The 56,482-nt window shown below is 61.3% G+C and carries 53 protein-coding genes and 2 riboswitches (1 of these 55 running past the window's edge); of the genes, 29 read left to right on the forward strand and 24 right to left on the reverse strand.

Annotation, left to right across the window (positions count from 1 at the left end):
* Window positions 1–5: 5 nt before the first annotated feature.
* Together PMI03_RS09225 and epmA are read right to left on the reverse strand one after the other, a co-directional pair.
* Window positions 6–1,058 (reverse strand): lysine-2,3-aminomutase-like protein, encoded by a 1,053-nt coding sequence (locus tag PMI03_RS09225; protein ID WP_007692248.1) that lies wholly within the window; start codon window positions 1,056–1,058, stop codon window positions 6–8.
* Window positions 1,055–2,119 carry an EF-P lysine aminoacylase EpmA gene (epmA, locus tag PMI03_RS09230; RefSeq protein ID WP_007692249.1) on the reverse strand — a complete coding sequence of 355 codons (1,065 nt, stop codon included), beginning with the start codon at window positions 2,117–2,119 and terminating at the stop codon, window positions 1,055–1,057. The genes PMI03_RS09225 and epmA overlap by 4 nt, the downstream gene beginning before the upstream one ends.
* A gap of 150 nt (window positions 2,120–2,269) precedes the next feature.
* Between epmA and efp the strand changes: the two genes are divergently transcribed.
* The gene (gene efp, locus PMI03_RS09235) at window positions 2,270–2,839 is read left to right on the forward strand and encodes an elongation factor P (RefSeq protein ID WP_007692250.1); all 570 of its coding nucleotides are present in this window, start codon (window positions 2,270–2,272) and stop codon (window positions 2,837–2,839) included.
* A 143-nt stretch (window positions 2,840–2,982) separates the two neighbouring features.
* Here efp and PMI03_RS09240 read toward each other — a convergent pair whose 3' ends face one another.
* The gene (locus PMI03_RS09240) at window positions 2,983–4,842 is read right to left on the reverse strand and encodes an ABC transporter ATP-binding protein/permease (protein WP_007692252.1); all 1,860 of its coding nucleotides are present in this window, start codon (window positions 4,840–4,842) and stop codon (window positions 2,983–2,985) included.
* 167 nt (window positions 4,843–5,009) lie between these two features.
* On the opposite strand from PMI03_RS09240, the gene PMI03_RS09245 reads away from it, so the two are divergent.
* From PMI03_RS09245 to PMI03_RS09260, 4 genes are all read left to right on the forward strand, one after another.
* A complete protein-coding gene (locus tag PMI03_RS09245) occupies window positions 5,010–5,852 on the forward strand; it encodes a MoxR family ATPase (RefSeq protein ID WP_007692253.1) in 843 nt (280 codons plus the stop codon).
* Window positions 5,852–6,274, forward strand: coding sequence for an NUDIX domain-containing protein (locus PMI03_RS09250; protein WP_007692254.1), 423 nt, complete (start codon window positions 5,852–5,854; stop codon window positions 6,272–6,274). Before PMI03_RS09245 ends, PMI03_RS09250 begins: the two co-directional genes overlap by 1 nt.
* 80 nt (window positions 6,275–6,354) lie before the next feature.
* A riboswitch (SAM riboswitch) is annotated at window positions 6,355–6,432 on the forward strand.
* A 48-nt stretch (window positions 6,433–6,480) separates the two neighbouring features.
* Window positions 6,481–7,407 (forward strand): homoserine O-succinyltransferase, encoded by a 927-nt coding sequence (gene metA, locus PMI03_RS09255; protein WP_007692255.1) that lies wholly within the window; start codon window positions 6,481–6,483, stop codon window positions 7,405–7,407.
* A 3-nt stretch (window positions 7,408–7,410) separates the two neighbouring features.
* The gene (locus PMI03_RS09260) at window positions 7,411–8,598 is read left to right on the forward strand and encodes a VWA domain-containing protein (protein ID WP_007692261.1); all 1,188 of its coding nucleotides are present in this window, start codon (window positions 7,411–7,413) and stop codon (window positions 8,596–8,598) included.
* Window positions 8,599–8,663: 65 nt separating this feature from the next.
* On the opposite strand, the gene PMI03_RS09265 is transcribed toward PMI03_RS09260, so the two are convergent.
* Window positions 8,664–9,221, reverse strand: coding sequence for a DUF308 domain-containing protein (locus PMI03_RS09265; protein ID WP_007692263.1), 558 nt, complete (start codon window positions 9,219–9,221; stop codon window positions 8,664–8,666).
* Between the two features lie 140 nt (window positions 9,222–9,361).
* On the opposite strand from PMI03_RS09265, the gene PMI03_RS09270 reads away from it, so the two are divergent.
* From PMI03_RS09270 to PMI03_RS09295, 6 genes are all read left to right on the forward strand, one after another.
* Window positions 9,362–9,949 carry a TetR/AcrR family transcriptional regulator gene (locus PMI03_RS09270; protein ID WP_007692266.1) on the forward strand — a complete coding sequence of 196 codons (588 nt, stop codon included), beginning with the start codon at window positions 9,362–9,364 and terminating at the stop codon, window positions 9,947–9,949.
* Window positions 9,950–10,197: 248 nt separating this feature from the next.
* Window positions 10,198–11,223 carry an aldose epimerase family protein gene (locus PMI03_RS09275; protein WP_007692268.1) on the forward strand — a complete coding sequence of 342 codons (1,026 nt, stop codon included), beginning with the start codon at window positions 10,198–10,200 and terminating at the stop codon, window positions 11,221–11,223.
* Between the two features lie 123 nt (window positions 11,224–11,346).
* Complete coding sequence (locus PMI03_RS09280; protein ID WP_007692269.1) at window positions 11,347–12,120, forward strand: GntR family transcriptional regulator; 774 nt, start codon at window positions 11,347–11,349, stop codon at window positions 12,118–12,120.
* Complete coding sequence (locus PMI03_RS09285) at window positions 12,117–13,148, forward strand: SIS domain-containing protein (protein WP_007692270.1); 1,032 nt, start codon at window positions 12,117–12,119, stop codon at window positions 13,146–13,148. Before PMI03_RS09280 ends, PMI03_RS09285 begins: the two co-directional genes overlap by 4 nt.
* Complete coding sequence (nagA, locus tag PMI03_RS09290; protein ID WP_007692271.1) at window positions 13,148–14,305, forward strand: N-acetylglucosamine-6-phosphate deacetylase; 1,158 nt, start codon at window positions 13,148–13,150, stop codon at window positions 14,303–14,305. Before PMI03_RS09285 ends, nagA begins: the two co-directional genes overlap by 1 nt.
* A 22-nt stretch (window positions 14,306–14,327) precedes the next feature.
* Complete coding sequence (locus PMI03_RS09295) at window positions 14,328–15,056, forward strand: SIS domain-containing protein (protein WP_007692272.1); 729 nt, start codon at window positions 14,328–14,330, stop codon at window positions 15,054–15,056.
* A gap of 6 nt (window positions 15,057–15,062) precedes the next feature.
* Here PMI03_RS09295 and PMI03_RS09300 read toward each other — a convergent pair whose 3' ends face one another.
* The 5 genes from PMI03_RS09300 to PMI03_RS09325 all read right to left on the reverse strand — a co-directional run bounded on the left by PMI03_RS09300 (window position 15,063) and on the right by PMI03_RS09325 (window position 22,839).
* On the reverse strand, window positions 15,063–18,242 hold the full coding sequence (locus tag PMI03_RS09300) for an efflux RND transporter permease subunit (RefSeq protein WP_007692273.1): 3,180 nt from the start codon (window positions 18,240–18,242) through the stop codon (window positions 15,063–15,065).
* Entirely contained in the window at window positions 18,239–19,435 is a 1,197-nt protein-coding gene (locus PMI03_RS09305) for an efflux RND transporter periplasmic adaptor subunit (protein WP_007692274.1), read from the reverse strand. The genes PMI03_RS09300 and PMI03_RS09305 overlap by 4 nt, the downstream gene beginning before the upstream one ends.
* Window positions 19,436–19,761: 326 nt before the next feature.
* On the reverse strand, window positions 19,762–21,591 hold the full coding sequence (locus PMI03_RS09315; protein WP_007692275.1) for an ABC-F family ATP-binding cassette domain-containing protein: 1,830 nt from the start codon (window positions 21,589–21,591) through the stop codon (window positions 19,762–19,764).
* 2 nt (window positions 21,592–21,593) lie between these two features.
* On the reverse strand, window positions 21,594–22,247 hold the full coding sequence (locus PMI03_RS09320; RefSeq protein ID WP_007692278.1) for a thiamine diphosphokinase: 654 nt from the start codon (window positions 22,245–22,247) through the stop codon (window positions 21,594–21,596).
* 64 nt (window positions 22,248–22,311) lie between these two features.
* Window positions 22,312–22,839, reverse strand: coding sequence for a MarR family winged helix-turn-helix transcriptional regulator (locus PMI03_RS09325; protein WP_007692281.1), 528 nt, complete (start codon window positions 22,837–22,839; stop codon window positions 22,312–22,314).
* A 217-nt stretch (window positions 22,840–23,056) separates the two neighbouring features.
* Here PMI03_RS09325 and PMI03_RS09330 point away from each other — a divergent pair, with 217 nt between their 5' ends.
* The 5 genes from PMI03_RS09330 (at window position 23,057) to PMI03_RS09350 (ending at window position 30,049) form a co-directional block, all read left to right on the forward strand.
* On the forward strand, window positions 23,057–24,592 hold the full coding sequence (locus PMI03_RS09330) for an MDR family MFS transporter (RefSeq protein WP_007692283.1): 1,536 nt from the start codon (window positions 23,057–23,059) through the stop codon (window positions 24,590–24,592).
* Window positions 24,593–24,663: 71 nt separating this feature from the next.
* Window positions 24,664–24,780: riboswitch (TPP riboswitch) on the forward strand.
* 49 nt (window positions 24,781–24,829) lie between these two features.
* On the forward strand, window positions 24,830–25,858 hold the full coding sequence (thiB, locus tag PMI03_RS09335; protein ID WP_007692285.1) for a thiamine ABC transporter substrate binding subunit: 1,029 nt from the start codon (window positions 24,830–24,832) through the stop codon (window positions 25,856–25,858).
* 7 nt (window positions 25,859–25,865) lie between these two features.
* Window positions 25,866–27,506 (forward strand): thiamine/thiamine pyrophosphate ABC transporter permease ThiP, encoded by a 1,641-nt coding sequence (gene thiP / locus PMI03_RS09340; RefSeq protein ID WP_007692287.1) that lies wholly within the window; start codon window positions 25,866–25,868, stop codon window positions 27,504–27,506.
* A complete protein-coding gene (locus tag PMI03_RS09345; protein ID WP_007692288.1) occupies window positions 27,499–28,227 on the forward strand; it encodes an ATP-binding cassette domain-containing protein in 729 nt (242 codons plus the stop codon). The genes thiP and PMI03_RS09345 overlap by 8 nt, the downstream gene beginning before the upstream one ends.
* 421 nt (window positions 28,228–28,648) lie before the next feature.
* Window positions 28,649–30,049 carry a M48 family metalloprotease gene (locus PMI03_RS09350; protein ID WP_034522151.1) on the forward strand — a complete coding sequence of 467 codons (1,401 nt, stop codon included), beginning with the start codon at window positions 28,649–28,651 and terminating at the stop codon, window positions 30,047–30,049.
* Between the two features lie 154 nt (window positions 30,050–30,203).
* Here the strand turns inward: PMI03_RS09350 and PMI03_RS09355 are convergent, their stop codons facing one another.
* The 5 genes from PMI03_RS09355 to PMI03_RS09375 form a co-directional block, all read right to left on the reverse strand.
* A complete protein-coding gene (locus tag PMI03_RS09355; RefSeq protein WP_007692290.1) occupies window positions 30,204–31,064 on the reverse strand; it encodes an RNA polymerase factor sigma-32 in 861 nt (286 codons plus the stop codon).
* Between the two features lie 406 nt (window positions 31,065–31,470).
* On the reverse strand, window positions 31,471–32,043 hold the full coding sequence (locus tag PMI03_RS09360; protein WP_007692291.1) for a CarD family transcriptional regulator: 573 nt from the start codon (window positions 32,041–32,043) through the stop codon (window positions 31,471–31,473).
* Window positions 32,044–32,441: 398 nt separating this feature from the next.
* Window positions 32,442–32,780, reverse strand: a complete 339-nt coding sequence (gene fdxA / locus PMI03_RS09365; RefSeq protein WP_007692292.1) for a ferredoxin FdxA — start codon at window positions 32,778–32,780, stop codon at window positions 32,442–32,444.
* Window positions 32,781–32,991: 211 nt separating this feature from the next.
* A complete protein-coding gene (locus PMI03_RS09370) occupies window positions 32,992–33,396 on the reverse strand; it encodes an RNA-binding S4 domain-containing protein (protein WP_007692294.1) in 405 nt (134 codons plus the stop codon).
* Window positions 33,397–33,399: 3 nt separating this feature from the next.
* Entirely contained in the window at window positions 33,400–36,555 is a 3,156-nt protein-coding gene (locus PMI03_RS09375) for a helicase-related protein (protein ID WP_039973714.1), read from the reverse strand.
* A gap of 1,285 nt (window positions 36,556–37,840) precedes the next feature.
* Here PMI03_RS09375 and PMI03_RS30940 point away from each other — a divergent pair.
* The 3 genes from PMI03_RS30940 (at window position 37,841) to PMI03_RS31595 (ending at window position 38,646) form a co-directional block, all read left to right on the forward strand.
* Window positions 37,841–37,996 (forward strand): DUF3309 family protein, encoded by a 156-nt coding sequence (locus tag PMI03_RS30940; protein WP_007692296.1) that lies wholly within the window; start codon window positions 37,841–37,843, stop codon window positions 37,994–37,996.
* A gap of 47 nt (window positions 37,997–38,043) precedes the next feature.
* Window positions 38,044–38,298, forward strand: a complete 255-nt coding sequence (locus PMI03_RS09380) for a YMGG-like glycine zipper-containing protein (protein WP_007692297.1) — start codon at window positions 38,044–38,046, stop codon at window positions 38,296–38,298.
* A 174-nt stretch (window positions 38,299–38,472) separates the two neighbouring features.
* Window positions 38,473–38,646 carry a hypothetical protein gene (locus tag PMI03_RS31595; RefSeq protein ID WP_007692298.1) on the forward strand — a complete coding sequence of 58 codons (174 nt, stop codon included), beginning with the start codon at window positions 38,473–38,475 and terminating at the stop codon, window positions 38,644–38,646.
* A gap of 44 nt (window positions 38,647–38,690) precedes the next feature.
* Here the strand turns inward: PMI03_RS31595 and phbB are convergent, their stop codons facing one another.
* A complete protein-coding gene (phbB, locus tag PMI03_RS09385) occupies window positions 38,691–39,416 on the reverse strand; it encodes an acetoacetyl-CoA reductase (RefSeq protein WP_007692299.1) in 726 nt (241 codons plus the stop codon).
* Window positions 39,417–39,539: 123 nt separating this feature from the next.
* On the reverse strand, window positions 39,540–40,721 hold the full coding sequence (locus tag PMI03_RS09390; RefSeq protein ID WP_007692300.1) for an acetyl-CoA C-acetyltransferase: 1,182 nt from the start codon (window positions 40,719–40,721) through the stop codon (window positions 39,540–39,542).
* A gap of 240 nt (window positions 40,722–40,961) precedes the next feature.
* Here PMI03_RS09390 and phaR point away from each other — a divergent pair, with 240 nt between their 5' ends.
* Window positions 40,962–41,534, forward strand: a complete 573-nt coding sequence (phaR, locus tag PMI03_RS09395; protein WP_007692303.1) for a polyhydroxyalkanoate synthesis repressor PhaR — start codon at window positions 40,962–40,964, stop codon at window positions 41,532–41,534.
* A 351-nt stretch (window positions 41,535–41,885) separates the two neighbouring features.
* Here the strand turns inward: phaR and rpmF are convergent, their stop codons facing one another.
* The 3 genes from rpmF to mtgA form a co-directional block, all read right to left on the reverse strand.
* Window positions 41,886–42,071, reverse strand: coding sequence for a 50S ribosomal protein L32 (gene rpmF / locus PMI03_RS09400; RefSeq protein WP_006724402.1), 186 nt, complete (start codon window positions 42,069–42,071; stop codon window positions 41,886–41,888).
* A 179-nt stretch (window positions 42,072–42,250) separates the two neighbouring features.
* Entirely contained in the window at window positions 42,251–42,898 is a 648-nt protein-coding gene (locus tag PMI03_RS09405; protein ID WP_007692311.1) for a glutathione S-transferase family protein, read from the reverse strand.
* Window positions 42,899–43,009: 111 nt separating this feature from the next.
* Window positions 43,010–43,756 carry a monofunctional biosynthetic peptidoglycan transglycosylase gene (gene mtgA, locus PMI03_RS09410; protein WP_039973723.1) on the reverse strand — a complete coding sequence of 249 codons (747 nt, stop codon included), beginning with the start codon at window positions 43,754–43,756 and terminating at the stop codon, window positions 43,010–43,012.
* Between the two features lie 181 nt (window positions 43,757–43,937).
* Between mtgA and PMI03_RS09415 the strand changes: the two genes are divergently transcribed.
* Window positions 43,938–44,852, forward strand: a complete 915-nt coding sequence (locus tag PMI03_RS09415) for a polyprenyl synthetase family protein (protein ID WP_007692314.1) — start codon at window positions 43,938–43,940, stop codon at window positions 44,850–44,852.
* 126 nt (window positions 44,853–44,978) lie between these two features.
* Window positions 44,979–45,620: a LysE family translocator gene (locus PMI03_RS09420; RefSeq protein WP_007692316.1), complete on the forward strand. Its 642-nt coding sequence runs from the start codon at window positions 44,979–44,981 to the stop codon at window positions 45,618–45,620.
* Between the two features lie 19 nt (window positions 45,621–45,639).
* Here PMI03_RS09420 and ispG read toward each other — a convergent pair whose 3' ends face one another.
* Together ispG and PMI03_RS09430 are read right to left on the reverse strand one after the other, a co-directional pair.
* Window positions 45,640–46,893 (reverse strand): flavodoxin-dependent (E)-4-hydroxy-3-methylbut-2-enyl-diphosphate synthase, encoded by a 1,254-nt coding sequence (gene ispG, locus PMI03_RS09425; protein WP_007692318.1) that lies wholly within the window; start codon window positions 46,891–46,893, stop codon window positions 45,640–45,642.
* A 126-nt stretch (window positions 46,894–47,019) separates the two neighbouring features.
* A complete protein-coding gene (locus PMI03_RS09430; RefSeq protein ID WP_007692320.1) occupies window positions 47,020–48,219 on the reverse strand; it encodes an MFS transporter in 1,200 nt (399 codons plus the stop codon).
* 255 nt (window positions 48,220–48,474) lie between these two features.
* Between PMI03_RS09430 and PMI03_RS09435 the strand changes: the two genes are divergently transcribed.
* On the forward strand, window positions 48,475–49,347 hold the full coding sequence (locus tag PMI03_RS09435) for a DMT family transporter (protein ID WP_039973724.1): 873 nt from the start codon (window positions 48,475–48,477) through the stop codon (window positions 49,345–49,347).
* A gap of 36 nt (window positions 49,348–49,383) precedes the next feature.
* Here PMI03_RS09435 and PMI03_RS09440 read toward each other — a convergent pair whose 3' ends face one another.
* Entirely contained in the window at window positions 49,384–50,634 is a 1,251-nt protein-coding gene (locus PMI03_RS09440) for an MFS transporter (protein ID WP_081500799.1), read from the reverse strand.
* A 243-nt stretch (window positions 50,635–50,877) separates the two neighbouring features.
* Here PMI03_RS09440 and PMI03_RS09445 point away from each other — a divergent pair, with 243 nt between their 5' ends.
* Both PMI03_RS09445 and PMI03_RS09450 read left to right on the forward strand, forming a co-directional pair.
* A complete protein-coding gene (locus tag PMI03_RS09445) occupies window positions 50,878–51,753 on the forward strand; it encodes a LysR family transcriptional regulator (RefSeq protein ID WP_007692326.1) in 876 nt (291 codons plus the stop codon).
* A 193-nt stretch (window positions 51,754–51,946) separates the two neighbouring features.
* Window positions 51,947–52,681 (forward strand): SDR family oxidoreductase, encoded by a 735-nt coding sequence (locus tag PMI03_RS09450; RefSeq protein ID WP_007692328.1) that lies wholly within the window; start codon window positions 51,947–51,949, stop codon window positions 52,679–52,681.
* Here PMI03_RS09450 and PMI03_RS09455 read toward each other — a convergent pair.
* Window positions 52,632–53,570, reverse strand: a complete 939-nt coding sequence (locus tag PMI03_RS09455) for a LysR family transcriptional regulator (protein ID WP_039973726.1) — start codon at window positions 53,568–53,570, stop codon at window positions 52,632–52,634. The genes PMI03_RS09450 and PMI03_RS09455 overlap by 50 nt on opposite strands.
* A 141-nt stretch (window positions 53,571–53,711) precedes the next feature.
* The gene (locus tag PMI03_RS09460; protein WP_007692332.1) at window positions 53,712–54,098 is read right to left on the reverse strand and encodes a cupin domain-containing protein; all 387 of its coding nucleotides are present in this window, start codon (window positions 54,096–54,098) and stop codon (window positions 53,712–53,714) included.
* A 120-nt stretch (window positions 54,099–54,218) separates the two neighbouring features.
* On the opposite strand from PMI03_RS09460, the gene PMI03_RS09465 reads away from it, so the two are divergent.
* From PMI03_RS09465 to PMI03_RS09480, 4 genes are all read left to right on the forward strand, one after another.
* Window positions 54,219–54,533 (forward strand): helix-turn-helix transcriptional regulator, encoded by a 315-nt coding sequence (locus PMI03_RS09465; RefSeq protein ID WP_007692334.1) that lies wholly within the window; start codon window positions 54,219–54,221, stop codon window positions 54,531–54,533.
* Entirely contained in the window at window positions 54,530–54,889 is a 360-nt protein-coding gene (locus PMI03_RS09470) for an SRPBCC domain-containing protein (protein ID WP_007692336.1), read from the forward strand. The genes PMI03_RS09465 and PMI03_RS09470 overlap by 4 nt, the downstream gene beginning before the upstream one ends.
* 45 nt (window positions 54,890–54,934) lie before the next feature.
* Complete coding sequence (locus tag PMI03_RS09475) at window positions 54,935–55,558, forward strand: ATP-dependent Clp protease proteolytic subunit (RefSeq protein WP_007692338.1); 624 nt, start codon at window positions 54,935–54,937, stop codon at window positions 55,556–55,558.
* Window positions 55,559–55,799: 241 nt separating this feature from the next.
* Window positions 55,800–56,482, forward strand: partial view of an amino acid ABC transporter substrate-binding protein gene (locus PMI03_RS09480; protein WP_007692340.1) — the 5' portion only. 91 nt of this gene lie beyond the right edge of the window; 683 of the gene's 774 nt are visible here — the first part of the coding sequence; the start codon lies at window positions 55,800–55,802; its stop codon lies beyond the right edge, outside the window.

The following is a 56,482-nucleotide window of genomic DNA, read 5'->3' on the forward strand; positions in this document are numbered from 1 at the left end:
CTTCACTATCCCTCCGGTGGATAGAGATGCTCGCCGCCACGATAGTCCGAGACGGAATAGCAGCCTTCGCCAAACTCGCGAACCGCGCTCTTGCCGATATCCGCCTTGCCGTGGCCACCGGGAATGTCGAGGATATAGGTCGGCTGGCAGAGGCCGGAGATACGACCCCGCAACGCCGCGACGATTGCCTGTCCCTCTGCGATCGTCAGGCGGAAATGACTGGTGCCGGGAGCAAGATCAGGGTGGTGCAGATAATAGGGCTTGATCCGCGTTTCGACGAAAGCCTTCATCAATGAAGCCAGCACATCCGGATCATCATTGACGCCCTTCAGCAGCACGGATTGGCTGACCAGCACGATGCCGGCATCCACCAGCCGGGCACAGGCGGCGCGCGCCTCCGCCGTCAGTTCGCGCGGATGGTTGGCATGCAGCGCCAGATAAACGGTCTTGCCGCTCGCCTTCAGCGCCGCAATCAGTGCCCCGTCGATCTTCAGCGGATCGACGACAGGCACGCGGGTATGGAAGCGAACGATCTTCACATGCTCGATATCGGCAAGCTGCCGCAGCATCTCTTCGAGCCGGCGCGGCGACAGCACCAACGGATCGCCGCCGGTGAGGATCACCTCCCAGATCTCCTCATGGTCACGGATATAGGCAAAGGCAGCATCGAGCGCCGCGCCATCCAGCGTCCCGAGCCCCTGCGGCCCGACCATCTCGCGGCGGAAGCAGAAGCGGCAATAGACCGGGCAGACATGCACGGCCTTCAACAGCACACGGTCGGGATAGCGATGGACGATGCCCTCGACCGGGCTATAGGCATGATCGCTGATCGGATCGGCCCGCTCCTCCGGCGTAACGACGAGTTCGGCCATGTCGGGCACGAATTGCCGGGCGATCGGGTCGGCGGGGTCGGCCTTGTCGATCAACCGGGCAACCGTCGGCGTCAGGGCGATGGCATAACGCTCCGCCACCACTTCCAGCGAAAGCGCCTCGGCGCTATCGATCAGTCCGGCCTGCTCGAGGTCATCGACAGTTCTGATTGGGCGCATCACATTCATGAACCAAACTCCGATACTGGCGCCCAGAGCACCTGCTCGATCCTGGAAGCCCCGGTCGCCAACATTACCAGCCGGTCGAAGCCGAGCGCAATGCCGCTCGCTTCCGGCATGACGGCCAGCGCCTGCAGAAAATCCTCATCCAGCGGATAGGTCTCGCCATAGATCCGCGCCTTCTCCGCCATCTCGATCTCGAACCGCCGCCGCTGCTCTTGTGCATTGGTGAGTTCGCCGAAAGCATTGGCAAGCTCGACGCCGCAGGCATAGAGCTCGAAGCGCTCGGCCACGCGATGATCCGCAGCCGAAGGCCGGGCAAGAGCGGCCTCCGAGACCGGATATTCATCAAGGATCGTCACTCGGCCAAAACCGAGATAGGGCTCGACCTTCTCGACCAGCACGCGGCTGAAGAGATCGGCCCAATGGTCGTCATCGGCAACGCGCATGCCGACACGCCGCATCTCGGCTGCCAGATGCTCACGATCCGTGGAGCCGTCGAGGCCGACCGAGCCGAGCAAATCGATCCCGGCATGACGCTCGAAGGCGGCGGCAACGCTGATGCGTTCCGGCGCGAGAAACGGATCGGTCTCCGCGCCGCGATAGGTGAGCTTCTTCGCCCCAACTGTCTCCGCTGCTAGCGCCAGCAAGACGGCGCAATCATTCATCAGTGTCTCATAGGTCTCGCCGGCCCGGTACCATTCCAGCATGGTGAATTCCGGATGGTGCAGCGGCCCGCGCTCGCGATTGCGGTAGACATGGGCGAAACAGGCGATGCGCTCCTCGCCGGCGGCAAGCAGCTTCTTGCAAGCAAATTCCGGCGAGGTGTGCAGATAGAAGGGCGCCGCCTGGCCATCCGTCGTCAGTGCCTCGGTGGCGAAAGCATGCAGATGCGCCTCGTTGCCCGGCGACACCTGCAGCGTCGCCGTGTCGACCTCGATGAAGTCGTTGCGCGCGAAGAAACCGCGCAGCGCCGCCTGGATGGCGTTGCGGCCAAGAAGGAACGGCCGCCGGTCCGCATGGACGCTGCGGGTCCACCAGGGGGACGCTCTGCTGCTCGTTGGCTCCATCGATGCTTTCTTCTTAAGACCGCCCGGGTTGGGGGGTGGCTATTTCCGCTGATTTAGGGTAGTTGCGCCCCCAAGCAAACAATAGCTGCGTCTTGGGATGTATTTCGACAGTCCTCTACGACGCGACAAGCTGAGTTACAAGGAAGTCTTATGGTCAAGGTCATCGCCTCTTCGGTCCGCAAGGGCAACGTTCTCGACGTCGACGGCAAGCTCTACGTCGTTCTCACCGCCGCGAACTTTCATCCGGGCAAGGGTACGCCGGTTACCCAGGTCGACATGCGCCGCATCGTCGACGGCGTTAAGGTGTCCGAACGCTGGCGCACCACCGAACAGGTCGAGCGCGCCTTCGTCGAAGACGTGAACTTCCAGTACCTCTATGAAGACGGCGAAGGCTTCCACTTCATGAACCCGGTCTCCTACGATCAGGTCGTCGTCGATGTCGAAACCATGGGCGACCAGAAAGCCTTCCTTCAGGAAGGCATGACCTGCGTCCTGTCGATGCATGAAGGCATTGCGCTGGCACTCCAGCTGCCGCGCCACGTCACGCTGGAAATTGCCGAGACGGAACCGGTCGTCAAGGGTCAGACAGCCTCCTCCTCCTACAAGCCTGCGACCCTGTCAAATGGCGTCCGCACCCTGGTGCCGCCGCACATCAACGCCGGCACCCGCGTCGTCATCGCCACGGAAGACGTTTCCTACGTCGAGCGCGCCAAGGACTGAGCAATCGGCCTTGTGGTTTCATCAAAAACGCCCTGTCTTATCGACGGGGCGTTTTTGTTTTGGGGTCTTGGTATGATGATGGCCAGATGGGTGGCCATGCAAATAGTCGCAACATCGACGGCCGTGCCCGGCGACCACCCCAATTACCTCGACGGCGCATTCGCCTTCTTGCTATTCACCTCCGGCTCCTCGGCCGGTTCCTGCGGAACGGTTGCGGCAGCGACCTCTTCCTCGTGCGGCACCAGCGCCTGCAGATGCAGCACGCGCGGCGACATCGCCTGGAGGTAGGCATCGGAGCGGCCGATATAGATCACGGTCGCATCGGTAAATTCCGTCAGCAGTGCTGAGAACTTGGCCTGGACATCCAGCTCCAGCCCCTCCATGACTTCATCGAGGATGATCCATTTCGGCTTTGCCAGTAGCAGATGCGCAAAGGCGATGGCCTTCTGCTCGTCATTGTCCAGCAGCCGGTCCCAGCGCGCCTGCGTATCGAGCCGGCCCTTCAGGCGGCCAAGGCCGACCTTGTCCATCGCGGCTTCGACAGCGGCATCATCATAGGCATCCCGATCCTCGGGGAAGCAGATCGCTTCCCGGAGCGTGCCGCCCGGCACATAGGGCGTGTGCGGCATGAACAGCATGTCTTCCATCGGCGGCATGCTGATTGTGCCGGAGCCGCAATTCCATTGATGCGCCAGCGACTGGAACAGCAGTCTGCGGTTCACGCCATGATCGCCATTGACCATAATGTGCTCGCCGGCGGCGATGGTCACCGAGCCCTCGCGAATGCGGAAGCCGTTTTCCATGGCATCCTCGCTGGTCTTGGTGGAAATCTCCATGTCGGTCCATGCCATCATGCCGGCAGGCGCCTGGTCGAAGGTGATGGTGTGCGGCATCGGCGTCGTATCGTCCATTTCCATCAGCGCCTGGCGGAAATCGGTAACGCGCATCAGCGTCGCGCGCCATTCGGCGATCGGGCCGAAATTGGCGACATACCAGCGCAAGGCCGTATTGACCTGATTGAAGGCGCCGACCGCCACCATCAGCTGGCCGAAGGTCAGCCCGCCGGAGAAATAGGCGGGCGCGGCCACCAGGATCGGGATGATAAGCACCAGCCAGCCGTAACCGGCCGAGACCCAGGTTAGATTGGTGTTGGCGATGGCAAGCTGGCGGATGACGGCAAGCACGGCGGAAATATCGAGATTGATCCGCCGGCGCTCATTCTCCTGGCCGCCGGCAATGGTGATCGCCGGCATGTGTTCGTTGGCATGCATCAGCGCAAAGCGCAGCTCGGCTTCCTTGGAATAGCGGTCGGCGTTCAGCCGTACCAGTCGACGGCCGACGAACTGGCTGAGAAACGACGCCGAACCGGCATAGATAATCGCCGCCCAGACCATGTAGCCGGGGATCGAAAAGCTCATGTCGTTGTAATGGAAGACCATGCCGCTGGACAATTCCCAGAGCACGCCGATGAAGCTCAGGAGCAGGATGGTCGCCTGCACCAGGCCGATCGCCAGGCCCGTGGTGCTCTCTGCGAGATTGCGCGCATCCTCGTGCAGCCGCTGGTCCGGATTGACGCCGATCAGGCCGGAAGAGGCAAGCCGAAGCGCGCGCTTGGCCTTCAGCCATTGATCGACGAGATCACGCGCCAGACCCTCGCGCATATAGAGCGCGGTCATCTGGTTGAACCAGGCCTGGATGACATTGAGGACAAGAAGCGAGCCGGCAATCATGCCGAAAACGCCGAGCTGATGGAAGAAGGCGCCGGTATCGCGCCGCGCCAGCGAATCATAGAAGGGCGCATTCCAGCTATTGAGCAGGACCTGAACATAGGCCGTGACCAGAATGATCACGAACAGCGCGACCGTCAGCGAAATGATCCTGATGCGGACCGCCGAACCCCAAAAGGCGGAAAACATCATCCTCAGCCGATAGAGAACGCTGAAATCGTATCCGACTCGGTCGTTCCCCTGAATATTCGGCGCGGCTTGCGTTTCAACTGCCATCAACACTTCCCTGCGACGCACGTATCGTCAGTTAACCATCACCTGCCCACATGTCCATCCATGCAGCTCATCAGGGCGATCACGTTCAATATATACACCGTCTCATGCCTTGAACCGAGTAAGGCCAGAAGCTAGCTTGCACCTCAAATATTGATGAAAGCCTTCCGATGCAATTTCAGGGAACTGCGGACTACATCGCCGACAAGGATTTGATGGTTGCCGTCAATGCCGCCATCCGGCTGGAACGGCCGCTTCTGGTCAAGGGTGAGCCGGGCACCGGCAAGACGGAACTAGCCCGTCAGGTGGCAACCGCCCTCGGCCTCGACCTGATCGAATGGAACATCAAATCGACCACCAAGGCGCAGCAGGGGCTCTACGAATATGATGCCGTCTCGCGCCTGCGCGACAGCCAGTTGGGCGACGAGCGCGTCCATGACGTCCGCAATTACATTCGGCAGGGCAAGCTCTGGCAGGCTTTTACCGCGCAGAGGAAATGCGTGCTGCTGATCGACGAGATCGACAAGGCCGACATCGAATTCCCGAACGATCTGCTGCAGGAACTCGACCGCATGGAGTTCCATGTCTACGAGACCGGCGAAACCATCCGCGCCACCATCCGGCCGATCGTCATCATCACCTCGAACAACGAAAAAGAGCTGCCGGACGCCTTCCTGCGCCGCTGCTTCTTCCACTATATCCGCTTTCCCGATGTCGAGACGCTGACTCGCATCGTCGAGGTGCACTATCCCGGCATCAAGCAGACGCTGGTACGGGCGGCCCTTACCCAATTCTTCGAGATCCGCGATGTGCCGGGCCTGAAGAAGAAGCCGTCTACCTCCGAAGCCCTCGACTGGATCCGACTCCTCGTCGCCGATGATGTCGACCCAGTGACCTTGCGCAGTGACGCCAAAACGGTCCTGCCAAAGCTGCACGGCGCGCTGTTGAAGAACGAGCAGGATGTCCACCTCTTCGAACGCCTCGCCTTCATGGCGCGGGGTCAAGGGAAATGATGCGGCCGGATGCCGTCAAAGTCCTGATCCATGCGCTGCGCGGCCGGTATTTGTTGGTCTTCGACGAGCCGGACTTCCCCACCGTCAAACTGCAGGTTCCCGGCGGCACCGTCGAGCCGGGCGAAGACATAGCGGCAGCGGCGGCACGCGAATTCGAGGAAGAGACCGGGCTTGCGGCGGGCGATCTCAATCCGCTCGGCATTCACGACTACCGCTTCGAAAAGGACGGGCGCGAATACCATCATCAGAGACACTATTTCCGCTGTACCCTGCCCGAAGCGACACCCGATACCTGGCTCCATCTCGAAATGACACCGTTCGACGGCAGCGACCCCATCCGCTTCCGCTTCTTCTGGCTGCCGATCCCCATAGCGAGGCAGCGTCTCGGCTATGGCATGCAGCACTTCCTTGAACATCTGTAGAGGTCGGCGGTATGAGGCATGATATCGACCTTTTCCCTCAAGAGCTTCCCCATTGACCGATAGAGGCCGCGGGTTTATTGAATTTCCCTTGTGGTGATTTGGCCGGCCGGCTTGCAGCCACGTTAAATAAGTCGCTAAAGGGCCGCGTGCGGACCGGTAGCGATTCATGATCGCGGCCGGTTTTTGTTTTTGGTCGAGTGATAACGATGCCCATCAAGATTCCCGATACGCTTCCCGCGTTCGAAGCCCTTCAAAACGAGGGTGTGCGGGTGATGACTGAGACGATGGCGATCCGTCAGGATATCCGTCCCCTTCAGATCGGGCTTCTCAACCTCATGCCGAACAAGATCAAGACCGAGGTGCAGATGGCGCGCCTGGTCGGCGCCTCGCCGCTACAGGTCGAGTTCTCGCTGGTGCGCGTCGGCGGCCACAAGGCCAAGAACACCTCCGAAGAGCATCTGCTCTCCTTCTACCAGACCTGGGAAGAGGTGAAGCACCGCAAGTTCGACGGCTTCATCATTACCGGCGCGCCGATCGAGCTGCTGGAGTATGAAGAGGTCACATACTGGGATGAGATGAAGCAGATCTTCGACTGGACGGCAACCAATGTCCATTCGACGCTGAACGTCTGCTGGGGCGCCATGGCAGCGGCCTACCACTTCCATAAGGTGCCGAAATATACGCTGAAGGAGAAAGCCTTCGGCGTCTACCGCCACCAGAACCTGAAGCCGTCCTCGGTCTATCTCAACGGCTTCTCCGACGACTTCGCCGTGCCGGTGTCGCGCTGGACGGAAGTGCGTCGCGCCGACATCGAGAAGGTGCCGAACCTCGAGATTCTGATGGAGTCGAGCGAGATGGGCGTCTGCCTGGTGCACGAGCAGGCCTGCAACCGGCTCTACATGTTCAATCATGTGGAGTATGATTCCACCTCGCTGGCGGACGAATATTTCCGGGACGTGCATGCCGGCGTGCCGATCAAGATGCCGCATAATTATTTCCCGCATAACGACCCGGAAATCCCGCCGCAGAACCGCTGGCGCAGCCATGCCCATCTGTTCTTCGGCAACTGGATCAACGAACTCTACCAGACCACGCCCTATGATCTGGAGGATATCGGCGAAGAGAGGCTCTGACCCTTGTTCATTCCCTTCTTCCTGAAACTGAAGGAAGCGAAGGTTCCGGTGACCCTCCGGGAATTCCTGTCGCTTCTGGAGGGAATGGAAGAGGGGATCGCCGATTATGATGTCGAAGCCTTCTACTATCTGGCCCGCGCGACGCTGATCAAGGACGAGCGCTTCATCGACCGTTTCGATCAGGTCTTTGCCGATTACTTCCGCGGCGTCGAGGCGATTAGCGGCGGCCCGGAGACGGTCGAGGCGGCCACCATTCCCGAGGAATGGCTGCGCAAACTCACTGAGAAACATCTGACGGAAGAAGAAAAGAAGCTGGTCGAGGCGCTCGGCGGCTTCGAGAAACTGATGGAAACGCTGCGCCAGCGCCTCGACGAACAGAGAGGCCGGCATCAGGGCGGCTCGAAATGGATCGGCACCGCGGGCACCTCGCCTTTCGGCGCGCATGGCTACAATCCCGAGGGCGTCCGCATCGGCCAGGAAACCTCCAATCACCGCAAGGCGGTGAAGGTCTGGGACCGGCGCGAGTTTCAAAATCTTGACGACGGCGTCGAGCTCGGCACCCGCAACATCAAGCTGGCGCTGAAGCGGCTGCGTCGCTGGGTGCGCGAAGGTGCCGACGACGAACTCGACCTGTCCGGCACGATCCGCTCCACCGCCGAACACGGCTATCTCGACGTCCAAACCAGGCCGGAACGGCGCAACGCGGTCAAGCTGCTGATGTTCTTCGACATCGGCGGCTCGATGGACGATCATATTCGCGTGGTCGAGGAACTCTTCTCCGCCGCCCGCGCCGAATTCCGGCACATGGAATATTTCTACTTCCACAATTGCCTCTATGAAGGCGTGTGGAAGGACAATCGCCGCCGGCGCATCGACATCACCGCGACATCAGACCTGATCCGCACCTTCGGCTCCGACTACCGCATCGTCTTCGTCGGCGACGCCTCGATGAGCCCCTACGAGATCGTCCAACCGGGCGGCTCGGTCGAACACTGGAACAAGGAAGCCGGCGAAGCCTGGCTCAACCGCATGACCGGCCATTTCCGCAAATGCATCTGGCTCAACCCCGTACCCGAAGACTATTGGAGCCACACCACCTCGATCTCGATCATCCGCCGCCTGTTTTCCGACCGGATGTATCCGCTGACCCTCGGCGGGCTGGAGAGGGCTACGAGGGAACTGTCGCGGTGATCTCGATCAGCTCCTAGTTTGGTGATGGTCAGGCACAGAGCTTGATCGACGAGAATGGACCACGCCTATGCGTTTGCGTTGCGATAGGCCGCGACGGCAAGCCAGATTGCCGAAAGCAGGAAGTAGAAGGCGCCGAACCCGACATAGGGGGTGATATCCAGAATCGTCGGCGCTGCGGTACCAAGGGATCGGCTGATCATGAAGCCACCGGCAAGCGCCGACTGGGCGCCACTCAGGATCATCACCCATTGCGCACCATAGTGACGCCAACGCCTGACCGCGGTGTAGAGTTGCAGGAGACCCGAGAGGATTGCCCAAACCCCAAACACGGCCAGAACGGCATAAGTGCTGTTGCTGATGGCCACGATCACGGCGAGCGCGGTTATCGTGCTGACCACGACATTCAGTGCTTGGGATGAGTTGGCTCTCAGGCCGCCATTGACCCGGGCGTCAACCAGATTGGCGAGGGCGTCCCACGCCGGATAGATCGCAAGCAGAAAGGCGGTGAGATGAGATTGCCCGCTGAAGAGAATGGCGGCGGCAATCCAGGCGATAGAAAATATGGCGCGCACGAAATAATAGGATCGCAGCCAGCTGGGCTGGGTCGAAGATTGGTTCTGCATCGGTAGACTCCATGTTGTAATCTACCTACTAGTAGGGAGGCATAATTCTTGTGTCAACTCGACACTCGAACACCTCTTTGTGAGCAGCGGAAGCGCCGCATCGATCTTGACAAACGACCTACCAGAAGGTAGGCAGCGACATGAAATCAATGACTTCGACTTCGGAAAAAATTCTCGACACCGCGCAGTCTCTCATCGTTGCGGGAGGCTACAACGGGTTCAGCTATGCCGACATCTCAGTTGCAATCGGCATCAGGAAGGCGAGTATCCATCATCACTTTCCGACGAAGGCCGAGTTGGTCGCCGTGCTGGTGGATCGCTACAGGCAGCAGGCTGAAACGGGTTTAAATTCTCTTCGTGAGCAATTCTCAAGCCCTGCCGAACAACTGCGGGCCTACCTGAATTTCTGGCAAACATGCATTCGCGATACCTCGCTGCCCTTCTGCATCTGTGCCATGCTCGCTGGCGAGATGCAGATGCTGCCGGAGGAGGTCGCGTCGCGCGTCCGCGCCCATTTCCATAGTCTCGCGAGATGGCTTAAGTCGGTGCTTGCGACTGGAGCAGAGCAGGGCCTGTTCCGGTTGGACAAGCAGCCGGAAGAGGAGGCCCAGATGCTGATGGCTTCAGTTCATGGGGCAATGCTCTCTGCAAGAGCGTTCAGCGATCCCGAACTGTTCACCACAATCGTCACCCCCCAGTTCACCAGGCTTCTGACACCGGCTCGCTAAGGAACTGGCAGGTAAAGGCATTCAATGGATGACTGCATAGGCCCAAACAGGAACCAATGCACTCACCTGTCATACGCCTTGCAAATTTCCAGCGCAGTCTGGCAACTCTGAAGCCAATGAAACAAAGCCGAAGCTAGCCTTGATAGGCATTCCATCACACCTAAATTTCGCATTCGAACTGGTTGCGGATCGGCGCGAATGGGGGCAGGGTCTGACCTCGAATTTCTGATAGGAATGGATGAGCTGATATGACGGAAAACAGTTTGCAACGGGAAGTTTTCGGAACGACGCCAACCGGTGAAACGGTCTATCGCGCCAAGATCGTCGGCGGTGGGCTTACGGCGCATATCATCAGCTGGGGCGCCGTCATTCAGGACCTGCGGCTCGACGGCCACGGCCCGGCCTTGCTGCTCGGCTTCGACAATTTCGCCGATTATCCGGCCCATTCCTCCTATTTCGGCGCCACGCCCGGTCGCTGCGCCAACCGCATCGGCGCCGGCCGCTTCACGCTTGATGGTAAGGACTACCAGCTTGAGCTCAACGAGAAGGGCGTCACCCACCTGCACGGCGGCAAGGACAATATCGCCAAGCGCAACTGGACGATCGTCGAGCATGCGGTCGATCGCGTCGTGCTGAAGATCGTCGATCCCGACGGCCGCGCCGGCTATCCCGGCAATTGCACGATCCAGGCGACCTATCGGGTGCATGGCAATGGCGAATTGTCCGTCACCTATGAATCGACCAGCGACCAACCGACACTCGCCAATGTCTGCCAGCACGCCTATTTCAACCTCGACGGCCGCGACGACGCACTCGGCCATGACATCATGATCGCCGCCGATCACTATACCCCGACGGACGAAAAGCAGGTGCCGACGGGCGAAGTGCGCTCGGTCGAAGGCACCGTCTTCGACTTCCGCGAAATGGCGTCGATGAAGCGCTTTGACGGCGCCGAACAGGCGCTCTACGACCATAATTTCTGCCTGTCGCCGGAACGCACCGCCAAGCGCTCCGTGGTGCTGGCGCGCAGCGTCAATTCCGGCGTCTCGCTGGAAGTGCGTACCACCGAGCCCGGCGTGCAGTTCTATGCCGGCTTCAAGCTCGATGTTCCCGTTCCCGGCCATGACGGTCAGAAGATCGGCCCCTTCGCTGGCTTCTGCCTCGAAACCCAGGTCTGGCCCGACGCCATCAACCATGAAGGCTTCCCGAATGCCGTCCTCCGCCCCGGCGAAGTGCTGCGGCAGGAAACCGACTATATCTTCACGAAAAACTGAGCTGACAGCACTTCATTCCTCTTGGCATCGGCCGGGCGCACCTCGCGTCCGGCCGATTCATTTTCAGCCAGCACCTCAGAATCACCTTGCAGACTGGTTCTAAATAGGTTCTATGTAATCTCCATGGATAGAACCAGTTTAATCGCTGAGCTGAACAGCCGTGGCCTGCGCGACGAGGTGCGGACCGGGCCGCTGTACAAGCGCCTGGCGCAAGCGCTCGCCGGCCTCATTCAGGAAGGTCTGCTGAAAGCGGGAGCGGCGCTGCCGGGCGAACGAGATCTTGCTGAAGCGCTCCAGGTCGGCCGCGTCACAGTTCGCACCGCCTATCGCGACCTGCTTGCCTCTGGCGCCATCGAATCCCGCCATGGCAGCGGCACCTTCGTGTCGCAGCATGTCGAGCGCATCGAGCAATCGCTCTGGCGCCTCTCCTCCTTCTCCGCCGATATGCGCTCGCGCGGCCGCGAGCCGGCCGCAAGGATCCTGTCGCGCATCGTCAGCGCGCCCGCTCCGGAAGAATCCTTCCTGCTCGGCCTTCGCCTCGATGAGCCGGTGCTAAGGCTCGACCGGTTGCGCCTGGCGGACGGCCAGCCGCTTGCCATCGAGCGCGCTGTCGTTCCGATCAAATTTCTGGGCGAGGATGCCGTTTCCGACGGTTCGCTCTATGATGCGCTGGCGGGGAACGGCTTCAAGCCAGTCCGCGCGTTGCAGCGACTGACGGCGGTGACGCTCGATCCGTCCTCCGCGTCGATCCTGAATGTGAAATCCGGCGCGCCCGCGCTTTTGATCGAACGTATTTCGCGCTTGGAAGACCAGCGCGTCGTTGAATACACCCGCTCGCACTATCGTGGCGATGCCTACGATTTCGTTGCTGAATTGAGAATCGGAGAAGACCTATGAGCGACACCCAATCCTTGATGCTGACCGAGGCCGGCCAGTCGCCGGACGTGGTCGCAACCCTGCTTGAGAAGGAAAAGCCCGTCTTTGCCGAAATCGCAAAGCTCGTCTCCTCGACCCGCCCGTCCCTGATCACCACGGCGGCGCGCGGCTCTTCCGACCATGCCGCCACCTTTTTCAAATATCTCTTCGAAATCTCCTGCGGCGTGCCCGTCGCCTCGATCGGCCCGTCGATCGCCTCGGTCTATGGCACACCCCTCCATTTGAAGGGCGGCATCCATTTCACCGTGTCGCAATCCGGCGGCAGCCCCGATATCATCGCGTTGCAGGCGGCCGCCAAGCTCGGCGGCGCCACGACCATCGCCGTCGTCAACGTCACCGACAGCCCGCTCGCCAAAGAAGCCGACATCGTGCTCGGGCTGAATGCCGGCCCGGAAAAGAGCGTCGCCGCCACCAAATCCTTCATCGCCGCCGTTGCAGCGCTGACCGGCGTCACGGCAGCGATTTCGGGAGACCAGGCGCTCGCCACCGGTCTCGCCAAACTGCCGGAAGCATTGGCCGCGACACAGGGTATCGACGGCAAGGCGGCCGAGGACGTGCTCTTCAACGCCACCTCGCTCTATACCGGCGGCCGCGGCCCGGCCTTCGCCATTGCGCTGGAAGCAGCGCTCAAGGCCAAGGAAACCGCCGGCCTGCACGCTGAGGCCTTCTCCCTCGCCGAGCTGATGCATGGACCGATGCGGCTGGTGCAGCCGGGCTTTCCGATCGTCGCCTTCTCGCCCGACGACGCGGCCTTTGCCAACAATGCCCAGGCATTGGAGCGCCTGCAGAAGCTCGGCGCCACCGCCGTCTCCTTCTCCACCGCGGCCCTCCCCGGCATCAACCTGCGCATGCCCACCACCGGCAACGGCCTGCTCGACCCGCTGGTGTCGCTGCTCTGCTATTATCGCCTCATCGAAGCAGTGACGCGGCGCAAGGGCTTCGACCCGGATAAGCCGGCTAATCTTCTCAAGGTGACGGAGACCATGTGATGGATTATCAGGTCTTTACCGGCACGCGCATCTTCGACGGCGACCGGTTTCACGAGGATAGCGCGCTGGTGACCGGCAATGGCCGGGTGCAGGCAATCACCGCCGCCAATGATGTGCCCGACAATGCCGAGGTGATCCACCTTGCCGGCGGCGTACTGTCCCCCGGCTTCATCGACGCGCAGGTAAACGGCGGCGGCGGCCGCATGCTGAACGACGACCCGTCGCCCGAATCCATGTACATGATCGCCGAGGGGCATCGCCCCTTTGGCACCACCGCGCTGCTGCCGACGCTTATCACCGATGTCGCGGCCGCCACCACGGCGGCGATTGAAGCCGCGATCGAAGCCGTCAGGGCCAATCGCGGCGTCGCCGGCCTGCATCTCGAAGGCCCGCATCTGGCGCCGGCCCGCAAGGGCGCGCATCTGGCCGAACTGATGCGCCCGGTCGAGGACATCGACGTCAAGACCTTCATCCGCGCCCGCGAGGCGATCGGCACGCTGCTGATCACCATGGCAGCGGAGCAGGTGACCGAACGTCAGGTGCAGGCGCTGAGCGAAGGCGGCGTCATCGTCAGCATCGGCCATAGCGACTGCACGGCAGATGCGGCGGACGCCCGTTTCGACGCCGGTGCGCGCGGCGTCACCCATCTCTTCAACGCCATGAGCCAGATGGGCCATCGCGCGCCCGGCCTCGTGGGTGCCGCGATCGACCATCCCGCCCCCTGGTGCGGCATCATCGCCGACGGCCATCATGTCGATCCGCGCGCACTGCGAATTGCCTTGCGTGCAAAACGCGGCGAAGGCCGGCTGTTCTTCGTCACTGACGCAATGTCGCTGGTCGGCACAGCCCTCGACAGTTTCACGCTGAACGGCCGCACCGTCTATCGCGTCAGGGGCGGCTACTGCTCGAAGCTGACTTTGGATGACGGCACGCTCGCCGGTTCCGATGTCGATATGGCCTCAACCATCCGCTACGGCGTCAACATCCTCGAATTGCCGCTGGCGGAGGCTCTGCGCATGGCAACCTCCTATCCGGCCCGCTTCCTGAGGCTTGCCGATCGCGGATATCTGACACCCGGTGCCCGCGCCGATATCGTCCACATCACCGACGGCATCGAAGTCACCAAGACATGGATCTCGGGCCAGCCATCGGCCTGAGACCACAAATGAGGAACTCGGCATGACCGCAGTCACGGACAGCTATTTTTCCGCCTTGATCGGCCGGCTGGAAACCCTGCGCGAGGCTCTTGCCGAGCCGATGGCGAAGGCGGCAAGCGTCATCAGCGCGGCGGCGCGCGCCGACCGGCGCGTCTATGTCTTCGGCACCGGCCATTCGCATATGCTGGCGGAAGAAGTGCATTACCGCGCCGGCGGTCTGGCCTTTACCATCCCGGTGCTGGTCGGCTCCGCCATGCTGCACGAGGGCGCCGTTATCAGCTCGGTCTACGAGCGCACGGAGGGCCTGATCCGGCCGATTTTCGAACGCTATGGGATGCAGCCAGGCGATGTGCTGATCATCGCCTCCAATTCCGGCGTCAACGCCGCCCCGGTCGAGGCCGCCGATTACGGCCGTGAGCTCGGCACGACCGTCATCGCCATCACCTCGCTTGCCTATTCCGCCGCCATCGCGAATGGTCGTCGCAGGCTCGCCGATATCGCCGACATCGTGCTCGACAACGGTCTGCCGCCGGGCGACGCCATCATCGATCTGCCGGGGAGCGAGCTGAAGGTGGGGCCGGCATCGACCGCGATCGGCGCCTCCCTGCTCAACGCCATTTTCGCCGAAGTCGCCGCCGAACTCTCCAAGGACGGCGACCCGCCCGTCTATCTCAGTGCCAACATGCCGGGCGCCAAGGAAACCAACCAGCGGCTGGTGAAGAAATACCGGCCGCGCAATCCTCACCTTTGATCGGCATTAGTGCCCGGCGGCATCCGGGACCACGGTCTCCGCCGCCGGAGCCTCCGGCTGCTTGCGCCGCCTGCGCAGCACGACATAGAAGACCGGGGTCAGGAACAGGCCGAACAGCGTCACGCCGAGCATGCCGGAGAAGACCGCCGTCCCGAGCGACTGGCGCATTTCGGCGCCGGGGCCTGTGGCGATCATCAGCGGCACGACGCCGAAGATGAAGGCGAAGGCGGTCATCAGGATCGGCCGCAGGCGTAGATGGCTGGCCTCGATCGCCGCCTCGACGGCGCTCTTGCCCTCCAATTGTGCCTGACGCGCAAATTCCACGATCAGGATCGCGTTCTTCGCCGCAAGCCCGATCAGTACAATCAGGCCGATCTGCGTCAAGATGTTGTTGTCCATGCCCCTTAAATGCACCCCGATCAACGCGGCCAGCACCGCCAGCGGCACAATCAGGATGATGGCGAGCGGCAAGGTCCAGCTTTCATATTGGGCCGCAAGTGCCAGGAAGACGAAGATGACCGACAGGGCGAAGATGTAGACCGCCGTATTGCCGGTATTTCTTTCCTGATAGGCGAGCTCCGTCCATTCGAAGGTCGTGCCCGTCGGCAAGAGGTTCTTCGCCAGTCCTTCCATGGTGTCGAGCGCGCTGCCCGTCGAAACGCCCGGCCCGGGATTGCCCTGGAGGGGAACCGAGACATACATGTTGTAACGCTGCACCAGTGTCGGCCCGGTCGTGTCCCTGATATCGACAAGGGTGCCGAGCGGCACCAACGCGCCGGTCGCGGAGCGAACCTTGAGCGCCAGAATATCCTCCCGGTCCATGCGATATTGCTGGTCGGCCTGCGCCCGCACCTGATAGACGCGGCCGAAAGCGTTGAAGTCGTTGACATAGGATGTGCCGAGGTTGATCGACAGCGTCTCGAAGATATTCGGGATCGGCACGTTCAGCGCCCGCGCCTTGTCGCGGTCGACCGCCAGGAAATATTGCGGGCTATTGGCCGAGAAGGTGGTGAAGACGCCGCTGACGCCCTTGTTCTGCGCCGCCGCTCCCATCATCTGGTAGGCAAGCGGCAGGATCCGGCGCATATCGGGATTTTCCCGGTCCATGATCTGCATCTTGAAGCCGCCGGAATTGCCGACGCCGCGGATGGAGGGCGGCGGAATGGCGATGATGAAGGCCTCCTGAATGCCCTGCAGATTGCCAAAGAGCTGGCCGATGATCTTGCTGGCCGTCTCTCCGCTCTTCAAGCGCTCCTCGAAGGGTTTGAACGGCGTGAAGATGACGCCCGAGTTGGAGGCGTTGGTGAAGGTCGCGCCGTTGAAGCCGGCGAAGGCGACGGCGTTTTCCACGCCGGGCGTCTTGTTGATGATCGCGGTTGCCTTCTGGATGACCGCGTTGGTGCGCGCCAGCGACGCGCCGTCAGGCAATTGCACGACGACGATAGCATAGCCCTGGTCCATGGTGGGCACGAAGCCTTGGGGCACGATCCTGCCCATATACCACGTCGCGCCGAGCAGCCCGACGAAGACGAGAAGGGCACAGCCAAGCGCGACCCAGGTGGTAACGAGATGGCGGATGACCCAGGAATAGCCCCGGCTCATCGCCTCGAAGCCTCGATTGAACCCGTCACCCAAAGCGCGGCCGAAGCGCGAGACGATATTGTTGGATTTCTTGTGATCGTGCGGACGCAGCACGATGGCGGCGATCGCCGGCGACAGTGTCAGCGAATTCAGGCAGGAAATCGCCGTCGCAATGGAGATGGTCACCGCGAACTGCCGGTAGAACTGCCCCGTTATGCCTGGAATGAAGGCTGTCGGCAGGAAGACGGCGATCAGCACCAGCGAAATCGCCAGAACGGCGGTGCCGACTTCGTTCATCGTCACATGCGACGCCTCCTTCGGCGTCATTCCGAGCGCCAGGTTGCGCTCGACATTCTCGACCACCACGATCGCGTCGTCGACGACGATACCGATGGCAAGCACCAGGCCGAACAGCGTCAGCATGTTCAGCGAGAAGCCGAAGGCGAGCAGGAAGGCAAAGGTGCCGATCAACGACACCGGAATGGCAATGATCGGTATGATCGCCGTCCGCCAGGATTGCAGGAAGACCAGCACGACGATGGCAACGAGCACGGCGGCTTCGAAGATCGTCTTGTAGACCTCGTTGATCGATTCCGCGATGAATTCGGTCGGATTGTAGATGATGCGGTATTCGAGACCCTGCGGAAAATCCTGCGCCAGGTTCTTCATCGTCTTTTCGATGTCGGCGGCGGCATCGAGAGCATTGGTGCCGGGCCGGGCGAAGACGCCGAGCGCAACGGCCGGACTGCCGTTCAGATAGCTGTTGGTGACATAATCCTGCGCACCGAGCTCGATGCGCGCCACGTCCTGCAGCTGCACCAGCCGGCCGCTATCCGTCGCCTTGACGATGACGTAGCGGAATTGCCGCGCATCGGAAAAGCGCCCCTGTGTCGTCACCGTATATTGAAAGGCGTTGGTGCCCGAGACCGGCGGGCCACCGATCGAACCGCCAGACACCTGCACATTCTGGTCCCGCAAAGCCTGGACGATATCGCCGGCGGTCATGCCGTAGGAAGCGAGCTTTTCCGGGTCGAGCCAGATACGCAGCGAATATTGCCGCTCGCCGAAGAGCTGCACGTCGCCAACGCCGTCGAGGCGGACAAGAAGGTCGCGGATGCGCGAGCGGGCATAGTTGGAGATGTAGAGCTGGTCGTAGCGGTTGCTCGGCGACAGCAGATGCACGACCATCATCAGGTCGGGCGAGCTTTTGACCGTGGTGATGCCGATGCGGCGGACTTCTTCCGGCAGACGCGGCTCGGCGATAGCGACGCGGTTCTGGACCAGAACCTGCGCCTTGTCGAGATCGGTGCCGAGCTTGAAGGTGATAGTTAGCGACATTGAGCCATCAGCGCTCGAATAGGAAGACATGTAGAGCATGTCCTCGACGCCGTTGACCTCCTGCTCGATCGGCGTCGCCACCGTATCGGCGATAGTCTGGGAATCGGCGCCAGGATAGGATGTTCGAATGACGATGGTCGGTGGCGCAACCTCGGGATACTGCGCGACCGGAAGCTGGAAATAGGCGATGCCGCCGACGATCAACAACACGATGGACAGGACCGACGCGAAAATCGGCCGGTCGACGAAGAAATGGGAAAACCTCATTGGTCCGTCCCCTGGTCCGCCTGGGCTGGCGCGTCAGGATTCGATGCCTCCTGCGGCAGCTCGATCAATTGTGGCGCGACCTTGACGCCGGGCCGGATACGCATCAGCCCGTTGACGACGATGGTCTCGTCGCCGGTCATGCCCTCGCGGATGACGCGGTAGCCATAAAGCTTCGGTCCGAGCCGGACGGCCTTCGGCGTCACGTTGCCATCCGTGCTGACGGTATAGACGACACGCTGGTTCTGGTCGGAACCGATGGCTTCATCGGGAACGAGGATCGCCTTGTAGCTGTTGGAGCCCTCGACCTGAACGCGGCCGAAAAGGCCCGGCTGCAACACGAGAGCCGGATTGGGGAAGCGAGCGCGCACGCGTATCGTGCCGGTTTGATTGTCCACCCGGTTTTCCGCGAAATCGAGCTTGCCCTTGAACGCCTTCTGCGCGGCATCGGCAATCGTCACGGTGACGTCGAGGCCGCCGCCACCCTGCTGCAGGGCGCTGCCATGCTTGCGCGCCTCATCGGCATAGGACAGCAGCCGGCGTTCATCGACGTCAAAATAGAAATCGATCGGGTCGAGCGAGACGATGGTTGTCAGCACCGTCTGGTCCGCCTGAACGAGATTGCCGACCGAAATCAGCCGCCGGTCGATGCGGCCGCTGAGCGGCGCAGTGATCTTGGTGAAATCCATGTCGAGATTGGCGCGGTCGACGGACGCCTGCGCGCCACGGACATTGGCTTGCGCCGAGATAAGATCGCGGCGGCGGTCATCCAGCGTCGAGGCCGATTGACTACCTGTGGTCGACAGCGATTGTGCGCGCTTGAACTGCGCATCGGCAAGCGTCAGGGACGAATTCGCCACTTCCAGCGATGCCGTCGCCTCGTTGAGCGCGGTGACAAACGGCCGCTGGTCGATGACGAATAGCAGGTCTCCCTGCTTGACCATCGTGCCGTCCTCGAAATGCACTTCCTGGAGATAGCCGCCGACACGCGAGCGGACGGAGACCTCATCGACCGCCTGGAAGCGCCCGATGAATTCATCGCTATCGATGACGTCGCGGACCACGGGCTTGGCGACCGTAACCGGTGCGGCGGGCGGGGCGCTCTGCGCCAGCGCCTGAGACCCGGTGAAATGGGACCCAGCAAGAATAGCAATTGTGAAGCTGAATATAGCGATACGCGCCAGCGTCTTCGGCATGAATGCCCCCCTAGAACAACAAGCCACCCACGGCCGGAAGCCGCGTCAAGCGTTCGTCATGTCTGCCTGCAATCTTCCGCGAAGGACCTGTCGCCACTGGCGGCGAAATCCAATCAAGTCCTTCGGATTCCCCACTGCATCGCAGGTCGTGCCGACCCGCGTATCACCCAACCCGAAGGCTGGTATTTCAGCATAATGTATAAACGGTTTATCGAATTCGACAACAGAGATTAGCGTGTTGCGGCCATGCGCAACCATTTGTTTTTTCTAATATAGGTGAACACCCAGGAGCTGAAACAGCGGGATGGTGAGACGTCGGTGGCTCCTCAGCCTTCCAGCTCTTCGCGCAGCATTTCCAGCTCCAGCCATTCCTCTTCCATCTTCGTGAGGCTGTCGCGCAGCTTTTCCATTTCGGCCGCCAGGCGATTGAAGCTCGTTGGATCCTTGGTAAAGAGGTTGGGGTCGGCCATCTTCTTTTCGCGGGCGGCGATCTCCGCCTCCGCCTTGGCCATCTCCTTCGGCAGGTTTTCCAGGGCGAATTTTTGCTTGAAAGAGAGCTTTGCCTTGCCCTTCGAAGCATCATTGGCAGACGCTGCCGTCCCGGCCGCCTTCGGCTTCTCGACCGCCTTTTCAGCCCGCTTGCGCTCCTCAAGCGCGCCCTTGCGCTGAGCGAGCATGTCGGAATAGCCGCCGGCATATTCGATCCAGCGGCCGTCCGGATCATCCGGATTGGCGGGCGCGATGGTCGAGGTCACGGTACGGTCGAGGAAATCGCGGTCGTGGCTGACGAGGATAACGGTACCGTTGAAGCCAGCGACGATCTCCTGCAGCAGGTCCAGCGTCTCGATGTCGAGGTCGTTGGTCGGTTCGTCGAGGATCAGAAGATTGGTCGGCCGCGACAGGATGCGCGCCAGCATCAGCCGGGCGCGCTCGCCGCCGGAGAGATTCTTGATCGGCGTACGGGCCTGTTCCGGCTGGAACAGGAATTCCTTCATATAGCCGGTGACATGCCGCTGCTCGCCATTGACCAGCAGGTTTTCACCGCGCCCATCGGTTAAGTAGTTGGCGAGGGTATCCTCCGGATTGAGCTCCTCGCGCTTCTGGTCGAGGGTGGCGATCTCCAAATTGGTACCGAGCTTCACCTTGCCGCTATCCGGCTTCAATTGGCCGGTCAGCATCTTCAGCAACGTCGTCTTGCCGGCGCCGTTCGGGCCGACGAGACCGATACAGTCGCCACGATGCACACGGATCGAGAACGGCGCGACGATGACGCGCTCGTCATAAGCCTTGGTAATCTTGTCGGCCTCGATCACCAGCTTGCCGCTCTCCTGCGCATCGGCCGCAGCTGCCTGCACAGAGCCCAGAGCGCCTCTGTGGCCGCGATGGCGTGATCGCATGTCATGCAATTCGCCGAGGCGGCGCATGTTGCGCTTGCGCCGCGCCGTCACGCCGTAGCGCAGCCAATGCTCCTCGCGCTCGATCGCCTTGCCGAGCTTGTGCTGCTCCAGCTCTTCGGCTTCCAGCACCTGGTCGCGCCAGGCTTCGAAATGGGCAAAGCCCCTGTCCAGCCGCCGCGAGGTGCCGCGATCGAGCCAGACGGTTGCGGTGGAGACTTTTTCGAGGAACCGACGGTCGTGCGAGATCAGCACCAGGGCGCTGCGGGTCTTCTGCAGCTCGCCTTCAAGCCATTCGATGGTCGGCAGGTCCAGATGGTTGGTCGGCTCGTCGAGCAGAAGAATATCCGGTTCCGGCGCCATGACGCGGGCAAGCGCCGCGCGGCGCGCTTCGCCGCCGGAGAGCGTCTTCGGATCCTCCTCGCCCGTGAGGCCAAGGTGGGAGAGCAGATAGGTGACGCGATAGGGATCGTCGCCCGGCCCGAGCCCGGCCTCGGCATAGGCGGCTACCGTCTTGTAATCGCCGAAATCCGGTGCCTGCTCGAGATAGCGCACGGTCGACGACGGATGACGGAACACTTCGCCGGACTGCGCCTCGACCATGCCGGCGGCGATCTTCAGGAGCGTCGACTTGCCCGAGCCGTTGCGGCCGACCAGGCAGATCTTGTCACCCGGCTCCACCTGCAACCCGGCTCCGGCCAGAAGTGGCGCGCCGCCGAAGCTCAGGAAGATATCGTCGAGTTTCAAAATAGGAGGGGCCAAGATCAGACTCCGGTAAGATCATAAGGGCGGGCAAGGACGATCGCCCTGCCGCTGCCGAGCGAAAAGCGCACAGCGCCTTCCGCAACATTGGAAATGGTGCGCGACGCCCCGAAGGGCAGATTGAAATCGCGCAGGGGATAGCGGACGTTATGAATGAACAGCCCCGTCAGATCGCTGAAGCCGAGAACGGAAAACAGCGAGCCGGGGGGCAGCGCCAGCTCCATGTCGCCCGGCAGCAGCGGCACCGCCTCCTCGTCGCCCGAGGTCAACAGCACGTCGAAGCCCTTTTCGGCAAGCTGGATGCCGTAGAGCAGATGCTGGATCGCATGATCTGACCGTTCTCCGCCCATCGCGCCGGCAAGAATCAGCCGCTTGGCGCCGCGATCGATTGCCTCCGTGATGGCGATCTCGCCGTCCGTCGCCGCCTTCGCCGCCGGATAGGGCTGCTTTGGCACATCGGGAAAGGCGCCGCGCAGGTCCGGCGGTGTCGAGTCGAAATCGCCGACCCAGAGCTCGGGCGTCGCATTGAGCGCCACGGCATGGCGCATGCCGCCATCCGCCGCGATGAAACGGCTGCCGGCCGTCTCAGCGCGCAGCCGGTCCGTCAGGCGCAACTCGCCGCCGAGGAGGATGGTAAAGGTCGTGGATTGGCTCATGTGCCAAGCCCATAGCGCAAAGACATGTCCCTAGGAAGAGCGCTCTTCAGCGCCAAGCCGGCATTCAGTCGGCGGTTTCCTTGAGACGTGTCTGAAAAGCATGTTCGTAGCCACCGATGAAGCGGTCGAACAGGTGCGAAAAGACCGCGATATCCTCGGCCGACCAATCCGCAAGGATGCTTTCGATGAGAGCGAACTTCTGCGCCTGGATTTCGGCAAGCAGCCTTTGGCCGAGCGTCGTCAGCACAACGACGATGCGCCGTGCATCCGCCTGCGATGCCTTGCGGCGCAGCACGCCGCGCGTCACCATCTCGGCGACGATGCGGCTTGCCCGCGAAGGGTCGATGCGCAGGATCTCGGCGATCGTCCCGACGGTGACCTCACCGGACCCTTCCGCCCGCCTGACGGCATCGATGACGTCGAGATGCGAAAGCTCCAGCCCCGGCGCAACATTCTGGATCGCCAGCCGCCCGATCATACGGCGACCCGTCATCAGGCGCATGCGCGTCATCACCTGGCCGATGCGCAGCAGATTCTCGTCCTCAGGCAGCGGCGTTGCTTCAATTTCTCGTGTGGTCGTTGCTGATGTCATCCCGCCAGCATATCAAAGATGGGCAGACATTAAAATATGCAAACGGCATTCATCTGCCGTTGACAATTATATGCCAATAGCACATATATTGCCTTGCAACATGTTGCCCTCGAATAGCCCACCCGAAAGCAAGATGCTGCGGATTCAGGAACTGGAGCGACCCATGCCCGTTCGGTCGAACGCGCGGCACTCCAGGCAAGCTCGGATTTCTCGTTCCATGGACATGCAGACTACGCCCGCGCCGCTCGTTGCGGATCACCGCCGCCGGCTTATCCTCTTTCTCTTCCTGATGACCGCCATGTTCATGGCAACGCTCGACAACCAGATCGTCTCGACGGCACTGCCGACGATCGTCGGCGAATTCGGACATCTGGAGCGTTTCGGCTGGATCGGCTCTGCCTATCTGCTGTCCCTGTCCGCCGTCATGCCGGTCTATGGCAAGCTCGGCGACCTCTTCGGCCGCAAATATGTAATGATGACCGCGATCGCGATCTTCACCGTCGGCTCGGCCGTCTGCGGCCTCGCGGTGTCGATGGATACGCTGATCGCCGCCCGCGTGCTGCAGGGTCTTGGTGGCGGCGGCATCCTGGTGTCGATCTTCGCCGTCAACGCCGATCTTTTCGAGCCTCGTGAGCGCGCCCGCTACCAGAGCTATTCCAGCCTGGTCCTGATGGCGTCCGGCGCCATCGGCCCGGTTCTCGGCGGCACGATGAGTGACCTCTTCGGCTGGCGCTCGATCTTCCTCGTCAACGTACCGATCGGCTTCATCGTCCTTGCCGGCCTCGCCTTCATGCTGCCCTACCGCAAGCCGGCCCGTAAGCCGAAGATCGACTATGCCGGAGCGATACTGCTGGCGCTCACCACCACCAGCATCGTCCTTGCCGCCGACGGCACGGAACTCTTCGGGTCGCTGCTGTCACCGCAATGCCTCAGCATCATCGCCTTCGGCGCGCTCTCAGCACTCGCCTGGGTCTTCGTCGAGCGCCGTGCGCCGGAGCCGATCGTACCACTGACGCTGTTTCGTAACCCGACCTTTGGCCTACTCTTGATCACCTCGATCACCAGCGGCGCGGTCGCGATCGGCATGGTCAATTATTTCGCGCTCTTTTTGCAGACGACGACGGGCCTGTCGCCGTCCGTCGCCGGTCTGCTCTTCATCCTGTTGACCGGCGGTATCGTCTGCGGCTCGCTTTCGGCCGGCCGGCTGATTTCGGCGAAGGGCCGCTACAAGCCCTTTGCCATCGCCAGCGCCGCCTGCAGCACCATCGCCTTCGCAACGCTGGCACAGGTCCATGCCGGCACGCCGATCGCCTTCATCGGCGCCTTGATGCTGCTGCATGGCATCGGCATCGGTCTTGCCCAGCAGGTACCGGTCATCGGCATCCAGAACACCGCCGCCAGCCGTGACGTCGGAGCCGCCACCGGCGCCGTAACGCTGTCGCGCATGGGCGGCGCCTCTATCGCCATCTCCATCTACGGCGCCATCATTGCCGCCAAGCTCGGCAATGTCGGTGTGTCCATCCCCGGTGTTCCCAACATCAAGGAGCTGACGCCGAAGATGATGGCCGCCCTGCCGGACGCGACACGCGAAGCGGTTGCCAGCGCCTATGCCAGTGCCTTCAGCCCGCTGTTCATGACCGCCGCCGCCATCTGCTTCGTCGGCCTGCTGACCGCGCTCACGCTGAAGAACGTCCAGCTTCCGAGCGCCACCAAGAAGATCGACAGCCAAGCCGCTGCCCACGCCGCCGAGTAAGTCGCGCATCCTCGCAATCGACAAGGGAATCATCCCCCTTGTCATCCCTTCGTCACGGGGCTAAATCTGCCAACGCTCTAACGGGGTGCCTTGTATCCATTCGGATATCTGGCTGAGAGGCTTTCACCGGCCAACCCGCGGAACCTGATCCGGCTAACACCGGCGGAGGGATTAGACGCGTGACGAAATCATAGCGCCCTTTTCCCGTTCAAGACGAAACCAAGAGGAGGCGCTGCCATGCCCAACCGATCGCTGATGACATTCTTTGCCGGCCTGGCCTTTGCCGCCGGCACCACGCTTCTTGCCGCACAGGCCGCAGGGGCCGCCGACAAGACGCTCACCATCTACACCTATGAAAGCTTCACCGCCGAGTGGGGTCCGGGCGCCAAGGTCAAGGCCGCCTTCGAGAAGACCTGCGGCTGCACGGTCAATTACGTCAGCGTCACCGACGGTGTGGCACTGCTCTCCCGGCTGAAGCTGGAGGGTGCCGGCACCAAGGCCGACGTCGTTCTCGGCCTCGACACCAACCTCGTTGACGAGGCCAAGGATACCGGCCTGTTCGATACCAGCGGCGTCGATACCTCCGCCCTCAAGGTTCCCGGCGATTTCAAGGACGACGTTTTCGTCCCCTATGACTACGGCCATTTCGCCGTGATCTACGATACCCAGACGATCAAGAACCCACCGAAGAGCCTGAAGGAACTGGTCGAGGGCGATCCGTCGCAGAAGATCGTCATCGAAGATCCACGCACCTCGACACCGGGCCTCGGCCTGCTGCTCTGGGTCAAGTCGGTCTATGGCGACAAGGCGGCAGACGCCTGGACGAAGCTCAAGGGCCGTATCCTGACGGTGACGCCTGGCTGGTCGGAGGCCTATGGCCTCTTCACCAAGGGCGAAGCGCCGATGGTGCTCTCCTATACAACGTCGCCGGCCTATCACATGATCGAGGAGAAGACCGACCGCTATCAGGCCGCCGCCTTCTCGGAAGGTCACTACATCCAGATCGAAGTCGCCGGCCTGATCAAGTCGTCGCCGAACAAGGAGCTTGCCCGCGATTTCCTGAAGTTCATGGTCTCGCCGGGCTTCCAGGACACCATTCCGACCAACAACTGGATGATGCCGGTCTCGGCAACCTCCGAGCCGCTGCCGGATGCCTTCAGCAAGCTGGTCGTTCCCGCCAAGACTTTCCTGATGAGCCCGGACGAAGTTGAGAAAAACCGCAAGGCCTGGATCGACGAATGGCTGGCCGCCACCAGCACCAACTGACGCCGACATGATACTGACGGCACCCGAGAGACGACATGCCATTGCCGGCGGGGCATTCAGCCTCGCCGGCATCGCCGTCTTCATCGGCCTTGCCATCGTCATCCTGCTTGCCACCGGCATCGGATCCGGTGGCGGCAATCCGCTTGCCGACCCCTATATCCTCCGCGTGCTGCGCTTCACGCTGCTGCAGGCGACGCTCTCCACCCTGCTCTCCATCCTCCTTGCGATCCCAGTCGCCCGTGCCTTGGCGCGGCAGCCGCTGTTTCCCGGCCGGCTCTGGCTGATCCGGCTGATGGCCGTCCCCATGGGCCTGCCGGTGCTGATCGGTGCGCTCGGCCTGCTCGGCATCTGGGGACGTCAGGGCATTCTCAATCAGGCGCTGACGGGCCTCGGTCTGTCGCAGCCGATCAGTATTTACGGGCTGACAGGCATCTTGCTCGCGCATGTCTTCTTCAACTTGCCGCTGGCCGCCCGCCTGATGTTGGCCGGACTGGAGCGCGTGCCGACGGAATATTGGCTGATGGCCGGCGGGCTCGGCATGCGCCCCGCCTCCGTCTTCCGCTTCATCGAATGGCCGGTGCTGCGCGGCTTGATCCCCGGTATCGCCGGCCTGATCTTCATGCTCTGCGCCACCAGCTTCACGCTGGTGTTGACGCTGGGCGGCGGCCCCGCCGCGACCACGATCGAGGTGGCGATCTATCAGGCGCTGCGCTTCGATTTCGATCCCAGCCGCGCCGTCACGCTGTCGCTGCTGCAAATCGTCGTCACCGCCGCCATTCTCGGCGCGATGGCACTGATGCCGGCACCGGACGACCACGGGCTGACGAGCGGCCGCGCAACACGGCGGATCGACGGGACATTGCCTGCCGCGAGATGGATCGACGGCGCACTACTGCTGCTCGCCGCTTTGTTCATCGGCCTGCCGCTCGCCTCGGTCGTCATCACTGGTCTCAAGGCCGATCTTCTGAAGCTCGTCAGCCAGACGATCTTCCTGCAGGCGACCGCAATGAGCCTTGCCATCGCCCTTGCCGCCGGCCTTCTGGCAGTCCTGACCTCCTTCGCCATTGTCCGCGCCCGCGCAACCGTATCAGCCGAGCGCCGGAAAGCGCCCGGCCTGCGCGGGTTGGCGATCGCCCTTAGCGGCACCTCCTCGCTGGTTCTTCTGGTGCCGCCGATCGTGCTGGCGACAGGATGGTTCCTGGCGCTCCGGCCGCTCGGCGATCCCGCCCGTTTCGCAGCCCTGCTGATCGTCATCATAAACGCCCTTATGGCAATCCCCTTCGTCATCCGCGTCATCGAACCAGCCTATATCGTTCACCGCCGCCGCACCGAACGCCTCGCCGCCAGTCTCGGGCTTCAGGGCGCGGCACGGCTGCGGCTAGTCGACTGGCCCGGCCTGCGCAAGCCCTTCTTCACGGCGCTCTCCTTCGCCATGGCGCTGTCGCTCGGCGATCTCGGCGCTGTCGCCCTCTTCGGCTCCGACAGTCTGATGACGCTGCCCTGGCTGGTCTACAGCAAGCTCGGCAGCTATCGCACCAACGATGCCGACGGGCTTGCTTTCATCCTGGGGCTGGTATGTCTTCTGCTGACCATCGCCGGCACTGCTGGCCAAGGTAGGCATGAGGATGAAGGCAGGCGGAATGACTGACGGGCAAGACATGGCGGAACGTAGCATCGCGATGACCGGCGTCGAGCTGCGGCTCGGCACGCATGATTTCCGCTTCGATTGCGATTTGCCGCAGGGTAGGATCATCGCCATCACCGGCCCATCCGGATCAGGCAAGTCGACCTTCCTCAATCTGCTCGCCGGCTTCGAGACGCCGGATCGCGGCCGCATCCTGCTGACCGGGCAGGATGCCACCAGCCTGCATCCCTCCGAGCGGCCGGTATCGCTGGTCTTCCAGGACAACAACCTCTTCGCCCATCTCGATCTTTTCACCAATGTCGGTCTCGGCATCAGCCCGTCACTGAAACTTTCGACAGAGGATCGGAAACGGATATCGGAAGCTCTTGCGCGCGTCGGCCTTGCCGGTTTCGAGCGACGCAAGCCGGGCACGCTCTCCGGCGGCGAACGGCAACGCACCGCCTTTGCCCGGGCGCTGGTGCGCGACAAGCCGATCCTGCTGCTCGACGAACCCTTTGCCGCGCTCGATCCCGGCCTGCGCTCCGGCATGGCCGAGCTTCTGGCCGCGCTCCATCGCGAAACCGGCAACACGGTGTTGATCGTCTCGCATGATCCCTCGGAGGTCCGACGCCTTGCCGATCACGCCGTCTTCATCGACGGCGGCACGATCCGGCTTTCGGCCCCCATCGACCGCTTCCTGACCCAGGAGAGCATCCCGGCGCTGACCACATTTTTACAACATTAGGCGCAATGCAGCATTTCAGCGGCGATTTTGCCTTAATTTCGTCGCGGCATCCGGCTGAAAGTCCTGGTAAATGCTTGCCAAAATACAACGCAGTCACAATTAAGCGGAGTCTCGCTATGCAACGGCTGCCGAAATCGGCTACAGCAAAAGCTTGGATCATCCGGTCGAACTCAGGTCTGATCGCGGTGGATGCAATCTTAAACGACACGCGGCTATGATCGGCCCGATCATGAGCAAGCAAGTCTGGCATGATCAAGCAAGTTTGGCGCCCAGCCGGTATGGCAGCGAAATGAGTGGGATACAGGCACTGAAGCAGAGTAAGCACGCAGGACGAAGGATCAGTGCGACTACCGCGGCCCATGCGCGCCGCTTCGCTCTCGTCTTTCTCGCCGCGACGGTGCTGAACAGCTGCCAGTCGGTGATGGACCAGTCCTACCAGCCGAACGTGTCGCCTTCCGCCAATCCGCAGATCGTCTCCGAAGTGCAAAAGAACGATCCGCGCGCGCAAATGGGCGCCCGCGAGCATCCCCGCATTCTGGCAAGCTACGGCGGCGAATATAAGGACGCCAAGACCGAGCGCCTCGTCGCCCGCATCGCCGGCGCTCTCACCAGCGTCTCGGAAAACCCGCAGCAGTCCTACCGCATCACCATCCTGAACTCGCCCTCGATCAACGCCTTCGCGCTGCCGGGTGGCTATCTCTACGTCACCCGCGGCCTGCTGGCGCTTGCCAACGACGCCTCGGAAGTCGCCGCCGTGCTGTCGCATGAGATGGCGCACGTCACCGCCAATCACGGCATCGAACGCCAGAAGCGTGAAGAGGCCGAGGTCATCGCCAGCCGCGTCGTCGCCGAGGTCCTGTCGAGCGATCTCGCCGGCAAGCAGGCGCTCGCCCGCGGCAAGCTGCGGCTCGCCGCCTTCTCGCGCCAGCAGGAGCTGCAGGCCGACGAGATCGGCATCCGCACGCTCGGCCAGGCCGGCTATGACCCTTACGCCGCATCCCGCTTCCTCAACGCCATGGAAGACTACAGCCGCTTCATGACGGCAAACTCCGACGCCGACCAGAGCCTGGACTTCCTGTCGAGCCATCCGAGCACGCCGCAGCGCATCGATCTCGCCAAAGCGCATGCCCGCGAATTCGGCGAGGAAGGTAAGGTCGGCGACACCGGGCGCGATTATTATCTGAACGGCATCGACGGCTTGCTTTATGGCGACAGCCCGGAGGAAGGCTATGTACGTGGCCAGACCTTCCTGCATGGCGGGCTCGGCATCCGCTTCGACGTGCCGCCCGAGTTCCGCATCGACAACAAGGTCGAGGCGGTCATGGCGACAGGCCCCGGCGACATCGCTGTCCGCTTCGACGGCGTCGCCGACAGCCAGAACCAGAACCTGACGAACTATATTTCCAGTGGCTGGGTCACCGGCCTCGACCCGACATCGATCAAGTCGATCACGGTCAACGGCATGGAAGCAGCAACCGCGCGCGCTTCGGCCGACCGTTGGGATTTCGATGTCACCGTCGTGCGCGACCGCGCGCAGATCTTCCGTTTCCTGACGGCGGTGCCGAAGGGCAGCATTACCCAGCTCGAGCAGACGGCCGATGTGCTGCGCTCAAGCTTCCGGCACATGACGCCGGAGGAAGCTTCGTCGCTGAAGCCGCTGCGTGTGCGCGTCGTCACCGTCAAGGCGGGAGACACCACCACCACGCTCGCCGCTCGAATGATGGGCACCGACCGCAAGCTCGATCTCTTCAAGCTGATCAATGCAATGCCGACCGGTGCGTCGATCGCGCCCGGCGACAGGGTCAAGATTATCTCTGAATAGGGAAAAAGTGGCTTCGCCCCAACGGGGAGAAGGCGCGCGGCAGGCGCAGGCTGCTGGGCATCAGACTGCCCTCAATCCGCGCCAAAGGCGTTGGAGACGAACGCTCCTCGTCCCGTTATTGCCCCGGCACCTTCTCCCCGAGGGGAGAAGGATGTCACGCATAGCTTGCCATGCGTGGATCGGCATCGACCAGGGCGCTGCGGAGCTTCTCCATGGCGCGGCTTTCGATCTGACGGACACGTTCCTTGGAAATACCGAGATCGGCGCCCAGCTCCTCCAGCGTCGCGCCATCCTCCACCAGACGGCGCGCGCGGATAATCTTCATTTCGCGTTCGTTCAGATGCTTCAGCGCGGAAGCAAGCCAGACGCGGCGGCGTTCGCCGTCGATCATGTTGGAGACCTGCTCATCCGGCAAAGGCTCGTCGCTGATCAGGAAATCCATGCGTTCGGCACTTTCGGCATCGCCGGATATCGACGGCGCCTGCAGGGAGGCGTCATTGCTGGAAAGGCGGGCATCCATGGTCTGCACGTCGGAGAGGCTGACCCCGAGGGCGACGGCGATTTCCTCATGGATGGACTGGACGGTGACGCCGGTATTGCCCCTGGCGAGCTTGGCGCGCAGGCGGCGGAGATTGAAAAACAGCGCCTTCTGCGCCGAACTCGTCCCGCCGCGCACAATGGACCAGTTGCGCAGGATGTAATCCTGGATCGAAGCGCGGATCCACCAGCTTGCGTAAGTGGAAAATCTCACCTCCCGCTCCGGCTCAAACCTTGCCGCCGCCTCCAGGAGCCCTACATAACCTTCTTGTACAAGGTCGCTCATCGGCAGGCCGAAATTGCGGAATTTCCCCGCCATGGAGATCACCAGGCGCATATGGGCGGTGGCGATCTTGTTGCGGGCGCCACGATCCTCGTGGTCCTTCCAGCGAATGGCAAGATCGTGCTCTTCGTCACGGGCGAGATAGGGAGCGGCCATCGCCATCTTTATCATACGCCGATCTGCAGACATATTCATATGCATCTCCCTAAATTCGGCCTCAAAATCATCTCTGTGCCGCGGGTCGACGGAAAAGGCAGCAAATATCGTTTCCGAACATCGCTGCGCGGATGAAAAGCTATGAATGGAATTCTGTAGAAGACCGATGTCCAGAACCGGACGGTCGGTTACCGGTCTAGTTCAATGTCATCGAAATAACCTGGCAACGGAAACAACTTTAGATCGCCAGGAAATTTCCTATCAGAATGCATCGGCCGGCCCTCATGAGCGTCAGGGGGGAACGGCTAGTCCGAGAGTTCACTCCACGAGAAAACTCACACCAGCCGCAAACACGTGGCTTAAACGCGGCAGATCGCAAAAGGTTCCAAAGAAAAAACCCGGCACGAGGGCCGGGTTTTTTGGATGTGGTATTTTGACTTTCGTCCTATGCTGCTTCGTCCTGGGAATCGTCTTCTTCGACGACCTTACCGCGCTTCGGACCCTTGTTCAGATTGGTCTCGACCAGACGAACGGCCTCGGTTTCGGACATCTTGTTGACAGCGGCGATTTCGCGCGCCATGCGATCGAGCGCGGCTTCGTAGAGCTGACGTTCGGAATAGGACTGCTCCGGCTGGTTCTCGGCGCGATAGAGATCGCGAACCACCTCGGCAATGGAAATCAGATCGCCGGAATTGATCTTGGCATCATATTCCTGGGCGCGACGCGACCACATGGTCCGCTTGACGCGGGCCTTGCCCTGGACGACCTTCAGCGCCCGTTCGACGAAATCCGTCTCGGAAAGCTTACGCATGCCAATGCTCATGGCCTTGGCCACAGGCACCTTCAGACGCATTTTGTCTTTTTCGAAGTCGATTACAAAAAGCTCAAGCTTCATGCCTGCGACTTCTTGCTCTTCAATCGCGGTGATCGTACCAACGCCATGAGCGGGATATACGATCGATTCACCAGTCTTGAAGCCATGGCGTGCTGCTGAAGGTTTTTTCTGCTGGGTCGTCATTCTTTTCAAAAACTCCCTGTTACGCACCCGGTGAGGGCCGGGGCCGGGTCAGTCAGGCCCGGATGAGACGGAAGCACCGTCGGGGTGACTTCATTCTGTTCCAACCATACGCATAAAAAAAGAAATCCGTTCATCGCGATCCCCGACCCGACAACTCAAATCGTTGATATGTCAAGGAAACCGCGTACGGATTGGTTATTTGCTTTCGTGATGGTTCAGGGCATGCGAAATGCCGCAGTGGATCAGTGTGAAGAAGATATCACAAAAATCTGAGGAAATCAATAATTTGCTTTACACGCGGCAAAACGGCCACGTTGACCGCTCAGCAAGCCAACGGCGATGATTCGTCTCGATGACAACCGACTACACCCTTATCGATTGCCTGTCACGGCCTTCGATCAGTCGCCGGCGCCGGGATTAGCCGAGAAATACTTCTCGAACTTGCCTTCTTCGCCGTCCAATTCCTTGGCCTCGGGCAGCGCGTCGCGCTTCACCGTGATGTTCGGCCAGATCGCCGCGTAGTCCGCATTGATCTTCAGCCACTTATCGAGGCCCGGCTCCGTATCGGGCTTGATCGCCTCGGCGGGACATTCCGGCTCGCAAACACCACAGTCGATGCACTCGTCCGGATGGATGACAAGAAAATTCTCACCTTCGTAGAAGCAGTCGACTGGGCAGACTTCCACGCAGTCGGTGTATTTGCAACGAACGCAATTGTCGGTCACGACATATGTCATGAAGCACTCCAGGAATGACTCTCATTTTCCGTGGACGGGCAACCTGGAACGTCGCGCCTTTCCCCCGGAAGCCGGAACGGACAAGCGGATGTGCTGAGCACAAGCATGCCGCCCGGCCGGATTACCAACGGGTTGACCGTCAGGTATCCACTTTGACAGCCAATTTCAAGGATAAACAATCCTGAAAAATCCCAGAGGGCGACAGAGTTTTCTATTCGTCGCCGGAAGTGAGCCGATCAATGGCGCGCCGTTCGCGTTTCGTCGGCCGTCCACTGCCCGGCGAACGCAGTGCCTGCTCGAATGGCGTGAAGCGTTTTGTCGGGTCCGGCGGTGGCGTCAGGTCCTCGTAAAGCAGCCTCGCTTCCTCGAAAGGACCCCGGCGATCGCCTGGCAGGCGCACGATCAGGATGACGTCGCGCCGCTCCAACGACAGCTCGATACGGTCGCCCGCCTTGACGCCGTGGCTCGGCTGCGTGATCCGCTCGCCGTTCACCCGCACATTGCCCTTCTGGACATAAACCTGCGCGAGCGAACGGGATTTCAGCATACGGGCGAAGAACAGCCACTTGTCGATGCGCTGTCGCGAACCGGAAGATGACTGCCTTTCGTCCGTCATGGCCTACTTCTTCATCTGCTCCTTGAGCACCGCGAGCTTGGCGAAGGGAGAATCCGGATCGATCGGCTTTTCCTTGCGCGGCGGCTTGGCTTCGAAACGCAGTGGCTGCGGCGCGCCACGATTGTTGCGGTCGTTCCGGTCATTGCGCTCTTTCCGCTCGCCGCGATCCTGACGGTCGCCGCGTTCGGGGCGGTTGCCTTGATTCTGAGGACGGCCGCCGTCGCGGTTGTTGCCACGCGGGCCGCGATTGTCGCCGCGAGCTTCGCGCCCTTCGCGATTGCCTTCGCCGCTCGGCTGCTGTTCACCTGAGCTGTTGCGGCGATTGCCCTGATGACCACGTCCTTCGCCCTGGCCCTGCTGGCCGCGGCGATCACCCTGGCCACGTCCACCCTGGCGCTGCTGGTTATCGTTGCGTCCGCCAAGACGCCAGAGCAGAACCGGCTTCGGTTCGACCGGTTCGGCATCAGCAGCGTCGGTGGCAGAGGCTTCCACAGATTCAACAGCAGCAGCGGCAACAACCGGTTCCGCCGGAGCTTCAGCGGCAGGCGCTTCCGTGGCTGCGCCCTCGGCAACGGTCTCGCTTTCCGCGGCCGGCTCGTCGCTGGCGCCATCGGCATCGTCATGATCGGCAGCAGCTTCCGCGGCCTGCGGCGCCGAAGCCGGCGTCGAGGAAGCATCCTGCTGTGCGAGGTAGGACGTCGCATCCTCTGCCTTCACGGCATCGGCGCGATAGCCTAGACCCTTGAGGATCTCTTCCATGTCTTCCAGCGTTGCGCCGAGGATGGAGAGCATCGCCGTCGTCGTCGTAAAGCGGCGGCCGTCATAAGCGCCTTCCGGACGCGACGCCTGACCCGGCTTCCATTGCAGCAGCGGACGAATGATATCCGCCAGGCGCTCGAGGATGTCGATACGCACCGCGCGCTTGCCGAGGAAACGGAAGCCGGCGAGCTTGTAGAAGGTGCGCTCATAGGTCGGGTCGGTGACGACGGAGGTCCGGCCGGCGGCAAGCACCGGGATCAGGTCGCCGTAGCCTGGCTTGTCGAGTCCGTCATTCTTCAGCGCCCAGAGCAGAGTGATGAGCTCGGCCGGCGCCGGCTTCAACAGGGCGGGTACAAAGATATGATAGGCGCCGAAGCGAACGCCATAGCGACGCATCGAGGCACGGCCATCCTGATCCAGCGACTTCACCTCTTCGGTGACATCGCGGCGGAACAGAACGCCGAGATTTTCAACGAGCTGGAAGGCCAGCCCCTTGGCAAGCCCCTGCAGGTCCTCGGCGCGCGACAGATCGTCGAGCGGCTTCAGGACCGTGCTGATATGATGGTTCACGAAGCGCTCAATGCGCGCGGCGACATGATCACGCGCATTGCCCGTCAACTGCTCGTCGGCGAGCAGGATGACGCGCGGCCGCATGATGTGATCGCTACCCGACAGACGCGCCACGGGATCGCCGAGCCAACGGACGAGACCGTCCGCACTGATCGCCAGATCGCTATTGCCGGCCGCATGCATCCGGGCGGCGCGCGCCTCGAATTCCAGCGCGAGCGCCTTTAGCGAGGCGGTCTGGACTGCCTTGGCGTCCGGCCCCTCGGTTCCCGAGACCGGCGTAAACCGGAATCCGGTCAACTGTCCCACATGATGCCCCTCAACGAAGACATCCCCATTCACACTGATTTCAGCTTCCAGCATCGCATTCTCTCTCAGGCGCTTCATGAGCACAGATGTCCTGCGATCAACAAAGCGGTTCGTCAACCTTTCATGTAACGCGTCGGACAATCGATCTTCGATTTCCCGCGTCTTTTCTTGCCAGTGTGTCGGATCGGCAAGCCAACCGGGCCGGTTCGACACATAGGTCCAAGTTCTTATCTGCGCGATTCGCGCCGAAAGCGTGTCGATCTCACCATCTGTCCGATCGGCACGGTGCACCTGCTCGGCAAGAAATTCCTCCTTTACCGTGCCATAGCGAACGAGGTCGGAAAAGAGGGTAGCGATAAGATCGGCATGCTGGGCGGGCGTAATACGCCGATAGTCGGGAAGCGCACAGGCTTCCCATAATTTTTCGACCCGCGCCGGGCTGCTGGCGAGATCGGCAGTCTCCAGATCACGCGACAGCGCTTCCAGCGCTTGCTGATCGACCGCCGGCAGCGCGCGCGTCAGGCCCGGTACTCGGGGCGCCTCCTCAAGGCTCGCACGGAGCGAAGCGATCGACGAAAAATCGAACTGCTTGGTGCGCCACTGTAGCACCTTAACATTATCGAACTCGTGACCCTCGATGCGCCGCACTAGTTCGTCGTCGAAGGGATCGACCTGCCCCGTCACGCCAAAGGTACCGTCCTTCAGATGGCGGCCGGCACGACCAGCAATCTGGCCGAGTTCGCCCGGGTTGAGATTGCGGAACTGATAGCCGTCGAACTTGCGGTCCTGGGCAAAGGCAACGTGATCGACATCGAGATTGAGGCCCATGCCGATCGCATCGGTCGCCACCAGATATTCGACGTCGCCGGCCTGATAGAGCGCCACCTGGGCGTTGCGGGTGCGCGGGCTGAGAGCGCCGAGCACGACGGCCGCCCCGCCGCGCTGGCGGCGGATGAGCTCGGCGATGGCGTAGACCTCGTCGGCGGAAAAGGCAACGATCGCGGTGCGCTGCGGCAGGCGGGTGATCTTTTTCTGCCCGGCATAGAAGAGATGCGACAGGCGGGGCCGCTCGACGACGGTAATTCCCGGCAGCAATTGTTCAAGGATCGGCCGCATCGTGCCGGCACCGAGCAGCAGCGTCTCGTCACGGCCACGCAGATGCAGGATACGGTCGGTGAAGATATGGCCGCGCTCGAGATCGCCGGCGAGCTGCACTTCGTCGATGGCAACGAAGGAGGCGCGGGTCTCGCGCGGCATGGCCTCGACGGTACAGACCGAATAGCGCGCATTGGGCGGCGAAATCTTCTCTTCGCCGGTGACCAACGCAACATTCTGCACTCCGACCTTCTCGACGACACGCGTATAGACCTCGCGCGCCAGCAGCCGCAGCGGCAGGCCGATCACGCCGTTGCCATGCGCCACCATGCGCTCGATAGCGTAATGGGTTTTGCCGGTATTGGTCGGTCCGAGCACCGCGGTTACGCCGCGTCCGCTCAGGATCATTGGCTGCGAGGTCTGAGTCATAGGTCCATGCATGGGCGAGAAACCACTGTCTTGCGATCAGCAAGCTCCCCTGGGAAGAGAAGAAGAGATGACGACCATATGTGACAAAGGCAAGACCTGAATCAAAAAACAACCGCCGCAACATTCGATTTCATAAATAACAAGCTCAACCAAAAGCTACATTATCGCTACATCCCAGGCGAGTCCCGACGAGTCCGGAACAGCTTGAGAACGAATCAGCGACGAATCGCTGACTCTGAAGAGTTCCCATTTTGTTCACTACAACATATGGATTTTGATTCATAGAGTCCCACCAGATGCTGAATCGTCTTTTCACCCGCTTTTCCGATGAGAGGAGAGTCAATCGGCTATTCGGCAGGGATCGAGTTCACCTTGCAAAACATGGTTAACCATTTGTAAATATGGCGACTTCCTTTACGAATCCGGCTCGCGAAAGCGCCCCGTTAAGATTCGGGTCAAAGCCGGAACGAATCGGCGACGAATCACCGACTTCCTCGGATTCTGCCTTTGTTCTCCACAATATCTAGCGCATTTACGGAGGAAACACACAGGACTCTGGATGGTTGAAGCGCAGAATCAGCCCGAATCGTGGATTGCAATTAACCTTTAAGCGAAGTCGAATAAAATAAATCAATAAATTCCCGCAATAATTGCGCCCGTTAACACCTCGACCGAAGCCGGAACGAATCGGCGACGAATCGCTGATTCCGCGCTGTATTCTATTTGTTCACGGCTACATGTAGCGATCGGACGAGGAAGCCGATCCAGATGGAGAATGGGCTGACGGAGTGGACGAGCCCGAAAGCGCGCGATTTTAACGATTTCCATCGATGGAGCACTACCTTGCGGCGATCGGGCCAAATGCCCACATATCGGAAGGCAATCATCGCTTCGAGGCCCAATCGCCTACCGGCGTTAACCAAAGCCCAAATGCAGAACGAATCGCTGACGAATCGCGGACAGGCCCATCTTCCCGTTTCGTTCACCGCAACATATTGTATTTAAATAAATTTTTAACCATAAGAAGAGGTCGTCGAAGGGCATTTTCGCGCGCGCGATGCGCTGCTCCGTTAACCTTTGCATCGTCCTGCCGACGCGTCCTCACATCGCCGGTTATTTCTGAGCCGGAACAATTTCGTGCGGCGCGAGTTTCTTCGGGTAGCGAACACGGTGCGCCGCCCGTTTTGTATAAACGAGGTAAATGGGCACACCGATTGGAGCAACCACTGGAGTGAAGTCTCACGCCAGCGGGAACTTCAAGCGCTGGACGCGGAGGAAATAAGCCATGCTTGGTACCATTTTACTCATAATAGTGATTCTCATGCTGATCGGTGCATTCCCGAGCTGGGGTTACAGCCGAAGCTGGGGATATGGTCCATCCGGCGGTCTCGGCCTCGTTCTTGTCATTGTTCTCATTCTATTGCTGATGGGCCGGATCTGATCGGGCTGATAACGTTGAAAACCTCGTCATACCAGGGAGCAAATACCATGAAAAAAATCATCGTCGCGATCGCCATCGTGGGCGCACTCGCCTCATGCAGTGCCACGGAGAGAGGCACGGCCATCGGTGCCGGAACCGGCGCAGTCATCGGCGGTGTTGCCACCAATAGCTGGGGTGGTGCCGCAGTCGGCGCCGTGGCCGGCGGTGTTGTCGGCAACCTCATCGGCCGGTCTCATGAGCGCCGCGGCTATTGCGTCTACCGCGACCGCTACGGCAGCCGCTACGAGGCTCGCTGCCGCTAAGGCAATGACAGGCTAAGACAGATTTCACGGCCGGCCGTCAGCACGTTGTTGACGACCGGCCGTGAAAGCCAAATGGTCATGCCGAAAACTTCGAACCGGAATTTTCTGGCGAATACAAGCACCCGCGCCGATCGCGCAGGGATGGGTCAACGTTTTTGAAAAGGGACGGACACCATGATTGCAATCATCGCAGGCACCGCAGCGCTCGCTCTCGTCGGCACCAGCTTCGTCGTGCTGATCTACGCCTCGCGGGTGCGTGACAGGGAAATGCGCCGGATGGTGTTCAAGCCCGTCATCCTGGAATTCAAACCCAGGCAGCAGCGCTCCGGGAATTCAGGCCGGAACTGATTGCCGGACACTCCCGACAATCAGCCAACTTGTCACTCCCATGCTCAAACGACGAACTGGCCGCCATTGGCGCTGATCGTCGATCCCGTGATGAAACCGGCATCATCGGCGGCAAGGAAGACAACAACGCGCGCGATCTCTTCCGGCTCACCCAACCGTCCCACGGGGATCTGCGGAATGATGCGCTCGTTCAGCACCTTTTCCGGCACTGCGAGCACCATTTCCGTGCCAATATAGCCGGGGCAAATGGCATTGACGGTGATGTTCTTGGCCGCCCCTTCCTGTGCCAGCGCCTTGGTGAAGCCGAGGTCGCCGGCCTTGGCGGCGGAATAGTTCGCTTGGCCCATCTGGCCTTTCTGGCCGTTGATCGACGAGATATTGATGACACGGCCGAAGCTTCGGTCGCGCATGCCCTGCCAGACATGATGCGTCATGTTGAACAGGCCGGTAAGGTTGGTATTGATGACCTCATTCCATTGCTGCGGCGTCATCTTGTGGAACATGGCGTCGCGGGTAATGCCGGCATTGTTGACGAGGATCTCGACAGGACCAAGCTCGTCCTGCACCTTGGCGATACCTCTGCCGCAAGCCTCGTAGTCGGTCACATCCCATTTGTGGACGGAAATACCCGTCACCTCGTGGAAAGCCCGGGCCTTCTCCTCGTTGCCGGCATAGGTTGCCGCGACCTTGTAGCCGGCATTGCGCAGCGCCATCGAAATCGCTGCTCCGATGCCGCGCGTCCCACCCGTCACCAACGCCACTCTGCTCATGTGCCACTCCCCTTGTTGCGGCAGGGACGGGACGACCGATCTTCGGTCGTCCGCTCCGCCTTCATCGTTTCTTCTGGAAAATTATTCGAAACCGTCTTGCGCGGCGCTGACGCGCGAAACGCCTCAGAACGCCTCGAAGCACATGGCAACACCCATGCCGCCACCGATGCAAAGTGTCGCGAGACCCTTCTTGGCACCCCGGCGCTTCATCTCGAACAGCAGCGTGTTGAGAACACGGGCACCGGACGCGCCGATCGGGTGGCCGATGGCGATCGCGCCACCATTGACGTTGACGATCGACGTATCCCAGCCGAGATCCTTGTTGACGGCGCAAGCCTGGGCGGCAAAGGCCTCGTTGGCCTCGACAAGATCGAGTTCGCCGACCGACCAGCCGGCCTTCTCCAGTGCCTTGCGCGAGGCTGGGATCGGGCCTGAGCCCATGATCTTGGGATCGACGCCCGCCGTTGCCCAGGAGACGATGCGCGCGAGCGGCTGGATGCCGCGACGCGAGGCTTCCGCCTCGGACATCAGAACGGCGGCGGCGGCGCCGTCATTGAGGCCGGATGCGTTGGCCGCCGTCACCGTGCCGTCCTTGTCGAAGGCCGGGCGCAGCTTAGCCATGCTGTCCAGCGTCGCGCCGTGACGGATATATTCATCGGTATCGACGATAATGTCGCCCTTGCGGGTCTGGATCGTGAAGGGAACGATCTCATCCTTGAACCGCCCGGCCGTCTGCGCAGCCTCGGCCTTGTTCTGGGAAGCGACGGCGAACTGGTCCTGTTCCTCGCGCGACAGCTGCCACTGGCGGGCGATGTTCTCCGCCGTGATGCCCATGTGATAGCCATAGAAGGCGTCGGTCAGGCCATCCTTGATCATCGTATCGATCATCTTCATGTCGCCCATCTTGGTGCCGGCGCGAAGATGGGCGGCATGCGGGGCCATCGACATGGACTCCTGACCGCCGGCAACGATGATTTTGGCATCGCCCGTGGCGATCTGCTGCATGCCGAGCGCGACGGCGCGCAAGCCAGAGCCGCAAAGCTGGTTGACGCTCCAGGCGGTCGCTTCCTGCGGGATACCGGCCTTCATCGCGGCCTGGCGGGCCGGATTCTGCCCTTCAGCGGCCTGCAGCACCTGGCCGAGAATCACTTCATCGACGTCCTGGGCATCGACGCCGGCGCGCTCCAGCGCGCCCTTGATGGCGGCAGCACCGAGTTCATGGGCGGGAACAGCCGCAAAAGCACCGTTGAAGGAGCCGACGGCGGTGCGGGCAGCACTGGCGATGACGATGGATGGATTGCTCATGGAAGCCTCCTCACAGGATGAACATATATGAGGCGAAACTGTCAAAGCTTTGCGCCCGAGTCAAACTGCAAGACGGCGGTTGCCCATATTTCATCCAGCCCGTCACCACCAACGAAAAATACAACCAGTAGAAAGGGCTTGCCGCATCGCACAAAGCGATTGTCACCAAGCTTCTTTTGCGTCTACACTTGGTAATGGAGGAGTATTCCATACAATCAGACGGGGTCAGGAGACTGAGTAATGGCGAAGAATGAGGGCCAGATCGTAATCAAGAAATATGCCAACCGCCGCCTATACAATACCGGCACCAGCACATACGTGACCTTGGATGACCTGGCGGAAATGGTGAAAAAGGGAGAAGAATTTACCGTTCAGGATGCGAAAAGCGGCGAAGACATCACGCATTCGGTCCTGACGCAGATCATTTTCGAACAGGAATCGAAAACCGGAAACACGCTCCTGCCGATCTCCTTCCTCCGGCAGCTGATCGGCTTTTACGGCGATCAGATGCAGATGGTCGTGCCGAGTTTCCTTGAGCACTCCATGCGCTCCTTCACCGAGCAGCAGGTGCAGATGCGCGAACAGATCAACCGCGCCTTTGGCGAGACGCCGCTCGTCAAGAATTTGCAACTGCCGATCCAGATGGTCGAGGAACAGGTGCGCCGCAACACCGAAATGTTCCAGCAGGCCATGCAGATGTTCTCGCCCTTCATGAAACCGCCGGCGAAGGAAAGCCGCAAGGCGGAAGCAAAGGACATCGACGAGCTGAAGGAGCAGCTCCGCGCCATGCAAAGCAAGCTGGATAGTTTGTGAGATAAAGAGCGCACGAGAAAATCGGCTGTGAATTTGCGGAGAGTGTTCACCCCCCTCTGTCACTGACGTGACATCTCCCCCACAAAGGGAGTTTGGTAATTCGTGGAACCCTCTTATCTCGAACGAACATCGAATCCGCAGAGACTGCAGTTTTTCGCCTTGCGAGTGGCGGGCGGCATCCTCCCACCAATCTCCCCCCTTTTGGGGGAGATGTCACGAAGTGACAGGGGGGTATCAGCGGTTCGGCATATCAACAGGCCGCTTTTCTTCCATCCATACAACCCGATCAAAACAGAAAAAGGCCGGCGAAACGCCAGCCTCTTCAATCTCACCCCTTAGGGGAGCGCTAGATTATGCGCTTTCCTTCGGCGTCAGAACCTGACGGCCACGGTACATGCCGGTCTTCAGGTCGATGTGATGCGGGCGACGCAGTTCGCCGGAGTTCTTGTCTTCAACGTAGGTCGAAGCCTTCAGCGCATCAGCCGAACGGCGCATACCGCGCTTGGACGGGCTTGTTTTTCTCTTCGGTACAGCCATTTTCGTTACTCCACTTTGCGGACGAAACATGTCAGCGGCCAGCCAGGCGGCCGAAACAGACATGGATCAATTTCGGAATTTGGTGGGGCTTATACATACCTTGCAGGGCTTTGACCAGTCCCTCACAGCATTTTTTGCTCGCGCCACCGGATTCAGATGGATTGACGCCGAATCGGCGTTCAAGCCTCGTCCACCGCCACGCGCCAGGTCTCTTCAAGGGCTGCCTTTTCCCATTTCTGCCAGGCGGGCAGTGCCTTCATCACTGCCATGTAGTCCAGCGTGTCGGCGGCGTTGACGAGGTCATAGCACTCGAAGCGGCTGACCACCGGCGCAAACATCGCATCTGCACCGGAAAACGCGCCAAACAGGAAGGGGCCGCCGGAACGATCCCGCGCCCCGCGCCAGATCGTCTCGATGCGCGCTACGTCGTCCAGGACGCCCTTCGGCAGGTCGAGCCGGCCGACCGGACGGCGCATGTTCATCGGGCAGGCGCCGCGCAGGGCGCCGAACCCCGCCAGCATCTCCATGCTGTAGGACCGGGCAACCGCGCGCGCCTGCCGATCCCCAGGCCAGAGCCCCACCTCAGGAAAAAGCTCGGCCGCATATTCGATGATAGCCAGCGATTCCCAGACCTTGAGCCCGCCATGAACCAGCATCGGCACCTTGCCCGTCGGCGAGACCGCGCGGATGCTCGGATTGCCGGCCTCGAAATCGAAGGGGATCAGCACCTCCTGGAAAGGGACACCGCACGCCTCCAGCGCGATCCATGGCCGGAACGACCATGAGGAATAGTTCTTGTTACCGATGTAGAGGGTCAGTCTGTCCATGGTTCGTCCCTTCTAGTCCCCGAAAGGCCGGCGGGCGCAGTTCGAGCGGCGTCATAATTCCAGCCGAAAATGCCAGATGTCGGTCACGCAATCGAACGACAAGTTCTGATATCAGTTATAAAGGCATTTGATGTACTCGCCGGAATTCGCCGCCCGGCGCTGGATCAGCGAGGCGAGCTGACGCAGCCCGCGTCCCGGCTTGCTCGCCACCCGGTCGATCGGATTGGGCAGGGAGACGGCGAGAAGGGCTGCCTGGCGCGCGTTGAGTTTCGAGGCCGGCACCTTGAAATGATAGCGCGCGGCCGCCTCGATGCCGTAAATGCCCGGCCCCCATTCGGCGATGTTCAGATAGACTTCCATCATCCGCCGCTTCGACCAGACGAAGGAGGAGGAGACCGACAGCGGCAGTTCCATCGCCTTGCGCACGAAAGAGCGGCCGTTCCAGAGAAACAGATTCTTCGAGGTCTGCATCGGGATCGTGCTGCCGCCGCGCGTCGACTGGCCCTTCAGCGTCTGCTGTACGAGCGCGCGCATCTCGCCCCAGTCGACACCGCCGTGAAAGCAGAATTGCCCGTCCTCGGACGCCATGACCGACCGCACCAGCACCGGCGATATCTCGTCGAAGGAAACCCAGCGGCGGTCATACCCTTGAAAGGTCACGACATCGCGCAGCATCAGGGTCGAGATCGGATGAACGAAGGGCAGGATGTAGAAGACGATCAGCACATAGGGCAGCAGCAGCACACCGGCGACGACGAGGACGATGCGCTGCGCGAGCGGACGGGCCATAAACCGCGCAAGCAGGGCCGACCGTCGTGGCATCTCGGCTTCCTCCTCGCTGTCCGTCGATATGTCCAATTGCCGAAGGTCCACCATCACCCCATCCCGGAACACACCTTGCACATTCGGGGAACGCGCTGGGAATGCTCCAATCGTCATACCGTCTACACAAAGCGATGACCAGAGTGCGACGAGATTCACACCTCGGCTGTTGACAATTCCCGTTGCCAGCGACCGGCACTCATGCCAAACAGCGGCCATGGACAGCACCATCTCCTCCTTCGAACATCACCTCAGAGACAATGCCGGCAAGGTCGAGGCTGTGTTGAGCCGGCTTCTCGCGGATGCCCGCCTGAACGACGAGATCGCCCGCCCCGCCCGCCTGCTCGAGGCGATGCGCCATGGCGTGCTGAACGGCGGCAAGCGGCTGAGGCCCTTTCTGGTGATGGAAACCGCAGCACTTCTAGGCGGCAATGCCGATGCGGCGCTGCGGATCGGTGCAGCGCTCGAATGCGTTCACTGCTATTCCCTGGTGCATGACGACCTGCCGGCCATGGACGACGACGATCTGCGCCGCGGCCAGCCGACCGTGCATATCGCCTTCGACTATGCGACCGCGATCCTTGCCGGCGACAGCTTGCTGACCTACGCCTTCGACATCATCGCCGCACCGGAAACGGACCTGCCCGCAGACCGCAAGATGGAGCTTGTGCTGGCGCTGTCACGCGCCGCCGGCATCGGCGGAATGGCCGGCGGCCAGGCGCTCGATCTCGCCGCCGAGAAGGTGACACCGGACGAGCAAGGCATCACCACGCTGCAGGCCATGAAGACCGGCGCGCTGATCCGCTTTGCCTGCGAAGCCGGCGCCATCATGGCCGGCGCCTCGGCCGGGGACCGTCAACGGCTGCGCAGCTTCGGCGAAAAGATCGGCCTTGCCTTCCAGCTTGCCGACGACCTGCTCGACCTCACCGCCGACGCCGCCACCATGGGCAAGGCGACCGGCAAGGATGCCGCCCGCGGCAAGGGCACGCTGGTGGCGCTGCACGGCCGGGAGTGGGCCGAGACGACGCTTGCGAGACTGGTGAGCGAAGCGGCGGGCTTATTGTCCGGTTACGGCGACAAGGCGGATGTGCTGGTGGAAACGGCGCGGTTCGTGGCGAACCGCAAGAACTGAGCCTTCGCGTCAGGCGCTTTCGGATCGCCGGACATGTCTCCATGACAAGAAATCACGCGAAAAACGGGTGACCTTCAGGCGTTTCCATGGCAGGTATCGTCGCCTGAAATCCCCCGGAGCCATCCCATGCATGAGGCGCTTGCCTATCTGCCGCAGATCCTGCCGGCCTATATCGCCTATCTCGTCGCCGTCGCGAGCCCTGGCCCGGCCGTCATGGCCATTATCGCCACGTCGATGACGCACGGCCGCAAGGCGGGCATGACGATCGCACTCGGCATCTTCGGCGGCTCGCTGACATGGGCGATCGCCGCTGCCGCCGGCCTTGCCACCTTGTTGCAGACCTATGCGATGGCGCTGGAGGTTTTGAAGATCTTCGGCGGACTCTATCTGCTCTATCTCGCCTACAAGGCATTGCGCGCGGCTCGCGCGGCCGGCGATTTGCAAACAGCCGTGACGGACGCAAAAGCACCGACCTTCAGGTCGCTGATCCTGCGCGGCTACGGCATCCACGTCACCAATCCGAAGGCGATCTTCGCCTGGCTCGCCATCATCGCGCTCGGCATGCCGCAGGGCGCGCCAGGCTCGGTCGCGATACTGATCATCACTGTCTGCGGGGCAACCGGCTTCGTCGCCTTCATGGGCTATGCGGTGCTGTTCTCGACGCCGCATGCGCTGAAGATCTACAGGAGCGCGCGCCGGTGGATCGAAGGCGCCATGGCCGGCTTCTATTGCTTCGCCGGCATCAAGCTGCTGACCAGCAACATCTAAGAGGAGGATTGGCGGCGGATCACTCCGCCGCGACGCTCTTCTGGCCGAAACGTTTCTCGATATAGTCGGCGACCAGCGCTTCGAAATCCGAAGCGATATTCGGGCCACGCAGCGTCATCGCCTTCTGGCCGTCGATGAAGACGGGGGCAGCGGGCGATTCACCGGTGCCGGGCAGCGAGATGCCGATATCGGCATGCTTGCTCTCGCCGGGACCGTTGACGATGCAGCCCATGACGGCGACGTTGAGCGCTTCGACACCCGGATATTTGTCGCGCCAGACCGGCATGTTCTTGCGTAGGTCGTTCTGGATGTTCTGCGCCAGCTCCTGAAACACGGTCGACGTCGTGCGGCCGCAGCCGGGACAAGCCGCGACAACGGGCACGAACTGACGGAAACCCATCACCTGCAGCAGCTCCTGCGCCACCTGCACCTCGCGGGTGCGGTCGCCATTCGGCTCCGGCGTCAGCGAGACGCGGACGGTATCGCCGATGCCATGCTGCAGCACATAGCCCATGGCGGCCGAGGAGGCGACGATGCCCTTGCTGCCCATGCCGGCCTCGGTCAGGCCGAGATGCAGCGCATGATTGGAACGCTCAGACAGCATGGAATAGACGGCGATCAGGTCTTGCACCTGGCTGACCTTGGCCGAAAGAATGATGCGGTTGCGCGGCAGGCCGATTTCTTCGGCGAGATCGGCCGAGATCAGCGCCGACTGCACGATCGTCTCGCGCGTCACCTGGCGGGCGGAGAGCGGCGAGCCGGCGGCGGAATTCTGGTCCATCAGCGCCGTCAGCAGATCCTGATCGAGCGAACCCCAGTTGACGCCGATGCGAACCGGCTTGTCATAGCGGATCGCCATCTCGATGATCTCGGCGAACTGCTTGTCCTTCTTGTCCTTGAAGCCGACATTGCCGGGATTGATGCGGTATTTCGCCAAGGCCTCGGCGCAGGCCGGATGGTCGGCCAGGAGCTTGTGGCCGATATAATGGAAATCGCCGATCAACGGCACGTCCATGCCGAGCCGCAGCAGCCGTTCGCGGATCTTCGGCACGGCGGCGGCACTTTCGTCACGGTCGACGGTGATGCGAACCAGCTCCGATCCGGCCTTGAAGAGAGCGGCAACCTGCGCCACCGTCGAATCGATATCGGCGGTATCGGTATTGGTCATGGACTGCACGACCACAGGCGCGCCGCCGCCAACGATGACGCCGCCGACATCGACGGCAACGGAGGAACGGCGCGGCTTCGGATCAAAATCGGTGGCGGACGACATGGAAAACTCTCGTTAGCCTCAGGTAATCAGTGCCTTTCAGGTGGATCACGAAGCGGTCGTTGTCAACCGCTTCGGATATCACTTTCTCAGGCTGTAACATGACCATAACAGGTCAAGACGGCCGAATTAATGCGAATTCTCGCCGATGCCGTCGGCGTAGCGCGCCAGCGATGACAGCGCCAGCACGACGAGCAGCAGCACCGGCAACGCCAGCAGGACCGGCGAGAAGCCGACATGCTCGGCGGCGAAACCGATCGCCGAGGGTGCCACCAGCATGCCGGAATAACCGAGCGTGGTGACGACGGAGATGCTGATGCCCGGCTGCAGACCCGGAATGTTGCCGGCGGCCGAAAAGGCGATCGGCACCATGTTTGAAATGCCGATGCCGCAGAGCGCAAACCCGACAATGGCCAGTTCCGCATTCGGCGCCAGCGCCGCGATCACCATGCCGACGATCGCGAAAACCGTGCAGACGCGCAGTGTCTTGACCGCACCCAGCTGATCACGGACGAAATCGCCGGCAAAGCGCATTGCCGCCATGGTCAGCGAGAAGGCCGCAAAGCCGAAACCAGACAGAGTGACCGACGCGGCCTTTTCCTGGCTGAGATAGAGCGCGCTCCAATCGAGCACCGCTCCTTCGGGCATCATGGAGAACAATGCCATGAGGCCGAGCAGCCAGGGCAGCGGGACCATCGGCAACCGCGCCTTCGGTTTCGCCTCGTCCGGATGCGGCTGGTCGCCGAGAATCATCGGCCATGCCACAGCCAGGATGAGGATGGAAAGGACGGTGACGACCTCGGCGTGACCGAGGTAGCCCAGATGCGAGATCAGGAAACCGCCGATCGCCGCACCGAGCAGACCGCCAAGGCTCCAGAAGGCATGGCAGGACGACATGATGGCCCGGCGCATGGATTTTTCCACCGAGACGGCATTGGCATTCATCGCCACGTCCATGGCGCCGATGAAACCGCCAAACAGGAAGATGGCGATAGCCGCAGTCCACACGCTCTCGACCAAGGTCATGGCGAGGAGCATCGGCACGAGCAGCACGGCGAAGGCCTTGACGACGATCTTCGAGCCGCGTCCGGCGATCTGTGCGCCGGCGATCGGCATCATCACCAGCGAGCCGACACCGAAGACCAGGATCATCAGGCCGAGTTCGAACTTGCTCAGTTGCAGCCGCTCGGCAAATTCCGGAATCTTCGGCGCCCAGCAGCCGACGCTGAAGCCATTCATCAGAAATAGCAGCGAGACGGCCGCGCGCGGTTTCGTAAAGAATCCGCTTCTGCGTGCCTGAAGACTCTCGGATTGCATCATATCATTCATGGAAAATCCCCCAAATCAGTGCTCGCAACATATTTAAATCGATTGAAATCGCAATATCCGAAAACAGGCGCACCGGTCACGTTTCATCACCATCTGTTAAAACGGAGGCAACGGAGCCACAACCACGAATAAATATTTCCAACCCGATCTGCCTCGTTCATATGGCCTATTGACGACGAAAAGGTAGGCTCCTATCGCTTGAGCCGGACAAGATTCCTCGACTGCTTCGCATCGGCCTTCCCCCTTGGTGCTCTAGTGAAAAACCCCATCAGCTACGGCATTCTGCTTACGGCGTTCGGCTATATGCTGTTCACTGCCCATGACTCGGCGGTGAAATTGCTCGTCGTCACCATTCCGGTCTGGCAGGTCCTGTTCCTTCGAAGCTGCGCCATTCTCGCCGGCTGTTTCCTCTATGAGGGGCCGTCGCTGGTGCGCAAGGTGGCGCGCTCGCCGGTCGTCAAGCCGATGATCGTGCGCAGCATGCTGCTGCTGATCGCCTGGATCTCCTATTATTCGGCCGCCAAATATCTCCAGCTCGCCGAGGTCACCACCCTCTACTATGCCGCCCCGATCGTCGGCACGATCCTTGCGACCATCGTGCTTAGGGAAAAGGTCACCGTCGCCCGCTGGATGGCGGTCGGCGTCGGCTTCTGCGGCGTGGTCATCGCTTCCAATCCCGTGGGACTCTCAATCTCCTGGCCGGTCTATCTGGCCTTGCAGGCTGCCGTTCTCTGGGCAACGGGCATGGTGCTGCTGCGCAAGACCGCTCTGCATGAAAAGAGCCACATCCAGATGGCCGTTTCCAATATCATGCTGATCCTGATGACGGGCACGATGGCGATCCTGCACTGGAAAACGCCGACGGCTTACGAACTCATCCTGCTCTGCGCTACCGGCATCTTCGCGGGTATCGGCCAACTGGCGCTGTTCGAAGGCATGCGCCAGGCCCCGGTCTCGGTGCTCGCGCCATTCGAATACACCTCGCTCGTCTGGGCCTTTGGGCTCGGCTATTTCATCTGGGGAGACGTCCCCAAGATCAATACCTTCATGGGCGCAATCCTGATCCTCAGCGCCGGGCTGATCATCATCGTCAGCGAACGGAAGCGGCGGCGGGTGTCGGCGGCTTGAACGGCAACGGCATCAAGCTCAATCGACATTCAGGCTTCAGGTCTGTTGTGATGCGTGATTCATTCGCCGGTGTAACAGCAAAAGGCCGAGAAGCGTGCAGAAGGCAAAAATCGAGATGACCAAGGCCAGCCACAGAGCAGCGTGGGGACCGGCGGAGGTCAGGATGGCGGTGAAGACCGGCGGTGCCGCAGCAAAGGAAAGATTGAGCGGCACGGCCAGTTGCGCCGATGCGCGAGCATAGGCGCCGGTGGGGAAAATCTGTAGCGGCAGCGTGGCGCGGGTGACGGCGGTGGCGCCGCTTGCAATGCCGTAGAGCGTGGCAAACAGCATGGCGCCGACGAAGTTGCTGGTCAGCAGAAGAACGATGAAGCTCAACGGAAACAGGGCAGAGCCGGCAAGACCGATGATGAAGCCCGACCAACGCCGCCCACCGAGGGAATCGATCATGCGCCCCGCCCATCGAGCAATCCCCATGAAGGCCGCGACCGCCAACGCACTGGCGTGATCGAGGCCTGCAGCCTCGAACAGGATGACGATTGTGAGGGCAAAACCCCAGGTCACGAAACCATTGGCGGCAAAGCTCGCAGCCAGCAGGACGAAGCGGGGGCAGTCGATAAGGGCAGGTTCGGCCTCCGTCTTGGTAATCGATTTTTGCCCAGGCCGGCGGGCAAGCGTGGCCCAATGCAGTGGCATGCAGACAATCAGCGTGACGGCGGCATAGGCCAGCGTCGTCGCGCGCCAGCCCCATTGAGCCTGCAGAAGCCCTGTCAGCGGCCAGACGATGGTTGGTGTCAGCCCGCCGGCCAGGATCAGCACACCGAGCGCCTGGCGGGCTTTCTCGCCGGCGATCTCCGTCACCGCGATCTGCGCCGGTGTCGATAACATACAGGCACCGGCGAGGCCGAGAATGAGCCACGACAGGACGAAGGACACCGGACCATTGGCCAGCCCCATGACCAGCAGGCCGGCTGCGCCCAGGGACGATCCCAATACCATGATCGGCCGCGTGCCATGGCGCTCGAAGATTGCGCTCAGCGGCCAGGACACCATGGCCATGACGACAAGCATAACCGTCGGTCCCGCCATGACCATCGGCAGCGCCATGCCCAGTTCGCCGGCCATGGCAGGTCCTGTGACCGCGGGCAAATAGAACGTGGCGCCCCAACCAATGAGTTGGGTCAGAGATAGGGCAGCAACAGCGCGGGCTGTGGGCGAGCGGAATCGCATCCCGGCAATCGGCGCGGAAAGCATAATCGAGTCGCGGGAGCGGCGTAGAAGGGGAAGCATCAAGGGCCTTTGGACACGAGTAGCTTTTGTTTCTGAGACATGACGAAAGGACTGCACTTCCGTCAGCGGGCGAAGACTAAAGAAAATAATGCTGTTCCAGCCGCTACCCATGCGATGGCTTTAGTGTTGGTGTAAAATCGGCTTGATCGCGTCGCAGTTTCTGAAGGGCTTTTGACGTTCGCTTGTGCTAGATTTTCGTGTGATGCTCAAACGAGGAATTTGAGGGGAGCCTGAGGAAAATTCATGCAGGAAAAGCATCGCGTCTCTCTCAATGCCATCAGGGTATTCGCGATCGCGGCACGCACTGGGAGCCTGACGGCCGCCGGTGCCGAACTCGGCGTTACCTCTGGCGCGGTAAGCCACCAGCTCAAAAAGCTCGAAGACGAGCTTGGGGTGAGCCTCTTCCGCCGTGGAAACAACACCGCTTCCCTGACCGACGTGGGACGGCGGTTCTATGAGGAGGTCGCGCCGGCGATCGGGCTCATCGAGCGTTCAGCCGACGCCCTTTATCGCGACGAAAGCGAAATCAGCGTCCATGCGACGACGTCGCTAGCGCTGCGCTGGCTTATCCCGTCCCTGGATCGGTTTCGCGCGCTCTGCCCACAGGTCCGCGTTCGAGTGGAAACGAGTTCTGCGCGAGGTTTCCCGGCCGTCCCCGACTCCGATGTCAGCATCCGTTATTTCCGGGCGGGAGTAGCGGCCGAGGGATGGGAATTCCTTGCTCGCGACCTGCGCCGCCCGGTTGTTTCTCCGCGTCTGCTGGCAGGAGATACCGGTCAGGAGATTGCCGTTGCGGACATACCGGCTCTTCAATGCTCTCTGGGAAACTGGGACTGGAAGCTCTGGTGCGAGACCTTTAATATTCCGCTGGCAGACCTTTCCCTCACCCATGCCTTCGACACGGACGACGCTGCTCTTCTTGGCTGTGTGGCAGGCCTTGGGATGGTGCTCGCGCCGACGATTCTCACGGGCAGGGAAATGAAATCGGGCGCATTGGTGACCCTGCCGGGATATGAGCCGGTCGAGACCGGAACATATCTTTACCGCCGTCGCTCGGAATCGAGAGCGGTCCGGCAATTCTGTGGCTGGATGGATACCGAAATGCGGAGCCTCGAATGAAGGGCTTCCGTCGCGGAAGACGGCAGCTTGACTGCACGGGTAATTTTTCGTCGCCTTCGCTCACGATGCCAATCCTATCGTCGGCGACCATCATCGGAATCTCCGATGACACTATCTTTTTTTCCCGTTTCCCCTCCCCGCACCTCTCTGCCAAGTTTCTGCCCGCAATCACTCACTTTCGGGACCAAAAGACATGGCACTTGCAGACATCACAACCTCACGAATCCTCATCGTCGGCGGCAGTTCCGGGATGGGTCTGGCGCTGGCAAGATACGGGCTTGCCGCCGGCGCAGAGGTTATCATCGCCGGGCGGAACAAGGACAGGCTTCAGCGTGCCAGTGCGGAAGTGCAAAATCCGGCCCTCTCCACGGTCGCGGTCGATATCACGCAGGAAGCGCAGGTCGCTGCGCTGTTCGAGCGGATCGGCCGGCTCGATCATATCGTCAGCACCGCCGCCGATATCGAAGGCGCCTATGAATTGCTGCCGGCGCTAGATCTGAAGGCCGCGCAACGGGTCGTGGAGAGCAAATTCTACGGGCCGCTGCTGCTTGCCAAATATGGCGCGCCAAAGCTTTCCGCTACCGGCTCCATCACTTTCACCTCCGGCATCGCAGCCTATCGCCCATCGGCGCGAGGGTCGGTCGTTGCCGCCGTTAATGCAGCGCTCGAGGGGCTGGTGCGAGCGCTGGCGGTCGAGCTGGCGCCGATCCGCGTCAATGTCGTCTCGCCCGGCTGGGTCGACACACCCATCTGGACATTTGTCGCCGGCGACAGGAAGGACGAGACGCTGGACGCCATGGCAAGGCGGCTGCCGGTCGGGCGCGTCGGGCAACCGGAGGATATCGCAGACGCTATCACCTATCTGATGGGCAACGGCTTTACGACGGGGACGACCTTGCATGTCGAAGGCGGACATCGGCTGATCTAGCCGGCGTGAAGTGGTCGCTCGCAGCCTCCAGGAACTGTCTCAGCGCTGGCGGCTGCACGCGCCGCCGCCGCCAGATCATCATCAGCGAGACCGTTTGCGTCGGCCCCGGCCATGGCAATTCACTGATCTCACCGCGATCAAGCGCCTCGGCAACTGCAAGGCACGGCACCAGCCCGATACCGGCGCCGGCCGCCACCAGCCGCGCGATCGCGCCGATGCTGCCGACCTCGGCGGCGGGCTTCGGGGCCACCATGCCAGCCTCGGCGAACGCCTTGTCGAACATGGCCCGATAGGCGCAGCCGACTTCGGTCGTCAGAAAGTCCATCGCGGCAAGTTCGGCCAAATCCGGCTTCCCCGCTGCGAATTTTCCCGCAGGCGGCGTCGCAAGGATCAGCGGCTCGGTCGCGATTACACGGCTGACGAAACGCGCGTCCAGACCACCGTGATCGAAACAGAAGGCGACATCGATCTCGCCGCTCTCGAGCTTTCGCAGGAGATCGCCGCTGCCGGCGACCTTCAGCCGGAGATTGATATCGGGATGGTTGTTCTGGAACGCGGAGAGCCATGCCGGAAGCTTGACGGCGGCAATCGTCTCCAGCGCGCCGATCGACACCGATCCGGCCTCATGCCCGGCAGTTGCCGCGACGGCAGAACGCGCCTCATCAGTCAGCGCCAATATCTCCTGCGCATAGGAAACCAGTGTCTCACCCGCCTGCGTCAGCTCCAGACCCTGCTTCGAGCGGGTGAAAAGTGCCGTGCCCAGCTCAGCCTCCAGCGACTGCATCTGGTCACTGACGCTCGATTGCGCCAGATGAACCTCTTCGGCTGCCCGGGTGAAGCTTTTGCTCCGGGCAACCGCGATGAATGTCTTGAGAAGTCGAGGATGCATCGGGACGCGCCGCATTTGTTTCGGGCCTGGCACCGCAGCGTCAAGATGACGAGGCGGCGCCCACTACCGGGAACGCTGCCACATCGCCGACATCGCCGTCAACAAGCCCGGCCTGTGCGACCGAGCGCGGCAGAATACCTTCTATATCCAGAGATCGTTCTGCGCTGTCCTGTCGCCGCCCTCATGGCCGGTGTTCAAGGTGCCACGCGGTTCGATCAGCATCATCCGGACTTCGTTCTCGGCGAAAGGCTTGTGCTCCATGCCCTTCGGGACGACGAACATCTCGCCGGGTCCGACATGGACGGCACCATCGCGAAAATCGATCCGCAGCTGCCCCTCCAGAACGATGAAGGTCTCGTCGGTTTCTGGATGATCGTGCCAGATGAAATCTCCCTCGATGCGGACGAGCTTGAACTGATAGTCGTTCATCTCGGCGATGACATGGGGTTGCCAGAACCCCTGAAGCTTTCCAAGCTTTTCCTGGAAGTTGATGGGCTGCCTGGTCGATGCCGCGGTTGCGTCTGTCATGGTCTTCCCTTTCGAATACAGGAAAGGGGGTTATGAACCGCAGCCTTGGATCGATCTTGAACGTTTGTGCAAAGAGAGAAAGGCCTTGCGAATCGCATAAGTGCGTGCTTATGTGTTGTCATGATAGAGAACGACATATTCCGAGCTTTGGCTGATCCGACCCGACGAGCAATCTTTGAAAAGCTGGCGGCAGGCAGCACGAACGCCAGCGCCCTGCGCGAGGGCATGGAGATCAGCCAGCCGGCAATGTCCCAGCACCTCTCGGCTCTTCGCAGCGCCGGGCTTATCAAGGAAGAACGACAGGGGCGCTTCGTGAATTATGAGGTTGATCCGGATGGGCTGGCTCTCATCGCGCAGTGGCTGGCGAAATATCGCGCCTATTGGCCCGCGCGCATCGACGCTCTCAAGCTATTGCTGAAGGATATGGACCAATGAACGACGAAAAAACCAAGGAGCCGAAAACCGGGATCGCGCTTGAGTATGAACTTGATGAGCCCCCACAAAAGGTCTGGCGCGCAATCAGCATTCCGGAGTTTCGCGAAAGCTGGTTGCCGAAGGAAGCGTTGGCAGATCCCGAGGCGACCTCTGTCACGCCCGGCGAGGAGGTTCGCTACAGGATGCGCGACAACGCACCGCCATTCCTCGAAAGCACCGTGACATTCAGGATTACCCCGAACGCGACCGGGGGAACCAGCCTGTGGATCATCCACGAACTCACGGACATGAGGTTCGACCGGATGACGAGGGCCGCCGGAAACAACAACAGCCCGCCTCTCATGCTCGCTGCCTGACGCAGCGAGACTCCCTCGCAAATCCTGGAAGATTGGAGTTCGCCGATGAGCGAAGCGATGCAACTCGTCCCTATGGTCATAGAACAATCCAGCAGAGGGGAGCGATCTTTCGACATCTATTCCCGCCTCCTGCGTGAGAGGATCATTTTTCTCAATGGCGAAGTGAACGATACCGTTTCCGCCCTGGTCTGCGCGCAATTGCTGTTTCTGGAAGCGGAAAACTCCAGGAAACCGATCAGTCTCTACATCAATTCGCCGGGCGGCGTCGTGACCAGCGGCCTCGCCATGTATGACACCATGCGTTACATCCGCGCGCCGGTGCACACACTCTGCATGGGGACCGCCCGTTCGATGGGGTCGTTCCTTCTGATGGCCGGCCAAGCCGGTGAGCGATCCGCACTGCCCAACTCCAGCATCCATATCCATCAGCCGTTGGGTGGCTTCCAGGGACAGGCTTCCGACATGCTGATCCATGCCGCGGAAATGGAACGGACCAAGCATCGAATGACGCGGCTCTACGCTGAACATTGTGGACGCACCTATGAGGAGTTCGAGCGCGCGATGGACCGCGACCATTTCATGACCGCGGAACAAGCTCTGGAATGGGGCCTTATCGACCGTATCCTCCAGGTTCGCGAGGAAGACCTGCCTATAGCCCCGGAGAGTTGAGTGCGATCAAGGCTCTGACCGGCGATGTCGCAAAAATGGGGAGTGTTGCAACCGCTGGGCTATGGGCGTTTGGCTGGCCCGCAGGTGCGGTATGCTCGGCAAAGCTGTCTAAACCACCATCTCTTGAGAAAAATATTCGCAATTGCCGATTCCTTTCGCAGTTTTCTACGCTTCCCCGGTCCATTTTTTCTGCGATGTATGCAACATTGATTGCAACATGTTCCAGAAACGGAAGAAAACGATGAACTGGTTGAAGACCGTTGCCGCCGCTGCTCTCGTGCAGGCCGCTTTCCTTTTGCCCGCCCATGCTGGCGACAATCTCAAGGCGATCCAGGACGCCGGCGTGCTGCAGGTTGGCACGGAAGGCACCTATGCGCCCTTCACCTTTCATGACGCAAGCGGCAAGCTTGTCGGCTTCGATGTCGAGATCGCCGAAGCCATCGCTTCCAAGCTCGGCGTCAAGGCCGAGTTCCTGGAAGGCAAGTGGGACGGCCTGATCGCCGGCCTCGACGCAAAGCGCTACGACACCGTCATCAACGAAGTTGGCGTTACCGACGCCCGCAAGCAGAAATATGATTTCTCCGATCCCTACATCGCCTCCAAGGCCGTGCTGATTGTCAAGGACAGCAACACCGACATCAAGGATTTCGCCGATCTCAAGGGCAAGAAGTCCGCGCAATCGTTGACCAGCAATTTCGGCAAGCTCGCTCAAGCGTCCGGCGCCGAACTCGTCGGCACCGACGGTTTCGACCAGTCGATCCAGCTCGTGCTCACCGGCCGCGCCGACGCCACGATCAACGACAGCCTGTCCTTCCTCGATTTCAAGAAGCACAAGCCCGACGCGCCGGTGAAGATCGTCGCCCAGCAGGCCAATGCCGATTTTTCCGCCGCCATCATCCGCAAGGGTGAGCCGGAACTGCAGGC

It is taken from the genome of Rhizobium sp. AP16 (genome assembly GCF_000281735.1).
Lineage (GTDB): Bacteria > Pseudomonadota > Alphaproteobacteria > Rhizobiales > Rhizobiaceae > Rhizobium > Rhizobium rhizogenes.

What these genes read in the sequence shown, in the direction of transcription:
- PMI03_RS09225 (WP_007692248.1), bottom strand. Translation starts at nt 1,058, where the DNA reads ATGAATGTGATGCGCCCAATCAGAACTGTCGATGACCTCGAGCAGGCC.
- epmA (WP_007692249.1), bottom strand. Translation starts at nt 2,119, where the DNA reads ATGGAGCCAACGAGCAGCAGAGCGTCCCCCTGGTGGACCCGCAGCGTC.
- efp (WP_007692250.1), top strand. Translation starts at nt 2,270, where the DNA reads ATGGTCAAGGTCATCGCCTCTTCGGTCCGCAAGGGCAACGTTCTCGAC.
- PMI03_RS09240 (WP_007692252.1), bottom strand. Translation starts at nt 4,842, where the DNA reads ATGGCAGTTGAAACGCAAGCCGCGCCGAATATTCAGGGGAACGACCGA.
- PMI03_RS09245 (WP_007692253.1), top strand. Translation starts at nt 5,010, where the DNA reads ATGCAATTTCAGGGAACTGCGGACTACATCGCCGACAAGGATTTGATG.
- PMI03_RS09250 (WP_007692254.1), top strand. Translation starts at nt 5,852, where the DNA reads ATGCGGCCGGATGCCGTCAAAGTCCTGATCCATGCGCTGCGCGGCCGG.
- metA (WP_007692255.1), top strand. Translation starts at nt 6,481, where the DNA reads ATGCCCATCAAGATTCCCGATACGCTTCCCGCGTTCGAAGCCCTTCAA.
- PMI03_RS09265 (WP_007692263.1), bottom strand. Translation starts at nt 9,221, where the DNA reads ATGCAGAACCAATCTTCGACCCAGCCCAGCTGGCTGCGATCCTATTAT.
- PMI03_RS09270 (WP_007692266.1), top strand. Translation starts at nt 9,362, where the DNA reads ATGAAATCAATGACTTCGACTTCGGAAAAAATTCTCGACACCGCGCAG.
- PMI03_RS09275 (WP_007692268.1), top strand. Translation starts at nt 10,198, where the DNA reads ATGACGGAAAACAGTTTGCAACGGGAAGTTTTCGGAACGACGCCAACC.
- PMI03_RS09280 (WP_007692269.1), top strand. Translation starts at nt 11,347, where the DNA reads ATGGATAGAACCAGTTTAATCGCTGAGCTGAACAGCCGTGGCCTGCGC.
- PMI03_RS09285 (WP_007692270.1), top strand. Translation starts at nt 12,117, where the DNA reads ATGAGCGACACCCAATCCTTGATGCTGACCGAGGCCGGCCAGTCGCCG.
- nagA (WP_007692271.1), top strand. Translation starts at nt 13,148, where the DNA reads ATGGATTATCAGGTCTTTACCGGCACGCGCATCTTCGACGGCGACCGG.
- PMI03_RS09295 (WP_007692272.1), top strand. Translation starts at nt 14,328, where the DNA reads ATGACCGCAGTCACGGACAGCTATTTTTCCGCCTTGATCGGCCGGCTG.
- PMI03_RS09300 (WP_007692273.1), bottom strand. Translation starts at nt 18,242, where the DNA reads ATGAGGTTTTCCCATTTCTTCGTCGACCGGCCGATTTTCGCGTCGGTC.
- PMI03_RS09305 (WP_007692274.1), bottom strand. Translation starts at nt 19,435, where the DNA reads ATGCCGAAGACGCTGGCGCGTATCGCTATATTCAGCTTCACAATTGCT.
- PMI03_RS09320 (WP_007692278.1), bottom strand. Translation starts at nt 22,247, where the DNA reads ATGAGCCAATCCACGACCTTTACCATCCTCCTCGGCGGCGAGTTGCGC.
- PMI03_RS09325 (WP_007692281.1), bottom strand. Translation starts at nt 22,839, where the DNA reads ATGACATCAGCAACGACCACACGAGAAATTGAAGCAACGCCGCTGCCT.
- PMI03_RS09330 (WP_007692283.1), top strand. Translation starts at nt 23,057, where the DNA reads ATGGACATGCAGACTACGCCCGCGCCGCTCGTTGCGGATCACCGCCGC.
- thiB (WP_007692285.1), top strand. Translation starts at nt 24,830, where the DNA reads ATGCCCAACCGATCGCTGATGACATTCTTTGCCGGCCTGGCCTTTGCC.
- thiP (WP_007692287.1), top strand. Translation starts at nt 25,866, where the DNA reads ATGATACTGACGGCACCCGAGAGACGACATGCCATTGCCGGCGGGGCA.
- PMI03_RS09345 (WP_007692288.1), top strand. Translation starts at nt 27,499, where the DNA reads ATGACTGACGGGCAAGACATGGCGGAACGTAGCATCGCGATGACCGGC.
- PMI03_RS09350 (WP_034522151.1), top strand. Translation starts at nt 28,649, where the DNA reads ATGGACCAGTCCTACCAGCCGAACGTGTCGCCTTCCGCCAATCCGCAG.
- PMI03_RS09355 (WP_007692290.1), bottom strand. Translation starts at nt 31,064, where the DNA reads ATGAATATGTCTGCAGATCGGCGTATGATAAAGATGGCGATGGCCGCT.
- PMI03_RS09360 (WP_007692291.1), bottom strand. Translation starts at nt 32,043, where the DNA reads ATGACGACCCAGCAGAAAAAACCTTCAGCAGCACGCCATGGCTTCAAG.
- fdxA (WP_007692292.1), bottom strand. Translation starts at nt 32,780, where the DNA reads ATGACATATGTCGTGACCGACAATTGCGTTCGTTGCAAATACACCGAC.
- PMI03_RS09370 (WP_007692294.1), bottom strand. Translation starts at nt 33,396, where the DNA reads ATGACGGACGAAAGGCAGTCATCTTCCGGTTCGCGACAGCGCATCGAC.
- PMI03_RS09375 (WP_039973714.1), bottom strand. Translation starts at nt 36,555, where the DNA reads ATGACTCAGACCTCGCAGCCAATGATCCTGAGCGGACGCGGCGTAACC.
- PMI03_RS30940 (WP_007692296.1), top strand. Translation starts at nt 37,841, where the DNA reads ATGCTTGGTACCATTTTACTCATAATAGTGATTCTCATGCTGATCGGT.
- PMI03_RS09380 (WP_007692297.1), top strand. Translation starts at nt 38,044, where the DNA reads ATGAAAAAAATCATCGTCGCGATCGCCATCGTGGGCGCACTCGCCTCA.
- PMI03_RS31595 (WP_007692298.1), top strand. Translation starts at nt 38,473, where the DNA reads ATGATTGCAATCATCGCAGGCACCGCAGCGCTCGCTCTCGTCGGCACC.
- phbB (WP_007692299.1), bottom strand. Translation starts at nt 39,416, where the DNA reads ATGAGCAGAGTGGCGTTGGTGACGGGTGGGACGCGCGGCATCGGAGCA.
- PMI03_RS09390 (WP_007692300.1), bottom strand. Translation starts at nt 40,721, where the DNA reads ATGAGCAATCCATCCATCGTCATCGCCAGTGCTGCCCGCACCGCCGTC.
- phaR (WP_007692303.1), top strand. Translation starts at nt 40,962, where the DNA reads ATGGCGAAGAATGAGGGCCAGATCGTAATCAAGAAATATGCCAACCGC.
- rpmF (WP_006724402.1), bottom strand. Translation starts at nt 42,071, where the DNA reads ATGGCTGTACCGAAGAGAAAAACAAGCCCGTCCAAGCGCGGTATGCGC.
- PMI03_RS09405 (WP_007692311.1), bottom strand. Translation starts at nt 42,898, where the DNA reads ATGGACAGACTGACCCTCTACATCGGTAACAAGAACTATTCCTCATGG.
- PMI03_RS09415 (WP_007692314.1), top strand. Translation starts at nt 43,938, where the DNA reads ATGGACAGCACCATCTCCTCCTTCGAACATCACCTCAGAGACAATGCC.
- PMI03_RS09420 (WP_007692316.1), top strand. Translation starts at nt 44,979, where the DNA reads ATGCATGAGGCGCTTGCCTATCTGCCGCAGATCCTGCCGGCCTATATC.
- ispG (WP_007692318.1), bottom strand. Translation starts at nt 46,893, where the DNA reads ATGTCGTCCGCCACCGATTTTGATCCGAAGCCGCGCCGTTCCTCCGTT.
- PMI03_RS09430 (WP_007692320.1), bottom strand. Translation starts at nt 48,219, where the DNA reads ATGAATGATATGATGCAATCCGAGAGTCTTCAGGCACGCAGAAGCGGA.
- PMI03_RS09440 (WP_081500799.1), bottom strand. Translation starts at nt 50,634, where the DNA reads ATGCTTCCCCTTCTACGCCGCTCCCGCGACTCGATTATGCTTTCCGCG.
- PMI03_RS09445 (WP_007692326.1), top strand. Translation starts at nt 50,878, where the DNA reads ATGCAGGAAAAGCATCGCGTCTCTCTCAATGCCATCAGGGTATTCGCG.
- PMI03_RS09450 (WP_007692328.1), top strand. Translation starts at nt 51,947, where the DNA reads ATGGCACTTGCAGACATCACAACCTCACGAATCCTCATCGTCGGCGGC.
- PMI03_RS09455 (WP_039973726.1), bottom strand. Translation starts at nt 53,570, where the DNA reads ATGCATCCTCGACTTCTCAAGACATTCATCGCGGTTGCCCGGAGCAAA.
- PMI03_RS09460 (WP_007692332.1), bottom strand. Translation starts at nt 54,098, where the DNA reads ATGACAGACGCAACCGCGGCATCGACCAGGCAGCCCATCAACTTCCAG.
- PMI03_RS09465 (WP_007692334.1), top strand. Translation starts at nt 54,219, where the DNA reads ATGATAGAGAACGACATATTCCGAGCTTTGGCTGATCCGACCCGACGA.
- PMI03_RS09470 (WP_007692336.1), top strand. Translation starts at nt 54,530, where the DNA reads ATGAACGACGAAAAAACCAAGGAGCCGAAAACCGGGATCGCGCTTGAG.
- PMI03_RS09475 (WP_007692338.1), top strand. Translation starts at nt 54,935, where the DNA reads ATGAGCGAAGCGATGCAACTCGTCCCTATGGTCATAGAACAATCCAGC.